General features: G+C 30.0%; 62 protein-coding genes, 1 pseudogene and 2 riboswitches (1 of these 65 running past the window's edge). Of the genes and pseudogenes, 16 read left to right on the plus strand and 47 right to left on the minus strand.

Annotated features, from left to right (window positions below; genetic code table 11):
• Positions 1–364 (minus strand): PTS transporter subunit EIIC (locus M4I33_RS00660; protein WP_257914745.1); only part of this gene is annotated, 364 nt, incomplete at its 3' end.
• A gap of 13 nt (positions 365–377) precedes the next feature.
• The gene (locus M4I33_RS00665; protein ID WP_257914747.1) at positions 378–1,046 is read right to left on the minus strand and encodes an N-acetylmannosamine-6-phosphate 2-epimerase; all 669 of its coding nucleotides are present in this window, start codon (positions 1,044–1,046) and stop codon (positions 378–380) included.
• A gap of 164 nt (positions 1,047–1,210) precedes the next feature.
• Between M4I33_RS00665 and M4I33_RS00670 the strand changes: the two genes are divergently transcribed.
• Complete coding sequence (locus M4I33_RS00670) at positions 1,211–1,873, plus strand: GDSL-type esterase/lipase family protein (protein WP_257914749.1); 663 nt, start codon at positions 1,211–1,213, stop codon at positions 1,871–1,873.
• 34 nt (positions 1,874–1,907) lie between these two features.
• Here M4I33_RS00670 and aspS read toward each other — a convergent pair whose 3' ends face one another.
• The 17 genes and pseudogenes from aspS to nhaC form a co-directional block, all read right to left on the minus strand.
• Positions 1,908–3,707: an aspartate--tRNA ligase gene (gene aspS, locus M4I33_RS00675; RefSeq protein WP_257914751.1), complete on the minus strand. Its 1,800-nt coding sequence runs from the start codon at positions 3,705–3,707 to the stop codon at positions 1,908–1,910.
• 228 nt (positions 3,708–3,935) lie between these two features.
• Positions 3,936–5,186, minus strand: coding sequence for a histidine--tRNA ligase (gene hisS, locus M4I33_RS00680; RefSeq protein ID WP_257914753.1), 1,251 nt, complete (start codon positions 5,184–5,186; stop codon positions 3,936–3,938).
• 12 nt (positions 5,187–5,198) lie between these two features.
• Positions 5,199–6,626 (minus strand): annotated as a pseudogene (locus M4I33_RS00685) (coproporphyrinogen III oxidase).
• An 8-nt stretch (positions 6,627–6,634) separates the two neighbouring features.
• Positions 6,635–7,234 (minus strand): MBL fold metallo-hydrolase, encoded by a 600-nt coding sequence (locus tag M4I33_RS00690; RefSeq protein ID WP_257914755.1) that lies wholly within the window; start codon positions 7,232–7,234, stop codon positions 6,635–6,637.
• 19 nt (positions 7,235–7,253) lie between these two features.
• Positions 7,254–7,703, minus strand: coding sequence for a D-aminoacyl-tRNA deacylase (gene dtd, locus M4I33_RS00695; RefSeq protein WP_257914756.1), 450 nt, complete (start codon positions 7,701–7,703; stop codon positions 7,254–7,256).
• A 9-nt stretch (positions 7,704–7,712) separates the two neighbouring features.
• A complete protein-coding gene (locus M4I33_RS00700; protein ID WP_257914757.1) occupies positions 7,713–9,920 on the minus strand; it encodes a bifunctional (p)ppGpp synthetase/guanosine-3',5'-bis(diphosphate) 3'-pyrophosphohydrolase in 2,208 nt (735 codons plus the stop codon).
• 119 nt (positions 9,921–10,039) lie between these two features.
• On the minus strand, positions 10,040–10,558 hold the full coding sequence (locus M4I33_RS00705) for an adenine phosphoribosyltransferase (protein WP_257914759.1): 519 nt from the start codon (positions 10,556–10,558) through the stop codon (positions 10,040–10,042).
• Positions 10,559–10,592: 34 nt separating this feature from the next.
• Positions 10,593–11,447 (minus strand): DHH family phosphoesterase, encoded by an 855-nt coding sequence (locus M4I33_RS00710; RefSeq protein WP_257914760.1) that lies wholly within the window; start codon positions 11,445–11,447, stop codon positions 10,593–10,595.
• A 134-nt stretch (positions 11,448–11,581) separates the two neighbouring features.
• Positions 11,582–12,475 (minus strand): protein translocase subunit SecF, encoded by an 894-nt coding sequence (gene secF, locus M4I33_RS00715; RefSeq protein ID WP_257914762.1) that lies wholly within the window; start codon positions 12,473–12,475, stop codon positions 11,582–11,584.
• A 4-nt stretch (positions 12,476–12,479) separates the two neighbouring features.
• Positions 12,480–13,724, minus strand: a complete 1,245-nt coding sequence (secD, locus tag M4I33_RS00720) for a protein translocase subunit SecD (protein ID WP_257914764.1) — start codon at positions 13,722–13,724, stop codon at positions 12,480–12,482.
• Between the two features lie 332 nt (positions 13,725–14,056).
• Positions 14,057–14,332: a preprotein translocase subunit YajC gene (gene yajC / locus M4I33_RS00725; RefSeq protein WP_257914766.1), complete on the minus strand. Its 276-nt coding sequence runs from the start codon at positions 14,330–14,332 to the stop codon at positions 14,057–14,059.
• Positions 14,333–14,430: 98 nt separating this feature from the next.
• The gene (gene tgt / locus M4I33_RS00730; RefSeq protein ID WP_257914768.1) at positions 14,431–15,570 is read right to left on the minus strand and encodes a tRNA guanosine(34) transglycosylase Tgt; all 1,140 of its coding nucleotides are present in this window, start codon (positions 15,568–15,570) and stop codon (positions 14,431–14,433) included.
• Positions 15,571–15,597: 27 nt separating this feature from the next.
• On the minus strand, positions 15,598–16,623 hold the full coding sequence (queA, locus tag M4I33_RS00735; protein ID WP_257914770.1) for a tRNA preQ1(34) S-adenosylmethionine ribosyltransferase-isomerase QueA: 1,026 nt from the start codon (positions 16,621–16,623) through the stop codon (positions 15,598–15,600).
• Positions 16,624–16,641: 18 nt separating this feature from the next.
• On the minus strand, positions 16,642–17,676 hold the full coding sequence (gene ruvB, locus M4I33_RS00740) for a Holliday junction branch migration DNA helicase RuvB (RefSeq protein ID WP_374707680.1): 1,035 nt from the start codon (positions 17,674–17,676) through the stop codon (positions 16,642–16,644).
• 9 nt (positions 17,677–17,685) lie between these two features.
• Positions 17,686–18,297: a Holliday junction branch migration protein RuvA gene (ruvA, locus tag M4I33_RS00745; RefSeq protein ID WP_257914778.1), complete on the minus strand. Its 612-nt coding sequence runs from the start codon at positions 18,295–18,297 to the stop codon at positions 17,686–17,688.
• A 174-nt stretch (positions 18,298–18,471) separates the two neighbouring features.
• On the minus strand, positions 18,472–19,032 hold the full coding sequence (locus M4I33_RS00750) for a hypothetical protein (RefSeq protein ID WP_257914780.1): 561 nt from the start codon (positions 19,030–19,032) through the stop codon (positions 18,472–18,474).
• Between the two features lie 66 nt (positions 19,033–19,098).
• Complete coding sequence (gene nhaC, locus M4I33_RS00755) at positions 19,099–20,490, minus strand: Na+/H+ antiporter NhaC (protein ID WP_257914781.1); 1,392 nt, start codon at positions 20,488–20,490, stop codon at positions 19,099–19,101.
• A 206-nt stretch (positions 20,491–20,696) separates the two neighbouring features.
• Here nhaC and M4I33_RS00760 point away from each other — a divergent pair, with 206 nt between their 5' ends.
• Positions 20,697–22,199 carry an ABC transporter permease subunit gene (locus M4I33_RS00760; protein ID WP_257914783.1) on the plus strand — a complete coding sequence of 501 codons (1,503 nt, stop codon included), beginning with the start codon at positions 20,697–20,699 and terminating at the stop codon, positions 22,197–22,199.
• A 13-nt stretch (positions 22,200–22,212) separates the two neighbouring features.
• Positions 22,213–22,950, plus strand: coding sequence for an amino acid ABC transporter ATP-binding protein (locus M4I33_RS00765; RefSeq protein WP_257914785.1), 738 nt, complete (start codon positions 22,213–22,215; stop codon positions 22,948–22,950).
• A gap of 42 nt (positions 22,951–22,992) precedes the next feature.
• On the opposite strand, the gene M4I33_RS00770 is transcribed toward M4I33_RS00765, so the two are convergent.
• The 10 genes from M4I33_RS00770 to M4I33_RS00815 form a co-directional block, all read right to left on the minus strand.
• A complete protein-coding gene (locus M4I33_RS00770; RefSeq protein WP_257914787.1) occupies positions 22,993–24,333 on the minus strand; it encodes an MFS transporter in 1,341 nt (446 codons plus the stop codon).
• Positions 24,334–24,807: 474 nt separating this feature from the next.
• The gene (locus tag M4I33_RS00775; RefSeq protein WP_257914789.1) at positions 24,808–25,158 is read right to left on the minus strand and encodes a hypothetical protein; all 351 of its coding nucleotides are present in this window, start codon (positions 25,156–25,158) and stop codon (positions 24,808–24,810) included.
• Positions 25,159–25,278: 120 nt separating this feature from the next.
• Positions 25,279–25,773 (minus strand): hypothetical protein, encoded by a 495-nt coding sequence (locus M4I33_RS00780; protein WP_194190722.1) that lies wholly within the window; start codon positions 25,771–25,773, stop codon positions 25,279–25,281.
• Complete coding sequence (locus M4I33_RS00785; protein WP_257914792.1) at positions 25,773–26,219, minus strand: DUF4430 domain-containing protein; 447 nt, start codon at positions 26,217–26,219, stop codon at positions 25,773–25,775. Before M4I33_RS00785 ends, M4I33_RS00780 begins: the two co-directional genes overlap by 1 nt.
• A gap of 16 nt (positions 26,220–26,235) precedes the next feature.
• The gene (locus M4I33_RS00790; RefSeq protein WP_257914793.1) at positions 26,236–26,739 is read right to left on the minus strand and encodes a hypothetical protein; all 504 of its coding nucleotides are present in this window, start codon (positions 26,737–26,739) and stop codon (positions 26,236–26,238) included.
• Between the two features lie 86 nt (positions 26,740–26,825).
• Positions 26,826–27,824, minus strand: coding sequence for an adenosine deaminase (gene add, locus M4I33_RS00795; RefSeq protein WP_257914796.1), 999 nt, complete (start codon positions 27,822–27,824; stop codon positions 26,826–26,828).
• Between the two features lie 72 nt (positions 27,825–27,896).
• Positions 27,897–27,996: riboswitch (purine riboswitch) on the minus strand.
• 55 nt (positions 27,997–28,051) lie between these two features.
• On the minus strand, positions 28,052–28,216 hold the full coding sequence (locus M4I33_RS00800; RefSeq protein WP_257914798.1) for a small, acid-soluble spore protein, alpha/beta type: 165 nt from the start codon (positions 28,214–28,216) through the stop codon (positions 28,052–28,054).
• Between the two features lie 101 nt (positions 28,217–28,317).
• Entirely contained in the window at positions 28,318–28,938 is a 621-nt protein-coding gene (locus M4I33_RS00805; protein WP_257914800.1) for a GyrI-like domain-containing protein, read from the minus strand.
• Positions 28,939–28,950: 12 nt separating this feature from the next.
• On the minus strand, positions 28,951–30,087 hold the full coding sequence (locus tag M4I33_RS00810) for a PLP-dependent aspartate aminotransferase family protein (protein ID WP_257914801.1): 1,137 nt from the start codon (positions 30,085–30,087) through the stop codon (positions 28,951–28,953).
• A 3-nt stretch (positions 30,088–30,090) separates the two neighbouring features.
• Positions 30,091–31,239: a PLP-dependent aspartate aminotransferase family protein gene (locus M4I33_RS00815; protein WP_257914803.1), complete on the minus strand. Its 1,149-nt coding sequence runs from the start codon at positions 31,237–31,239 to the stop codon at positions 30,091–30,093.
• An 84-nt stretch (positions 31,240–31,323) separates the two neighbouring features.
• Positions 31,324–31,430: riboswitch (SAM riboswitch) on the minus strand.
• Between the two features lie 161 nt (positions 31,431–31,591).
• Between M4I33_RS00815 and M4I33_RS00820 the strand changes: the two genes are divergently transcribed.
• The gene (locus tag M4I33_RS00820) at positions 31,592–32,116 is read left to right on the plus strand and encodes an ECF transporter S component (RefSeq protein ID WP_257914805.1); all 525 of its coding nucleotides are present in this window, start codon (positions 31,592–31,594) and stop codon (positions 32,114–32,116) included.
• A gap of 74 nt (positions 32,117–32,190) precedes the next feature.
• On the opposite strand, the gene M4I33_RS00825 is transcribed toward M4I33_RS00820, so the two are convergent.
• On the minus strand, positions 32,191–32,352 hold the full coding sequence (locus M4I33_RS00825) for a DUF6019 family protein (RefSeq protein WP_257914807.1): 162 nt from the start codon (positions 32,350–32,352) through the stop codon (positions 32,191–32,193).
• 202 nt (positions 32,353–32,554) lie between these two features.
• On the opposite strand from M4I33_RS00825, the gene M4I33_RS00830 reads away from it, so the two are divergent.
• Positions 32,555–32,914 (plus strand): hypothetical protein, encoded by a 360-nt coding sequence (locus M4I33_RS00830; RefSeq protein ID WP_257914808.1) that lies wholly within the window; start codon positions 32,555–32,557, stop codon positions 32,912–32,914.
• 42 nt (positions 32,915–32,956) lie between these two features.
• Here M4I33_RS00830 and M4I33_RS00835 read toward each other — a convergent pair whose 3' ends face one another.
• The 14 genes from M4I33_RS00835 to hflX all read right to left on the minus strand — a co-directional run bounded on the left by M4I33_RS00835 (position 32,957) and on the right by hflX (position 43,357).
• Positions 32,957–33,118 (minus strand): hypothetical protein, encoded by a 162-nt coding sequence (locus M4I33_RS00835; RefSeq protein ID WP_257914809.1) that lies wholly within the window; start codon positions 33,116–33,118, stop codon positions 32,957–32,959.
• Between the two features lie 65 nt (positions 33,119–33,183).
• Positions 33,184–33,405, minus strand: coding sequence for a DUF2922 domain-containing protein (locus M4I33_RS00840; RefSeq protein WP_194190734.1), 222 nt, complete (start codon positions 33,403–33,405; stop codon positions 33,184–33,186).
• A gap of 35 nt (positions 33,406–33,440) precedes the next feature.
• On the minus strand, positions 33,441–33,671 hold the full coding sequence (locus tag M4I33_RS00845) for a DUF1659 domain-containing protein (protein WP_257914816.1): 231 nt from the start codon (positions 33,669–33,671) through the stop codon (positions 33,441–33,443).
• A 107-nt stretch (positions 33,672–33,778) separates the two neighbouring features.
• Complete coding sequence (locus M4I33_RS00850; RefSeq protein ID WP_257914818.1) at positions 33,779–34,303, minus strand: DUF4825 domain-containing protein; 525 nt, start codon at positions 34,301–34,303, stop codon at positions 33,779–33,781.
• A gap of 17 nt (positions 34,304–34,320) precedes the next feature.
• On the minus strand, positions 34,321–35,073 hold the full coding sequence (locus M4I33_RS00855) for a class I SAM-dependent methyltransferase (RefSeq protein ID WP_257914820.1): 753 nt from the start codon (positions 35,071–35,073) through the stop codon (positions 34,321–34,323).
• A gap of 340 nt (positions 35,074–35,413) precedes the next feature.
• Complete coding sequence (locus M4I33_RS00860; protein WP_257914828.1) at positions 35,414–35,701, minus strand: hypothetical protein; 288 nt, start codon at positions 35,699–35,701, stop codon at positions 35,414–35,416.
• 92 nt (positions 35,702–35,793) lie between these two features.
• The gene (locus M4I33_RS00865) at positions 35,794–36,291 is read right to left on the minus strand and encodes a GNAT family N-acetyltransferase (RefSeq protein ID WP_257914830.1); all 498 of its coding nucleotides are present in this window, start codon (positions 36,289–36,291) and stop codon (positions 35,794–35,796) included.
• A gap of 41 nt (positions 36,292–36,332) precedes the next feature.
• Positions 36,333–36,929: a hypothetical protein gene (locus tag M4I33_RS00870; RefSeq protein WP_257914831.1), complete on the minus strand. Its 597-nt coding sequence runs from the start codon at positions 36,927–36,929 to the stop codon at positions 36,333–36,335.
• A 155-nt stretch (positions 36,930–37,084) separates the two neighbouring features.
• Positions 37,085–37,822, minus strand: a complete 738-nt coding sequence (locus tag M4I33_RS00875; protein WP_257914833.1) for a YebC/PmpR family DNA-binding transcriptional regulator — start codon at positions 37,820–37,822, stop codon at positions 37,085–37,087.
• Positions 37,823–37,947: 125 nt separating this feature from the next.
• Positions 37,948–38,595, minus strand: coding sequence for a YigZ family protein (locus tag M4I33_RS00880; RefSeq protein WP_257914839.1), 648 nt, complete (start codon positions 38,593–38,595; stop codon positions 37,948–37,950).
• Positions 38,583–39,989, minus strand: a complete 1,407-nt coding sequence (locus M4I33_RS00885; RefSeq protein WP_257914840.1) for a PLP-dependent aminotransferase family protein — start codon at positions 39,987–39,989, stop codon at positions 38,583–38,585. Before M4I33_RS00885 ends, M4I33_RS00880 begins: the two co-directional genes overlap by 13 nt.
• A gap of 7 nt (positions 39,990–39,996) precedes the next feature.
• Positions 39,997–40,893: a nucleotidyltransferase domain-containing protein gene (locus tag M4I33_RS00890; protein WP_257914841.1), complete on the minus strand. Its 897-nt coding sequence runs from the start codon at positions 40,891–40,893 to the stop codon at positions 39,997–39,999.
• 72 nt (positions 40,894–40,965) lie between these two features.
• Positions 40,966–41,517 carry a hypothetical protein gene (locus tag M4I33_RS00895; RefSeq protein ID WP_257914842.1) on the minus strand — a complete coding sequence of 184 codons (552 nt, stop codon included), beginning with the start codon at positions 41,515–41,517 and terminating at the stop codon, positions 40,966–40,968.
• Between the two features lie 40 nt (positions 41,518–41,557).
• The gene (gene hflX, locus M4I33_RS00900) at positions 41,558–43,357 is read right to left on the minus strand and encodes a GTPase HflX (RefSeq protein WP_257914849.1); all 1,800 of its coding nucleotides are present in this window, start codon (positions 43,355–43,357) and stop codon (positions 41,558–41,560) included.
• Positions 43,358–43,549: 192 nt separating this feature from the next.
• Here hflX and hpt point away from each other — a divergent pair, with 192 nt between their 5' ends.
• Positions 43,550–44,077 carry a hypoxanthine phosphoribosyltransferase gene (gene hpt, locus M4I33_RS00905; protein ID WP_257914851.1) on the plus strand — a complete coding sequence of 176 codons (528 nt, stop codon included), beginning with the start codon at positions 43,550–43,552 and terminating at the stop codon, positions 44,075–44,077.
• A 124-nt stretch (positions 44,078–44,201) separates the two neighbouring features.
• Here the strand turns inward: hpt and yunB are convergent, their stop codons facing one another.
• A complete protein-coding gene (gene yunB, locus M4I33_RS00910) occupies positions 44,202–44,783 on the minus strand; it encodes a sporulation protein YunB (RefSeq protein WP_257914853.1) in 582 nt (193 codons plus the stop codon).
• A gap of 98 nt (positions 44,784–44,881) precedes the next feature.
• On the opposite strand from yunB, the gene M4I33_RS00915 reads away from it, so the two are divergent.
• Together M4I33_RS00915 and M4I33_RS00920 are read left to right on the plus strand one after the other, a co-directional pair.
• Positions 44,882–47,764 (plus strand): transglycosylase domain-containing protein, encoded by a 2,883-nt coding sequence (locus tag M4I33_RS00915; protein WP_257914855.1) that lies wholly within the window; start codon positions 44,882–44,884, stop codon positions 47,762–47,764.
• A gap of 254 nt (positions 47,765–48,018) precedes the next feature.
• The gene (locus M4I33_RS00920; protein WP_257914857.1) at positions 48,019–49,422 is read left to right on the plus strand and encodes a sodium:alanine symporter family protein; all 1,404 of its coding nucleotides are present in this window, start codon (positions 48,019–48,021) and stop codon (positions 49,420–49,422) included.
• Positions 49,423–49,447: 25 nt separating this feature from the next.
• On the opposite strand, the gene M4I33_RS00925 is transcribed toward M4I33_RS00920, so the two are convergent.
• Positions 49,448–50,290: a PepSY domain-containing protein gene (locus M4I33_RS00925; RefSeq protein WP_257914859.1), complete on the minus strand. Its 843-nt coding sequence runs from the start codon at positions 50,288–50,290 to the stop codon at positions 49,448–49,450.
• A 172-nt stretch (positions 50,291–50,462) separates the two neighbouring features.
• Here M4I33_RS00925 and M4I33_RS00930 point away from each other — a divergent pair, with 172 nt between their 5' ends.
• Positions 50,463–50,810 carry a YtxH domain-containing protein gene (locus M4I33_RS00930; protein WP_257914861.1) on the plus strand — a complete coding sequence of 116 codons (348 nt, stop codon included), beginning with the start codon at positions 50,463–50,465 and terminating at the stop codon, positions 50,808–50,810.
• A gap of 4 nt (positions 50,811–50,814) precedes the next feature.
• Complete coding sequence (locus M4I33_RS00935) at positions 50,815–51,132, plus strand: hypothetical protein (protein WP_257914863.1); 318 nt, start codon at positions 50,815–50,817, stop codon at positions 51,130–51,132.
• A gap of 16 nt (positions 51,133–51,148) precedes the next feature.
• Here M4I33_RS00935 and M4I33_RS00940 read toward each other — a convergent pair whose 3' ends face one another.
• The gene (locus M4I33_RS00940) at positions 51,149–52,246 is read right to left on the minus strand and encodes a GNAT family N-acetyltransferase (RefSeq protein ID WP_257914865.1); all 1,098 of its coding nucleotides are present in this window, start codon (positions 52,244–52,246) and stop codon (positions 51,149–51,151) included.
• 420 nt (positions 52,247–52,666) lie between these two features.
• Between M4I33_RS00940 and M4I33_RS00945 the strand changes: the two genes are divergently transcribed.
• The 6 genes from M4I33_RS00945 to M4I33_RS00970 all read left to right on the plus strand — a co-directional run.
• The gene (locus M4I33_RS00945) at positions 52,667–53,206 is read left to right on the plus strand and encodes a helix-turn-helix domain-containing protein (RefSeq protein ID WP_257914916.1); all 540 of its coding nucleotides are present in this window, start codon (positions 52,667–52,669) and stop codon (positions 53,204–53,206) included.
• A gap of 27 nt (positions 53,207–53,233) precedes the next feature.
• A complete protein-coding gene (gene potA / locus M4I33_RS00950) occupies positions 53,234–54,289 on the plus strand; it encodes a spermidine/putrescine ABC transporter ATP-binding protein (RefSeq protein WP_257914866.1) in 1,056 nt (351 codons plus the stop codon).
• Entirely contained in the window at positions 54,282–55,121 is an 840-nt protein-coding gene (locus tag M4I33_RS00955) for an ABC transporter permease (protein ID WP_257914868.1), read from the plus strand. Before potA ends, M4I33_RS00955 begins: the two co-directional genes overlap by 8 nt.
• Positions 55,115–55,912 (plus strand): ABC transporter permease, encoded by a 798-nt coding sequence (locus M4I33_RS00960; protein ID WP_257914870.1) that lies wholly within the window; start codon positions 55,115–55,117, stop codon positions 55,910–55,912. Before M4I33_RS00955 ends, M4I33_RS00960 begins: the two co-directional genes overlap by 7 nt.
• A complete protein-coding gene (locus M4I33_RS00965) occupies positions 55,899–56,948 on the plus strand; it encodes a PotD/PotF family extracellular solute-binding protein (protein WP_257914872.1) in 1,050 nt (349 codons plus the stop codon). The genes M4I33_RS00960 and M4I33_RS00965 overlap by 14 nt, the downstream gene beginning before the upstream one ends.
• Positions 56,949–57,156: 208 nt before the next feature.
• Positions 57,157–57,671 carry the 5' portion of an efflux RND transporter periplasmic adaptor subunit gene (locus M4I33_RS00970; protein ID WP_257914878.1) on the plus strand. Its footprint extends 169 nt past the window's final position, so only the first 515 of its 684 coding nucleotides appear in the window; it begins with the start codon at positions 57,157–57,159; its stop codon lies off the right edge, out of view.

A 57,671-nucleotide genomic window follows, 5' to 3' on the forward strand; every position in this document is an offset into this window, starting at 1 on the left:
AAGTAGGCATAAGAGCTATAACTGATGCAACCGCTATAAATCCACTTCCAAGTTGATCTAATTCATACTCTTTAGATAACTTGTAACCTACACCAAAGGCTAAAAATATTGATAGAAAACCAAGCGTAGCATAATACGCACTTAAGCCTATCTCTTTATATTTATCAAAGTTTCCTAGATTATTTAATAAACCATTTGTAGAATCTAAGAAAACATTATTTATCAAAACAAAAAACGATCCAACAATAACAAGTGGCATAACTGCGATAAATCCATCCCTTATAGCTACTAGATGCCTTTGAGTTGAAAATTTACTTGCAATTGGTCCAAGTAACTCACTAATTTTTTCTGCGAATTTTTGCATATACTAAATCCTCCTATCCTTTAATCCCTTTAATAAATCTTTCAGTTATTTGTTTAGGTCTAGTTATAGCGCCTCCAACTATAATTGAATATGCACCTAGTTCAAAGGCTTTTTTTGCTTCTTCTGGCGTGTTAATTCTTCCTTCACAAAAAACAGGGATATTTAAAACTTCAACTAACTCTTTAAGTAATTTAAAATCTGGCCCTTCTTCTTTAACAGTGTAATTAGTATATCCAGATAGAGTTGTAGAAACTATATCTACTCCTAGTTTTTCAGCTTCTATTCCTTCTTCTAATGTAGAGATATCTGCCATAACCATCTTTCCATTACTTTTAATTAAACTAATAAGTTCTTTTAAGGTTTCCCCTTTAGGTCTCTTTCTATTAGTTGCGTCTAGTGCTATTATCTTAGTATTTGTTTTTAGTAATTCTAAAACTTCTTTTTTTGTTGGTGTAATATAAACTTCTGAGTCTTTATAATCTCTTTTAATTATTCCTATAATAGGAAGATTTGTTACTTTATCAATTTCATTTATATCTTGTACTGAGTTTGCTCTTATACAAGATGCCCCTCCTTCTTTTGCAGCTAGTGCCATCTTACCCATAATAAAAGATGAATGTAATGGCTCTTCTTCTAAAGCTTGACATGATACAATCAGTTTACCTTTTAGTTCTTCTATCATTTCCCCACATCCTTTTGTTTTATTTTCAACTTAATTGTATATGTTTTCATTTATTTTGTCAACATTTTTCCACCATTTATTTTATTTTGGAGTTTTTATTTCACTATTTACTTAAATTATATTTTTCTATATACTATTTTTAATAAAGTTTTAAAGGAGGAACTATGAAAGAAAACATGATTTATAACACTAATATCTACCAACTAAGAGAACCTCAGATCTTAAGGATACTTAATATAATACAATTAAACAAAAGCTCTAATTCAAATGGTACACTCTTTTTTGGTGATTCTATAACCCAACTTATGGATATAAATAAGTATTTTGAAAAAACACCTATAAAATATAACTGTGGTATAGCAGGATTTACATCTGAATGTTTACTTTTGATCTTAGATGAAGCTGTAATTAAATTCAAACCCTCTCACTTAGTTTTAATGATAGGAACTAACGATTTAGGAGAAACTGTTATGAGTTCTCCAAGAGAAATTGCACTTAGAATTAAAGATATCGTAGAGATAACAACAAATAACCTACCCTCTATAAAGATTACTCTTATTTCACCTATTCCTTGCATTGAAAAAATCCATGGAAACATTGAACTTAGAGGACTTAGAAATAATTTAACTTTAAAAACAATAACTAAAGAAATAAAATATTTTTTAAAACACTTTACAAATATTGAAATTATAGATTTATTTGATAATTTTTTAGATCCATATACCGGTGATTTAATCTATAGGTTTACAGATGATGGTCTTCATTTAAATGAGGAAGGTTATCTATTATATACTGAAATAATTAAATCCAAGTCAAAATTTCTATAAAAAAAACTCTAGGTTCTCACCTAGAGTTTTAATATTATTCTTCTACTTTTTCTTCTTTTTTGATTACTTCTATTCCAAGCTCTTCTAATTGTTTAGCGTCAGCTATATTTGGAGCTTCACTTAAATAGCAGTAAGCGTTTTGGTTTTTAGGGAATGCTATAACATCTTTTATGTTATCAGTTCCAGCTAGGAACATTATCATTCTATCTAAACCAAATGCTAATCCAGCATGTGGTGGTGGTCCGAATTTGAATGCTTCTAATAAGAATCCAAATCTATCCCAAGCTTGCTCTTCTGTAAATCCTAGAGCCTTAAACATTCTTTCTTGAAGTTTTGTATCGTGGATTCTAACTGATCCTCCTCCAAGTTCTTCCCCGTTTAAAACTAAGTCGTAAGCTTTTGATCTTACTTTTCCAGGTTCTGTTTCTAAGAATTCTAAATCCTCTTCCATAGGAGCTGTGAATGGGTGGTGACACGCTGTGTATCTTTCCTCTTCTTCGTTGTACTCAAATAGTGGGAATTCAGTAACCCAAGTGAAGTTAAATTCATTTTTATCTTTAATTAAATCTAATTTTTTAGCTAATTCTAATCTTAAAGCCCCAAGACTTTGGAATACTACAGAGTTTTTATCTGCAACTATTAAAACTAAATCACCTTTTTTAGCATCGCATGATTTTAAAAGTTTTTCCATTTGCTCTTCATTTAAGAATTTAGCTATAGGAGATTGGATAGTGTCGTCTTCTTTAACTTTAATCCAAGCTAAACCTTTAGCTTTGTAAGTTTTAACGAATTCTCCAAGTCTATCTATATCTTTTCTTCCCATAGAAGCTCCACCGTCTACTACTAAACATCTAACTGATCCTCCGTTTGAAAGAGCATCGCTAAATACTTTAAAGTCTACGTCTTTTACTTCTTCTGAAAGGTTTTGAATCTTCATTCCAAATCTTAAGTCTGGTTTATCTGATCCGTAGCTTTCCATAGCTTCTTTAAATGTCATTCTCTTAATAGGAAGCTCAACATCGTGTCCTAAAACTTCTTTGAATACGTGCTTAACTAATCCTTCGTTTAAAGCTATAACATCTTCTTGTTCTACGAAACTCATCTCTAAATCGATTTGAGTAAATTCTGGTTGTCTGTTTGCTCTTAAATCTTCATCTCTGAAACATTTAGTTATTTGATAGTATTTATCAAATCCTGACACCATTAATAATTGTTTAAATATTTGTGGTGATTGTGGAAGTGCATAAAACATTCCAGGGTAATTTCTAGATGGAACTAAGTAATCTCTAGCTCCTTCTGGTGTACTCTTAGTTAACATTGGAGTTTCTACTTCTAAGAAACCGTTGTTATCTAAGTAATCACGAACAGCTTTAGATGCTCTGTTTCTTATAGTGAAAATTCTTTGCATATCTGGTCTTCTTAAATCTAAGTATCTATGCTTAAGTCTAATGCTTTCAGCTGCATCTAATCCTTCTTTTACGTATATTGGAGGAGTTTCTGATTCTGATAAAATCTTTAATTCTTCTCCCTTTAATTCAACAAGTCCTGTTGCCATATCTTTGTTTGGCGCTTCTCTTAAAACTATTTCTCCAGTAACAGCTATGCAATACTCAGATCTTAAGCTTTTTGCCTTATTCCAAGCTTCTGCATTAGTGTCTTCGTTAAAGATAACTTGCATAATACCAGTTCTGTCTCTTAGTTCTGTAAATATTAATGCACCCTTATCTCTATTTCTTTGAACCCATCCCATTAAAGTAACTTTTTTACCTACATGTTCTTCTCTTGGTTCACCACACATCATAGTTCTTTTTAATCCGCCTAAAGCTTCTCCCATTGTGATTCCTCCAAACTTATTTTTATTTAATATATCTATTTTATAAATCATCAGCATAAAATATAGTTAATACGCTTTTAAAAAATCACGAAATTATAAAAGTGCTTCAAATTTATTTTAAAATTATATAATACCTTAGTTTATTTTAATATTATTGTGCAAATTTTGCAAATGTATATTCATATAAAGTAAAATATCGGCTAATTTAAATTAACCGATATAAAACTACTATTTTTTTATTATATCTTTAATACCTTCTAAATCATCTAAAGAAAGTTCAAACTCTTCTCTATCTTCCATTCTCTTAAACTTAGCTTTTCTAGATTCTAGTTCGTCATCACCTAAAACCACATTAAACTTAGCTCCGATTTTGTTTGCATATTTCATTTCTGCTTTAAAGCTTCTTCCTGCGTGGTTTATCTCTGCATTAACTCCGATTTCTCTAAGTTTGTGAGCTAATTTGAAAGCTTCTTTAACTCCACTTTCTCCTCTACCTGAAAGGTAAAGTTCTACTAAAGGTTCTTTTGGAACTTCTATTCCTTCTTTATCTAAAGTCATTATAAGTCTTTCAATTCCCATTCCAAATCCTACAGCTGGCATGCTAGGTCCACCGATTTCTTCTATTAGTCTATCGTATCTTCCTCCACCACAAACTGTAAATTCTGAATTTAAAATTTCAAAGATTGTTTTAGTGTAATAATCTAAACCTCTAACTATACCTGGGTCTACTGTGTATGGAATACCTAAAATATCTAAGTATTCTTTAGTTTTATCAAAGTGCTCGTTGCACTCTTCGCAAGTAAACTCTAGGATTGTTGGAGCGTTTTTAGTTATCTCTTTACACTTTTTCTCTTTACAATCTAAAATTCTCATAGGGTTTTTTTCAAATCTTGTTTTACAAGTTTCACAAAGCCCATCATAATTTTCTTTTAAGAAGTTTTTAAGTGCTTCGTTGTATTTAGGTCTGCAATTTGGGCAACCTAAGTTATTTATATTTAAGCTTAAACCTTTAAGTCCTATCTTCTTTAAGATATTCATAGCAAGTGCCATAACTTCAGCATCTATAGAAGGGCTGCTACTTCCAAACATCTCTACTCCGTATTGATTAAACTGTCTGTATCTTCCCTTTTGTGCTTTTTCGTATCTAAAGCAAGGAGTTATATAGTAAAGTTTAGTAGGCTGAGCTTCGTTAAATAGTCTGTTTTCTATAAAAGCTCTAACAGCTGGCGCTGTCCCTTCTGGTTTAAGCGTGATACTTCTATCACCTTTATCTTTAAAAGTATACATCTCTTTTTGAACTATATCAGTAGTTTCTCCAACTCCTCTTAAGAAAAGTTCTGTGTGTTCAAAAATAGGTGTTCTTATTTCTCTTATCCCGAAGTTTTTTGATACTTCTCTAAATATATTTTCAACGTAGTGCCACTTATAAGCCTCTTCTGGTAACATGTCTTTAGTACCTTTTGGTGCTTGTATTTCCATTAATAATCCCTCCTATTTATATAAAGTATCAAGTAACTTAATCTTACCTTCTACCATTTCCTCTATTCTATTTACGTATTCCCTAACATCTTTAACGTTTGGGAATCTCTCTAGTCTGTTTTCCTCTAAAAATACTACCTTAGATACAGCATCTGCACCAAGTGCAATGATAGTTTGCTTATCTTCTATCATTTGCATGTTATAAAGGCATTCTTTTCCTTCTTTAGAGTAACCTAGGTTTTCCATATTTCCAACCATATTTTTTTGTCTATACATATAGTATGGTTTAAGCCCTAAATCTTTAGCTAATTTTTTGCTTTCTTCATACATCTTAGCTATTTCTTCTTGGCTTTTTATTCCTAACCCTTTTTTAAGTATAAAGTTTTCGTAAAGCCTAGAGCCTCTCTTTAATGAAAGTCCGTGAACAGTTAAACTATCAGGATTTAGCTTTTTTATTTCTTCTGCTGTTTTTTTAGCTTCTTTTAAGCCTTCTCCTGGAAGTCCTATGATCATATCCATATTTATATCATCAAAACCTAGTTCTCTAGCTAAATTAAACTTTTCTACAGCATCTTCTGCTGTGTGATTTCTTCCTATAAGTTTTAAAGTATCATCGTTCATAGTTTGAGGGTTTATACTGATTCTAGTTACGTTAAATTCTTTCATAGTTAAAAGTTTTTCACGCGTTATAGAATCAGGTCTTCCGCACTCTACCGTAAACTCATCAAGATTTCTGTTTTTTACGAAAGCATCATTAATACTTACCATAAGGCTTTGGAACTCTTCGTTTGAAACTGCTGTTGGAGTTCCTCCTCCAAAGTAAACACTTTCTATTTCTAATCCCTTTTTATCTATATAATCTTTTATAGCTTTTATTTCAAAGGTTAAAGCTTCTAGATAAGGAGTTACAAGCTTTTTGTTTCCTCCTATAGGGTTAGATGCAAAAGAGCAGTAAAGGCATCTCGTAGGGCAAAATGCCATACCAACATAAATTGCAATTTTGCCTTTTTTAGGCTTTATAAAATTCTTTTCAAAATTTGCAACTTCTATGCAAAGTTCTGCTTTTTCTCTGCTTGCAAGGTGCTTATCTTTAAAGTTTTTTATAATTTCTTCCTCGCTCTTTCCTTCTTCAAGTCCTTTAAGTGCTATTTTAGAAGGTCTAATTCCAACTAAAGTTCCCCAAGGATATTCATCTTTAGTTATTTCTTTTAAAGATTTAAAGATACACTTTTTAAGAGAGTCTTTTAAATTTTCTTCTATCTTTTCTTCAAAGGTAAAATCTCCCTTTTTAAAAGTTATAACTTCTTCTTTTATAGTTACTTAAAAATCTAAATCTTCTTCTTCGTTAAACTTTAGTTCATCTAATGGAAAGTATAAATTAAACATTTGATAAACGTCGTATCTATACTTTAAATCATTTAATCCTATATTAATTTTCATCTTTTCACCTAATATAAAAACATATTATTTTTCTTTTCATATCCTATAGTTGACATAGGCCCGTGCCCTGGATATACTTCTATTTCGTCTCCAAGTGGAAGTAGCTTAGTTTTTATACTATTAACTAATGCAGTCATATCTCCCCCTGGGAAATCGCTTCTTCCAACAGAACTTCTAAATAAAGTATCTCCTGTAAATAGTTTATTACCTATTAAGAAGCATAACCCTCCTACAGTATGACCTGGAGTGTGGAATACTCTAATTGACTCGTTTCCTATTGATAATTCTGAATTATCATCTAAGTATCCGTTTGCTTTATTTATTTTTCCAAAAACATAGTTATCTGTTTTTGCAAATTCTTCTTCTTCTTTGTTCATGTAAAAAGGTACGTTAAATTTCTCTACTAAGTAATTTAAAGCTCCAACGTGATCAAAGTGAGCATGAGTTAATAAGATGTATTTTAAATTCATTCCTGTATCTTTTATAGCTTTTTCTATTTTTAAAGGTTCATCGCCTGGATCTACTATAAATCCTTCTTTAGTGTTTTCGTCCATAACTAAATAACAATTTTCTTCGATTGTACCTGTAGGTATAACTTTAACTAACATATTAACTACTCCTTTTATATTAAAATTCTTTTTTACTATCTAGTAAAAGAGTAACTGGACCGTCGTTTTGAATGTCTACTTTCATATCCGCCCCAAATTCTCCACACTCTACTTTAAGCCCAGTTTCTTTAAGTGATTCTATGCATTTTAGATAAAGCTCTTTTGCACTATCTCCACCCATAGCTTTCATAAAGTTTGGTCTTCTTCCTTTTCTGCAATCACCGTACAAAGTAAATTGAGAAATTAAAAGTATCTCTCCATTTACGTCTTTAAGTGAAAGGTTTAATTTATCATTTTCGTCTTCAAAAACCCTAAGGTTTGAAACTTTATCTACAATATATTTAATATCTTCTAAAGTATCATCATTTTCTATTCCAAGTAAAACATTAAACCCTTTATTTATAGATCCAATAATTTCTCCTGAAACTGTAACTTTTGAAGATGATACTCTTTGTACTACAGCCCTCATAATTATCTCCTATTTATTCATTCTATAAACATCGCTTACTCCCTTTAATCTTTTGATTTTTTTCATAAGCTCTGTTAATTGATCTACTGAATTTATTTTTACTTTTATAGTCATTATTGCAACATTTCCCTTTGTTGAGTTTGCATTTAATGATTGAAGTGGTAAACCTGATTCATTTATTATAAGCATAACGTCAGTTAAAATTCCAACTCTATCGTCAGACTTAACTTGAATTTCTGCAATATATGCTGATTTTTCACACTTACCAAATGTCGCTTCAACTATCTTTTCGCTTTCGTTTTCTACTAAAGCTTTTAAGTTGTTGCAGTCTTTTCTGTGAAGTGAAACACCTCTTCCTTTAGTTATGTAGCCCATAACTTCATCTCCTGGAACTGGGTTACAACATTTTGCAAATCTAACCATTATGTTGTTTAGCCCTTTAACTACAACCCCAAAATCGCCTTTATTTTTATCTTTCTTTTTTGAAGTTTCTTTACGCTCATTTTTAGCGATTTGTTCTTCAATGCTCTTTTCTTCTTCTTCTTTTGAAAGTTTTTCTTTAGTTTGTTCTATAGAATCTTCTTTAAGTCTTGAAACATAAGAAGAAGCTATGATTTGACCTACTCCTATAGATGCATATAAATCATCCATACTGTGAAGGTTATATCTCTTTTTAAACTTGTTATAAGATTCGCATTTAGAGATTTCATTAAAAGTAACGCCTTGCTTTTTAAGCTCTTTTTCTAAAAGTTCTTTACCTTTATCGATGTTTTCTTCTTTTTTGACTCTTTTAAACCATTGTCTTATCTTGCTTTTAGCTTGATTGCTCTTTGCAATATTAAGCCAATCCATATTAGGACCTTTAGCTGTTTTAGTTGTTATAATCTCAACTATCTCTCCAGTTTTTAAACCGTAATCTAAAGGAACAATCTTACCATTAACTTTTGCACCTACACACTTATTTCCGATATCTGTGTGTATTCTGTACGCAAAATCTATAGGAGTTGCACCGCTACAAAGGTTTATAACTACTCCTTTTGGAGTAAATACGAAAACTTCATCTGAAAACAAATCAATTTTGAAACCTTCCATAAATTCTTCTGCATCAGAAGTTTCATTTTGCCACTCAAGCATGTCACGAAGCCATGCAAGTTTAGTTTCAATATTTTCAGCTTTGTTTTCTTCTGTAGTTCCTTCTTTGTACTTCCAGTGAGCTGCTATACCGTATTCAGCAGTTTTGTGCATCTCAAAAGTTCTTATTTGTATCTCAAAAGTCTTTCCTTGTGGCCCTATTACTGTAGTATGTAGGGATTGGTACATATTAGGCTTTGGCATTGCTATGTAATCTTTAAATCTTCCTGGGATAGGTTTATAAATAGTGTGCACTATTCCTAAAACACCATAACAATCTTTAACAGAATTAACTAAAACACGAATAGCAGTTAAATCAAAGATTTGTTCTATACTTTTATTTTTGTTAACCATTTTTCTATATATGCTATAAAAATGCTTAGGTCTTCCATCTATATCTGCATCTATACCTGATTCGTCTAATTTATCATATAAATCATTAATTACAGATTCTATATATTCTTCTCTTTCAACTCTCTTTTCAGCAATAGCTTTAACTAAGTCGTAATATTCTTCTTCATGCAAATATCTAAAAGAAAGGTCTTCAAGTTCCCATTTAATTTTAGACATACCTAGTCTATGTGCAAGTGGTGCATATATATCTAAAACTTCTTTAGCTTTTATTTTTTGCTTTTCTTTAGACATATATTTAAGTGTTCTCATATTATGTAATCTATCTGCTAGTTTAATAATGATAACTCTTATATCTTTTGCCATAGCAAGAAGCATTTTTCTAACATTATCAGCTTGTTGTTCTTCTCTAGTTTTGTATTCTATCTTACCTAATTTAGTTACTCCATCAACTAAATTTGCAATCTCTTCATTAAATATTTTAGCCATTTCTTCGTAGCTACAGTCAGTATCTTCAATTACATCATGTAAAAGCCCAGCTGCAATAGTGCTAGTATCCATCCCAAGTTCTGCAAGAATACATGCAACATCTACAGGGTGCTGAATATAAGGTTCACCTGATATTCTTTTTTGCTCTCTATGCGCTTCCTCTGCAAAATAATAAGCCTTTTTTACTAATTCTATATCTACATTATGACAATTTTCGTTTATAGCATCTAACAATTTCTGTACCATAAGGATTACTCTCCTTTTTAACTTTAAAATATATTAAAATTTCTAAAATCAAAGGCTGGTATAAAACCAGCCCGTTTATCTTTAATTATATAATATTGTCAAATTATTTTCAATAAGGATTAAAGGTCATATTTAACTAATGAGTTTACTTCATATCCCTTTAATTTATCTCTTCCGTGTAATTCTGTAAGTTCTATAGCAAAATCAAGTGCTACGACTTCTCCTCCAGCCATTTCAACAAGTTTTGTAACAGCTTCTATAGTTCCACCAGTAGCTAAAAGGTCGTCAACTATAGCAACTCTTTGCCCTTTTTTGATTGCATCTTTGTGGATTTGTAATGAATCAGTACCATATTCTAATGCGTAATCTACGCTTATAGTTTCTCCTGGTAATTTCCCTGGTTTTCTAACTGGAATAAATCCAACTCCTAAAGCGTAAGCTACAGGTACTCCAAAAATAAATCCTCTAGCTTCAGGTCCTAAAACTACATCTATATTTTTATCTTTTAAGTTGTTTGCCATTTGGTTTACAGCTTCTCTTAGTGCTTCTCCGTCTGCTATTAGCGTTGAAATATCTTTAAAACTTATTCCTTCTTTTGGGAAATTTTCAATTACTCTTATACTTTTTCTTAAATCCATATTTACTCCTCCAAGTACTATTTAATGCATAGCATTATAAATTTTTACCTATATTATGTAAGTATTTAGCTATTTGTTTAGCTCTATCTTCATCGTGAGTTGTTAATAATTCTAAAACTATTCTTGCGTTGTTCACGATACCAACAGTATCATCTGTTGGTGTTATTAACCCTATTATTATCTCTATATCTTCTTCTTTTAACTCTACTATATGATTAAAATCAATTATTGCTCTAAGTCCGATGTTATTAGTGTTTTCTAAAAATTTTCGTCCCTCTTTTAATATAACACCATTTTCTCCACCCGTAGAAGATTTTGCCCATTTTGTACCAAGCATAATTAAATCTAGATATTTGTTTATACTTTTCATATTATAATAAACAGCGATAGCTTGCATTAATTTAAAAGTTAAAACTGAATTAGAAAGAGTCTTGTACCTATATTGACATTTCTTTTGATTTGGATTTATATATATATATTCCTTATCTTCTATAGTCTTTCTATTTTCTAAAACAATTAAATCTATATTAAGTTCTTTTAAAAGTTCTACCTCTTCTCTTGCTTCGATATCTACGCCAATAGCAATAAGAAGGTCAGCCCCTAAAAAGTCCACCTTTGTCTTGATATCTTTACTATCTATATTTTTTGAACCTTTTTTCACATCGTGAATCAAATACTCAACATCAGCATTTAAATATCTAAGCATCAAGCTTAAGGAAGCTATTGCACAAATGCTGTCAACTGTATTCGATCCATAAACAACTATCTTTTCTCTGCTATTAACAGCAGTTGATAATCGTTCGATTGCTTTGTTCATATCTTTAAGTATAAACGGATTATATCCCGTAATGTAATTAGGGCAATATATACTTTCCCAAAACTTTCGCATCGCCTATTATCTCCTCCACAAATTTAGAAAACAATACTATTATAATTTAAAACATCCAGTTTGACAAATGTTTATGAAAAAAAATAAAAATAACCTTTAAATAATTTATTTAAAGGTTATTTTCTGAATATTTTTTAATTTTCTTTAACTTTTTCCCCTTTAACTTTTCTTGAACCTTTTTTAGTTCTATCTGTAAGCCAAACCCAAACTGGTGAAGCTATAAAGATTGAAGAATAAGCCCCAGTTGCTATACCTACAGTAAGTGGGAATGCTAATTCTCTAACTTGTGGAACGAAAATATAAACCATAACTATTGTTATAAGTGTTGTTAAAGTTGTGTTTATAGACCTTGACATAGTTTGAGTTAAACTCTTATCTGCTATAAGAGTTGCAGTTTCTCTTCTCATATACTTAGAGTTTTCTCTAATTCTATCAAAGATAACTATAGTATCATTTATAGAGTAACCTACAACTGTAAGGATAGCTGCTATAAATGGTGAGTTAACTGGAATGTAGAATATTGCATAAACACTTAAAGTTATAAGTATATCGTGGAATAATGCTAAAAGTGCAGCTATGCCAAACTTAAACTCAAATCTTATAGCTATATAAATAAGCATAGCTATAAATGCTATTCCAAGTGCTATAAGAGAATTTCTAGTAAGTTCTTCTCCGATAGATGCACCAATTTCGTTTTGAGAAATTAAAGCATCATCTTTAATTCCAAATTCCTTTTTAAATCCATCAAATATTTTAGTTACCTCATCTTGAGATAATTCTGATGATTTTATTTGGTAATCTGTATCATTAACTGTGTTTGTGATTGCATTTTTTGAATATTCATTTACAATTTTATCTGCTTTTGCTTTATCAAATCCTGATTGCATTTTAAATGTAACTTGAGTACCACCTTTAAAGTCTATACCAAAGTTAAATCCTCTAGTAAAAGCAAAACCTAAACCTATTACTATTACAACAAGAGATAAAGCCATCCATATTTTTGTCTTTTCTATTATCTTAAAATACATGCCCTTACCCCCTCTTTACTCTGAATTGTGATGGTTTAGTTAAAAATCCTGCATTTACAGCGCTATTCATTAAGAATTTAGTTACTACTAATGCTGTAAATAAACTTACAACTATACCAATTAATAAAGTAATTGCGAATCCTTTAACTGCACCTGATCCGAAGAAGTATAATACTAACGCTGCTATAATAGTTGTAATGTTTGAGTCAACTATTGAAGACATCGCATTTTCAAAACCTCTTTTAATTGCAGCTTTAACAGATACACCTTTTTTAAGTTCTTCTCTTATCCTTTCAAATATAAGTACGTTAGCATCGACTGCCATACCTATAGTAAGTAAGAATCCTGCAATTCCAGGTAAAGTAAGAGTTGCACCTATTTCAACGTAGATTAATAAAACTAATACTACATATAAAGTTAACGCTATACTTGCTATAACTCCAGGTCCTCTATAATAAAGAATCATAAATACGAAGATTAAACAAACACCTATAGCCCCTGCTTTCATAGCATTAGGAAGTGCTGAAGCACCAAGTTGCGCTCCTACTGTTTCTGTACTTAAAGCCTTAATAGTAACAGGTAATGCACCTGAATTAATTAAACTTGATAAGTTTTTAGCTTCTTCTATATCTTTGCTTCCTGTAATTACTGCTTCTCCGTTAGTTATTTGAGATTGTACTACCGGGTTTGTAAGCATCTCATCATCCATGTATATTGAGATTGATTGTCCCATATACTTTTTAGTTGCTTCAGCGAACTTTTTAGTTCCCTCTTCGTTTAATTTTAAAGATACTACAGGTTTGTTTGATTGATTATCAATAACTGCTGACGCTTCTTTGATATCTTTACCTGTAAGTATTACATCGCCATTAGGTGATTTAAATGTAAGGTTTCCTGTTTTACTTAGTGTGTCGACTATCTTTTGAGAGTTAAATTCTCCTGGAATATCAACCCTTATTCTATCGCTTCCTTCTGTAGTAACTACAGTTTCAGCAACACCGATTTTGTTAACCCTAAGTTCTATAAGATTTTTAGTTTTCTCTAAGTCGTCTTGACTTACGTCTTTATCAGTTATTCCTAAAAGAACTGAAACTCCACCTTGAAGGTCTAGTCCTTTAGTAATAGCGTCTTCGAATGGTTTGACCTCCCATCCGCCTATTTTTGCTCCTCTGAAACCAATAAACGCTAAAGCGAATATAATAACAGTGCAAAAAATAAAGATAAATCTGCTTTTTCCTTTTGAGTTCATCTCTCTCCCCCTCTATGTTAGAAATTTAAGAACATATAATTCCTGAATTTTATTATTCGACTAAACATTCCAGATTATACATTATGTAACTTTTAAGTCACCTTTACATTTATTGGCATTTTGTAATATAGCTACTATATTATATCATAATAGGCTATACTATTAAACATTTTAAAAGGTATTATCATTTTTTATTAATATATATTACTCCTTTTATTTTTTTAGTTTTAAGCACATTAAAAAACACTTCTTATCAAATTAAAAATATAAATTACATTTTTAATGATAAAGACTAAAAAAAGGATTAAATGAAACCATTTAATCCTTAATAATTACTTATTTTCTTCTTTATAAGTTTTGCTAGCTATTGAATTTTTAACGAATTTTATCTTTGTTCTATCTGAGCTAGTTTCTAAAGTGATGTGTTCATCGTCCATAGCAACTATCTTACCAACAACTCCGCCTCTTGTCATAACTTCGTCGTTAACTTTTAATTCGCCCATCATTTTTTCGTATTGTTTTTTTCTTTTCTTTTCTGGCATTAATATCATAAAATAGAATAAACCAAAAATTAATACTAATGGTAATAATTGAACTAATATATTCATTTTTTATCTTCCTTTCGGTTTAGTTTGTGAATCCCATATTATAGTAATTCACTACTTTTCTAAGGAGTAGTGTACAACTATTTTCAGATATTGTCAACTTACTTAATTATTCCCCAATCTTTAAGTTTTTGATCCTTAAATTCGTAGAATCTATCTTCGTCTATAGCTTCTCTTATCTCTTCCATTAATTTGTTATAGAAATAAAGGTTATGCAGTACACAAAGTCTCATTGCAAGCATTTCTTTTGCCTTAAATAAATGTCTTACGTAAGCTCTAGTGTAATGCTTACACGCAGGACATTCACAACCTTCATCCATAGGTCTAGTATCTAATTCGAATTTAGCGTTATTCATATTTAATTTTCCAGTCTTTGTGAAAACTTGACCGTGTCTTCCGTTTCTAGCCGGAAGTACGCAATCGAAGAAATCAACTCCTCTAGCTACAGCTTCAAGGATGTTTTCTGGAGTTCCAACTCCCATTAGATAGATTGGTTTATCTTGTGGAAGGTGAGGAACAACTGTATCTATTATATCGTACATTTCAGCGTGAGTTTCCCCTACTGCGAGTCCTCCGATAGCGTAACCGTCTAAATCCATCTTAGTTATAGTTTTAGCGTGTTCTACTCTTATATCTTTAAATGTTGCACCTTGGTTTATACCAAATAACATTTGTTCTTTATTTATAGTATCTTCTAAAGTATTTAATCTATCCATCTCATTTTTACATCTTTGAAGCCATCTTGTAGTTCTCTCTACTGACTTTTCAACATACTCTCTAGATGATGGTATTGGAATACATTCATCAAAAGCCATAGCTATAGTTGATGCTAGGTTGCTTTGAATTTGCATACTTTCTTCAGGTCCCATAAAAATCTTTCTTCCATCTAAATGTGATCTAAAGTATACTCCCTCTTCTTTTATCTTTCTCATTCCAGCTAGTGAGAATACTTGGAATCCTCCTGAATCTGTAAGTATTGGTCTATCCCAATTCATAAATTTATGTAATCCTCCAAGTTCTTTTACAACCTTATCTCCAGGTCTTAAGTGAAGGTGGTATGTATTAGATAATTCTACTTGGCAAGAAATATCTTTAAGGTCCATACTTGAAACTGCACCTTTAATAACTCCTATAGTTCCTACATTCATAAAAACTGGTGTCTCTACTGTTCCGTGAGGTGTTTTAAATCTACCTCTTCTAGCTTTCCCGTCTTTTTTTAATAACGTATATCTTTCGCTCAAAAGTTTCACTCCTTAATTTTTCAAAAGTTATTTAATAAACATTGAATCTCCAAATGAGAAGAATCTGTATTTTTCTTTAACTGCTTCGTTATAAGCATTTAAAACATGCTCTTTTCCAGCTAGTGTTGAAACTAACATTATAAGTGTTGATTCTGGAAGGTGGAAGTTAGTTATAAGATTATTTACAACTTTAAACTTGTATCCTGGATATATAAATATATCAGTCCAACCGCTTTCTTCTCTTACCATTCCATTTTCATCACCTATAGTCTCTAAAGTTCTAGTTGATGTAGTTCCAACAGCTATTACTCTGTTACCTAGTTTTTTAGTTTCGTTTATAACATCTGCTGTTTCTTTTGATAATTCATAATACTCTGAATGCATTATATGTTCATCAATAGTTTTAGCACTAACAGGTCTAAAAGTTCCAAGACCTACGTGTAAGGTTAAGTATACTACATTTACGCCTTTATTTTTTATCTTTTCTAATAAATCTTCTGTAAAGTGAAGCCCTGCTGTAGGTGCAGCTGCCGAACCTTTTTCCTTTGAATAAACTGTTTGATACCTTTCGCTATCTTCAAGTCTTTCGTGGATATATGGAGGAAGTGGCATTTCTCCTAAAGAATCTAAAACCTCTTCAAATATTCCATCGTATTCAAATTCTATAATTCTGTTTCCAGTATCTAAAACTTCTATTACTTCACATTTTAACTGACCGTCTCCAAAAGTAAACCTTCTTCCAACTCTTGCAGTTTTACCAGGCTTTGCTAAGCACTCCCACTTATCGCCTTCTAGTCTTTTTAAAAGTAAAAATTCAATTTTCCCACCAGTGTTTTCTTTAGAACCTATAAGCCTAGCTGGCATAACTCTAGTATTATTTAAAACTAAAGTGTCACCTTCTTTTAGATATTCTACTATATCTTTAAAATGCTTATGTTCTATTTCTCCTGTTTCTTTATCAAGCACCATCATTCTTGAAGAATCTCTTTTTTCAAGAGGGTGTTGTGCTATTAATTCTTCTGGTAAGTAAAAATCAAAATCGCTTACGTTCATCTTTATCGTCTCCTTATTTTATGTTTCAAAAAAACTCTTTTGTTTAGATCTTTTATTTTCGTTAGGCTCATAAGGTCTATTTAAATGTTTATACGCCTTTTCAGTTGCAACTCTTCCTCTAGGAGTTCTTATAATGAACCCTTTTTGAAGAAGATACGGCTCATAAACATCTTCTATAGTTCCAAGTTCTTCTCCTACAAAGTAAGATAAAGTCTCTATCCCTACAGGACCACCTTTAAAATTATCTACTATAGATTCTAGTATCTTTCTATCTACTCTATCAAAACCTTGACTATCTACTTCTAGTAGTTCTAAAGCTTCCCTAGCTTCTTTATAGCTAATTAAATTATCAGATTTAACTTCTGAATAATCCCTTACTCTTTTTAAAAGTCTGTTTGCAATTCTCGGAGTTCCTCTAGATCTTCTTGCAAGTTCTATTGCACCTTCTTCTGTTATAGAACAACCTAAGACTAATGCACTTCTAACTATTATATCTTTTAACTGTTCTTCTGTGTAATACTCCATAGCACAAAGAACTCCAAACCTATCTCTTAAAGGAGAAGTTAACATCCCAACTCTAGTAGTTGCCCCTATAAGAGTAAATTTAGGTAAATCTAATCTTATAGATTTAGCTTGAGCTCCTTTTCCTATAACTATATCTAATACGTAATCTTCCATAGCAGGATATAATATCTCTTCAACGCTTCTATTTAATCTATGGATTTCATCTATAAATAAAACATCGTTATCTTGAAGAGTAGTTAAGATAGCCGCTAAATCACCAGCTCTTTCTATAGCAGGCCCTGATGTAACTTTTAAGTTTCCTCCCATTTCAGTTGCAATAATGTTTGCAAGAGTTGTTTTACCTAATCCTGGAGGACCGTATAAAAGCACATGATCTAAAGCTTCTCTTCTGTTTTGAGCTGCTCTTATAAAGATATTTAATCTTTCTTTTACTTTATCTTGACCTATATACTCATTAATCTTTTGAGGTCTTAAACTTAATTCCCCTAATTCATCATTAAGTGCATCTGGTGTTATTACTCTTTCCATCATTACCACCTAACCCATTAAAACTTTTAAAGATTCCTTAATCATAACTTCTATGCTATTACTCTTATCTATATTTTTAAGAGCTAAGTTCGCTTCTTTTTCAGTATAACCTAATGCAAGTAGCGCTCCTAAAACTTCTGCAGTTTTTGAAATAATAGAATCATCGCCGTCTAGTGATGCCATTATCTCTTCTTCGCTCATACTATCTATTAATTCATCTGGTTTAAGTTTATCTTTTAATTCTAGTATTATTCTTCCTGCAGTTTTCTTTCCAATACCTGGTGCTCTACAGATGTGCTTTTCGTCGCCCATCATAATTGCATATTTTAAGTTATTTATTCTACTTATAGATAATAATGATAATGCAGCTTTAGCTCCAACTCCGTTTATACCTAAAAGCATATTAAACATTTGAAGTTCTTCACGAGTTGCAAAACCGTAAAGCCCTACAAAATCTTGCCTTACTATCTGTTCTAAAAACAGCATAACTTCATCACCGATTTTCGGTAAGTCAGCTATAGTAGTTCCTGATGTGAAAATTTTATATCCTATACCGTTATTTTCTATTATTATATAATCTTTTATTAATCCAACATATTTACCTTTAATATATTCGTACATTTTATTTCCCTCCCCCACTAAAAGTGAAAGTATGTTCTCATTTAGCCTATCTATTACTTTACCATTTTAATTAAAATCTTTCAATAAATCTAATTAGAATTTAGGATAAAATTAAAAGGAAGAGCTAAATCTAGCCCTTCCCTTAATAAAAGAAAATATGTTTATAATTATTTTTTAAAACTTAACTCCAAACTCAGATAGTTTTCTTTCTATTTCGTTCATATCAGGAGAACTAAAATAATTAAACTGTTCTAAGTTTTCTCTATCTACCTTAGGTAAAATACTCACAGGGTAATCGTAAGCTTTTACTAAATTTAAACTTCCTTTATCATCTGTTTTAAATAAAGCTATACACTCGTTTGAAACTCCAAGGTAAAACACATTTTTTTCTAAAGATGCTTCCTTAGATCTTTTAAAAGTATAAGACGTTTCATCTTTTTTACTTAATGTGTAACCGTCTTTTTTAAGAATCTCTTTTAAAACTCCTTCTGTAATAACTTTACCGCCTTCTTTTTTACTTATTTCAGTAATAGTAGTTTGACTATCCTTATTCTCTTCTGTATATAAAAAGACTCTTAAATCGTCTTTTAAAGCTTTTTCTCCATCATTATATACAGCTTGCTCTTTACTATCTGTATTATTTAATAAAGTATCTGACATATAAATATAAGAACAAATAAATAATACCGAAAGGGAAGCTATAGTATAAAAGGCTATCTTCTTTTTCTTACTCATTTTCATCACTCCTTATTTAGAGTATTGACAAATTTTAGTAAGCTATACATTTATTTTAATATTTTGCTAAATAGTCTTTTTATCTTCTTTTCTAATTACTGCTATTCCTAAATAAGAGAATACTATAGATACTAAAGGATTAATTAAATTTAAAAGTGCAAATGGTGCGTAAGAAAGTGCTGAAACTCCAAGAACCCCAGAAACGAAAGCACCTGCTGTACTCCAAGGAACTAAAGCACCAGTTAAGGTACCCCCTTCTTCTAAATATCTACTTAACATAGACGGGTCTAAATTTCTTTCTTCAAATTCTTTTTTATAGATGCTTCCATTTAAAATTATTGAAAGGTATATTTCTCCCATAACTATATTACTAAAAATACAGCTTCCTATAACTAACACACTTAAGCTTCCTATACTTTTAACCTTTACTAAAATACCTTTAATAATTACATTTAAAAATCCAAATCCTTCAAGCAAAGCCCCAAGACTTAGTGCTATAAATGAAAGGGAAAAGGTCCACATCATACTTTGTATTCCACCTCTATTTAAAAGTGTATCAACAAACTCTACTCCAGTATGTCCTACATACCCTGTATTTAAAACATTTAAAGCTTCACCTAAATTATTTCCTTGAAATAAAACTGAAAATACTACTCCAAAAACAGTTCCAATCCCTAGTGCAATTATAGAATTAACTTTTTTAATACTTAAAAATAAAACTACTACAATAGGAAGAAGCATAAATAAATTAATATTAAAAGTCTTATCTAAAGTATCTAAAATAGTATTAACCATATTAGAATCAATAGCTTCGCTACCTGAATACTTAAATCCTATAATAGTATATAAAACAAGCGAAATTATGTAAGCTGGAACTGTAGTATAAAGCATTGATTTAATATGCCTATAAAGGCTTGTTCCAGCTGAAACTGCCGCAAGATTTGTAGTATCTGAAAGGGGAGATAATTTATCTCCAAAAAACGCTCCAGATACAACCATCCCAGCTACTATAGGTGCTGGAATCCCAAGGCTTATTCCCATAGCCATAAAAGCAACTCCAACCGTTCCGCTAGTTCCCCAAGACGTACCTGTTGCAAGAGATGTCATACTACAAACTATAAGCCCTATAGGTAAAAACCATTTAACGTTTATAAGTTTAAGCCCATAATAAACTATGCTTGGAACTACTCCTCCGCTTACAAAGCTTCCTATTAAAGTTCCTATAAGTAAAAATATAATAAGTGCTGGAAAGGCTCTATCTATTCCTTTTCTCATCTCGACTAAAACTTCTTCAAATTCATATCCCATTCTCAAAATCAGAAAAATAGTAAACGCAAGTCCTATTAGTAAAAGGATCTGTATATCTACTTTAAAATATATTCCAACAGTAAGAATAAGGACTAATGAAATTAAAAGAATAAAAGCTATACTCTTTTTTGGTAATTCTCTTTCAATCATATAATCCTCCAATTCATTAATTATCCATATTTATTAATAATAATTATTTATAATTAATGATATACTATCTATCCTTCATCTGCAACACTCCAAATTATATTATAGGTTTTTGGGAATGATATATATAAGAAAGATTTATTAATAGTTGACAATTCCGATAGGAATTATTATAATTAACTAAAATTAACGAGAGATGAGGGAAAGAAATGAAGAAACGACTTACTATTTTATTATTATTCATATTTATTCTTGGGACGGCTTTAGTTGGCTGCAGTAGCAATTCTTCTAACGTAAACATGGATAATAACAAAAAGACTATAACAATCGGTACGTCTGGTACATACTATCCTTTCACTTATTCAAACAACGGTACTCTTGAAGGGTTTGAGATTGATACTTGGAATGAAATAGGTAAAAGATTAGGTTACAATATAGAGTTTAAAGCTGCTTCTTTTAGCGGATTATTCGGTATGCTTGAAAGTGATAAAATAAATTCTATAGCAAACCAAATTACTCTAACTGACGAAAGACGAGATAAATATTATTTTACAGAACCAACTGTCTATAGCGGTGCTCAAATAATAGTAAAAAACGGAAACAACTCTATTAAAACCTTTGAAGACCTTAAAGGTAAAAAGGTTGGAGTTGACCTTGGACGTAATTACGAGCAAATAGTTAAATCTAAAGATACAAACGGTGATATAAAAGTTCTTACTTACCAAAACACAGATGCTGCCTTTAACGAGCTTTTACTTGGAAGAATCGATGCAGTTGTAATAGATAAGGTATCAGCACTAGCTACTATAAAAGAAAAAGGCTTAGATTTAGCCTTAGCTGTAAGTCCTATAGATAAAATTGAAAACGCATATCCATTTATTAAAACAGACCAAAACAAAGAACTTATCGATAATATAAACAAAACTATTAACGACATGAAAAAAGATGGCACTTTAGGTTCTATCTCAAACAAATGGCTTGGAATGGACGTTTCATCTCCAAACATAGATAACTCTAAAAACGAAGTTTTAGATACTAAAGCTTCTAATGGTTATTTTGACTTTATGTATGCTAAAAGTTTAATCCCTCTACTAATAGGAGCCGCTAAAACTACTCTATTCCTTTCAGTTTTAGGAATGGCTTTAGGGCTTATCGTAGGCTTAGCTTTAGCTTTCATAAGATTATTTAAAATTCCTGTCCTTAAATGGATAGCAGAAGTATACATATCATTCTTTAGAGGAACACCTCTTTTAGTTCAGTTATTTTTACTTTACTTTGGTATTCCACAAATAATACCAGCACTTAAAGATATGAGTGCAATAACTGCAACTATAATAGGACTTGGGCTTAACGCTTCAGCCTATATAGCTGAAATACTTCGTTCTTCTATCAGTGCTATAAACAAAGGTCAGATGGAAGCTTGCCTTTCAGTAGGTATGACTAGGTTCGAAGGGCTTAAAAGAATTATCCTTCCTCAAGCTTTTAGAATTGCAGTTCCACCTCTTGGAAATATTTTTGTAGACACTATAAAAGGGTCTTCCCTAGCTTTCACTTTAGGTGTTATAGAACTTCTTGCAAAAGCTCAGATGGCTGCTGCATCAAGCTATAAATTCTTTGAAAGCTACATTATAGTAGCTATTATGTATTGGATTATAATTTCATTTTTCAATTTCCTTCAAAGGATCTTAGAAAAGAAATTATCAGTTTATTAAGGGGGCTAAATTTATGATAAAGGTTACTAATTTAAAAAAGAATTTTAAAGATAACGAAGTTTTAAAAGGAATTGATTTAGATATAAAAAAAGGCGAAGTAGTTGTAATTTTAGGTCCTTCTGGTTCTGGTAAGTCAACTCTTTTAAGATGCTTAAACTACCTTGAAACTCCAACTAACGGAGAAATTCAAATAAGCGATTTAAAAGTAGATGCTAAAAATATAAAGAAAAAAGATATCTACAACCTAAGAAAAGAATCTGCTATGGTATTTCAGCACTACAACCTTTTTAACAACAAAACAGTTTTAGAAAACGTACGTGAAGCACTTTTAGTTGTTAAAAAACTTTCTTTTGATGAAGCTACTAAGATATCAAAAGAAGCTTTAACTAAAGTAGGTATGATTGAAAAGTCTGACTTTTACCCAAGTACTCTTTCAGGAGGTCAAATGCAAAGGGTAAGCATAGCACGTGCTATAGCACTAAACCCTAACGTAATACTTTTTGACGAACCTACTTCAGCTCTAGACCCAGAACTTGTAGGCGAAGTACTTTCAGTTATAAAAGATTTAGCTAAAGAACACAGAACTATGATAATAGTAACTCACGAAATGAGCTTTGCAAAAGACGTAGCTGATAGAATAATCTTTATGGCTGACGGTAATATAATAGAAGAAGGAACTCCTTTAGAAATTTTTGAATCTCCTAAAGAAGAAAGAACTAAACAATTCTTAAAAAGATTAAAATCCGAATAAATAAAAAAGTCTTATCAAAATTTTTGATAAGACTTTTTTATATTAAGCTTCTTTTTTATCTTTTTTAATATTTAAAGTTAATGTTAAAAGAATTAAAGCAAAAATTGCACCTATTATAATAAATATAAATGCACCGTTCCATCCAAAGTTATCTGAAATAACTCCAAGAACTATATCTGCTAAAGTTTCCCCGATTAAATAACCACATAACCCAGAAAACCCTACTGCTGTACCTACTGCAAAATTTGGAACAACATCTATTAAACTCATTCCTATAAGTAGCTGCGGACCGTAGATAAAGCAACCTATACATCCTACCGCTATCATAGTAACTATGTAATTGTTTGTTTGCCAGTATGCTATAGTTGCAATGATTACTCCAACCATACACATAATGCTAAGTGGTGCTCTTCTTCCTTTAAATACTACATCTGAAATCCAACCTAAAAGAATAGAACCTGGTATTGCTATAAACTCAAATATTGCCATAGCATGTCCAGCTGTAGCTAAAGAAAAGCCTTTTTCTTGCTGTAAATATATTGGAATCCAGTTTACTATACCTTGTCTTATTAAATAAACAAAGACATTTGCTAAACATAAATACCAAACATACTTATTATTTAAAACATATTTAAATATAATCTCTTTACCTGTAAGTTTGTTTTCATCTACAGTTTCTTCAACCTTTGCTGAATCACCGTAATCATTTCTATATTCTTCTATAGGTGGTAACCCTACTGAAGCTGGAGTATCTACTCCTATCCATAAGACAAATATTGTTATTAAGATACATATAAATGCTGGAATAAAGAAAATACTAGATGAATTAGCTTGACCAAATAAAGCAAAACTTGCTGCAAATACTCCAAGAGGTGCTATAAGTCCTCCTCCAATATTATGTGAAGTATTCCAAACTCCCATTTTTAGTCCCCTCTCATTTTGCGAGAACCATTTTCCTATGACTATTGAACAAGGCGGCGCCCCCATCGCTTGAACAAAACCATTTAAAATCATTAGAACTAAAAATACTGGAACCGTTTTTGCAAATCCCATAAAAATACTAAGTATAGCTGACGCTAAAAGCCCTATACCTATAAAGTATTTAACGTTAGATCTATCAGCTAAGTTTCCTAGTATGAACTTACTTAACCCGTAAGTTATTGCCATACCTGCGCTGATAAAACCGATATCTGTGTTGCTAAAATCATAGTTTTTTGATAATAATGATGATGCAACTGCAAAGTTTTTTCTAACTAAATAATAGCCTGCATATCCTATGAAGATCATTAGGAATACTCTTATTCTGTATATTTTGTAAGCACTTGCTATCTTACTTTCTGGAAGTCTTGCTACCTCTTTTGCTGGTTTGAATATGCCTATCATTTTACCCCTCCGTATAAAATTTTATTGTTAATGTTTTCATAAAAGCGCAAAATTTTTTGATATTTTTTTAACACTTTTTGAAAACCATTAAAATTATATACTTAAAACTTTGTAAAAATAAACACTTTCTGACTCAATTTTATCTTTTATTAAATTTATTCACTCTTTGTTAAATTTTTATTTCTATATTTTTCACAACTTAATAAAAATACATATAAATAATTACGTAATCCTAAATTTAAAATAGAGACGGGAGTTTTTCCGCCTCTATTTTAGCCTTATTATTCTTTTTCTTCTAAGGCTCTTAACTTTCTTTCAATTTTTCTAATCATCCTAAAATTTTGCATTCCCCTATTTGTTAAAGCTGCTTTTCTAGCTTCAAGTTCTAATCTGCTTTTCATAAACCTATCCCCTTTACAATATTATTTATTAAGTTCCTTATATAATATTCAGGTAAGATTTAATTTATTACAGCTAGATATTACTACAAATATCTCTTTCATCTAAAAGCCTAGTTATAGTTCCTCTAGAAGAGTTTTGACATTCACGAACTATATCTAATAGATTAGATGTTAAGCATTGATTTTGCTGTACATATGCACATAATATATTTTCATTATTACGTATTATTGCATTTTGAAGACATTGCTCCCTTTGAAACGAACCTATTATATAAAGTAAAAGAAGCCACTGATACCCCATATTAGATTGCATTATTTTATCTGTACAGCAATAATCTTCTGTGCATTCACAAGAAGATCCGCAATTGTTAAAACATCCAAAGTTACAATCACAACACCTATTTTTATGTTTCTTTCTCCCCATTTTTATTACCTCTTAAATAATTTCACATTATATTCTATTCATTGATCAGTATAGTGTTAATAAAAAAATATAGAGAGATATTAAACTTTAAAGTTTAATATCTCTCTATATTGATTAAAATTACTCTATTACTCTTTTTAAAACTTTACTTAAAGGTTTATACAGGAAAAGAGTTGCAACTACTGTACAAATCATATTTCCAATAGAAACTTGAAATCCTAATAAAAGCGTAACTAAAAGTTCTTTTCCTTTTAGACCTGCTGTTAAAAAGTATGGGATTTGAATTAAACTTCCAAGTGAAAATGAAAGTATAGCTCCAACTAAGGCGTAAACATATTCTGACTTAGTTATCTTTTTTAGTAAGCTATAAATTAATATAAACTGTGGAAATATCACTAAGTACATAACACTCCAAGGTGCTATTCCTTTAGTTAGCATTACTAAAATACAAAATATAACTGTAGATACGTATGCAAGTTTTCTATCTAAAGTCGTTCCGTATAATAATACTATAAAGCTTACAAGTTCAAAGTAAGTTATAAATGATCCCATAAAATATATTATATATAAAATAGCAGCAAGTAACGCACCTTGCGTTATCTTTCTAGCATTCATTACATTTCGTTTGTGAATTCAAATGTTACGCTATCACCAGTTTGAAGGTTTATGCTATCAACTCCTGGTGCTTCGCCACGCTTGTAATTTAAATTTCCCTTAGGTGATTTATATGAATACATCCACCAAGGACCTTTTTTCATATCTTTAGTTTCTATACCTTTAATTCCTAAAATAAATGTTCCAAATTGACCTTTATCTAATTTAGTTTCTAAAGTTTTAGAATTTTCACTTAAAAATTCTCCAAGTGTTTTAGCGTTAGTTTTAAACTCTTCGCTATCTACTAATACTGTATCATTTGACTTATCTATAACTGTTACAGTTATCTTTTTATCTCCTGTAGTTCCGTTACCTGTCGTCTTATCTTTTATAAATTTGTAACCGAAAACACCTAAAGCTAAGATTAAAACTACGATTAAGATTTTAATTAATAATGACTTTTTCATTTGTTACTTCCTTTCTTTAATACGATTTAGAAATAAATATTTTTTCTTCTATATTATTTCTTCTATTTATCTCTAGAGAAAGAACAAATAGTATGTTAGTTATTAAGTTGCTAAAATCTAAAAGTATTTCTGGAACTAAAAGACCAGAATTTTTAATTTTATAAAGATTTCTGCATACCTTTTTTGCTTCTCCTCTAGCTACATGATATTCACAAGCTAAAGGGTGCCCTGTAGGATATACAAAAGAGCTTATTCTGTCTTTATTTAAATCTCTATATTTGTTTAATATATCTAACCCTTCTTCTATATCTTTTTCAGTTATAGCAATTTTTCCTCTTAAAGATCCGTTTAAATGTAAAACTCTATCCATAAGCCAAAAAGTTTCTTCTTCTAAAGGTGTGTTTTTACTAAGTATTCTTCCTAAAAAAGAACTTAATGAATCTGTTAAAACTTCGTGGTCTACATAACCAAAATCTTCGTTTAAAAAAGGATAAGATATTAAATCGATATTTTTACCCATAATGCCTCCTTATGCAGTGAAATTCACTAAACATTATAAATTATATATTAGTTAGCTGCAAATAGCATACAGGTAGAAATTTTTATTTATATAGAACTAGCTAACTTTAAAAGCTCTTCTTTAGTATATTCATCACAAAATGCACCTTTTAAACTATTTAGGTATATTTTTTTATAATCTTCTAAATTTAATACATGATTTTTATTAATTTCTTCACACTCTTCTGTTAAAGTAACATCTGAAACTGTTCTATTATCAGTACTTACATTTACTAATAGTGAGTCTTCTAAAAACTTTTTAACCGGGTGATTTTTATAATCTGTAACAGCCTTAGTTTGAACGTTACTCGTAGGGCACATCTCTAAAACTATATTATTTTCTTTTACTAAGTTATATATATCAGAATCATTTTCTATCGCTACAGCGTGTCCTATTCTCTCTGCCCCTAAAAGCTCTATTGCTTCTTTAACGTTAATTGCGTGTCCTGTTTCACCAGCGTGAATAGTAACTTTATATCCTAAGCTTCTTCCATAATCAAAAGCTCTCTTAAACTTTTTGCAAAAGTTTAATTCTTCCCCTCCTGCTAAATCTATAGCAACTACGCCTTTTCCTATAAATTCCTTTCCTCCATCTAAAACTTCGTAGATAGTGTCTTCTTCCATATGTCTTAAAAGACTTAAGATTAAATTACTCTTTACTCCATACTCTTTTTCACCTCTTTTTAATCCTTTTAAAACACTAGCTATTATTTCATCCACCTTTAATCCTTTTTCTTTATGGAAAAGAGGTGCAAATCTTACTTCTATATATTTAACATTTTCTTTATTTACATCTTCTATTAGTTCAAAAGCTATTCTTTCTAAGTTTTTCTTAGTTTGCATAACTTTAAGTGGTAAATCGAATCTTTCAAGATAAACATTAAGAGACGGGCAAGTCTTTGGAACTACTAATCTTTCTTTCATTTCTTTAAAGCCTTTTATCTCTTCATTTAATCCTTCTTCTTTTAAAAGCTCAATAACCGTTTCTACTCTTAAACATCCATCTAAATGACAGTGTAATTCGATCTTTGGTAAATTTTTATACATATTATTTCCTCCCTTTATTATTTTCTCCGAATGGAATTTTTGTATAAAAAAAATTCCTGATAACGAAGAAAATGCTTAAATCATCTTCTTCGTAATCAAGAATTATTGGTTCTTGGTAGAAACTCCCTAACCGTATCATAGGGATTATACGAATTTGCTATCTCGCAATTTTTAAATTAAATTTATTCTACCACAAAATTTTTTCCTGTCAATAATAAATTTTTAGCTTAAACTTTAAGATTTTTTCTTTCCTTATTTTTTCCAAGTTTTCTAGATTCTTTAGAATAGCCTATCTCGTTTGCTGTTTCTAATTTCATTTCGTGTAATTCTTTTTTAGTTTTTTGACTAGATTTTTTATTATCTTTACTGTTTTTGTTATTCTTATGAGACATAATATCACTCCTTAATTAAAGAAATCTAACTATATTATCTCTCTAAACTTTTTACTATATACGAGTAAAAAAGTGGCTTTTATTTTATAAAAATTACTTTTTTATTTTTCTACGTTATACCTTAAAACTGTCTTTAATTTATCTTTAGATACCTTTCTTGCATCTGATAAATAAATTTCTCTGTGAACTAAAGTTTTTAATCTTAGATTATTTTCTTTTATAAATTCTTTCATTTTTTTGAAGCTTTTTGCTTCCTCATCATAAGACCCTATATGCAAAATTTGAACTGAAAGCCCCTCTTCTATTTCAGTGAATGAAACCTCATCTAAAAGTTTTATTTTCTTTTTTTCTTTAACCTTTTCTCTTAAGGAATTAAATATTTTTTCATCTACAAAGTCAGGCTGTCTTATCATAAGAGTATAAATAAGTTCATCTTTATCTAACTCTTTCTTTTTTCTTCCCTCTTCTGAAAGGTCCCAAGTACCTTCTAAAGGGTAAACTGTATAATCAAAGTAACCATCTACAGTTACTCCACCTTTAGGCATCATTTTAATAGCGTAAGATAAAGAATATAATGCTTCTATTCTTTCTTTAAACTCTTCTGAATTAGGATTTCCAGATCCTTTAATTTGTAAAAACTTAAATTTAGGTACGTCTACTAACTTTGGATCTTCTTTTGGAATATATAAATCTTTTTCTTTTTTTCTCCACTCGTGCTTCAAATTTATCACCCTTTACTTATTTATTGCTTTATCAAAATTATATATTATATCATTAATATCCTCTAGTCCTAAAGATACCCTAACTAAAGTATCTTTTATTCCTAAAGCTTCCCTTTCATCTTTAGGGATAGCCGCATGACTCATCTTAACTGGATAAGAAACTATAGTTTCAACTCCCCCTAAGCTTACTGAAACTAAGACTCCTTTAATATTATTTAAAAAATCTATAGTATCTTCTTTATTTTTAAATTCAAAGGAAACTACAGCACCTCCGTTTTTTGACTGTGATTTATGAATTTCATATCCTTTATGGTCTTTAAGACCTGGATAATAAACTTTAGAAACTTTATCTAGTGTTTTAAGATATTTTGAAAGTTCTAAAGCGTTAGATGTAGCTTTATCTAGCCTTACCTTTAAAGTTTTTATTCCTCTTAAAAGTAAAAATGAATCATTTGGAGAAAGTATAGCACCGAAGGTATTTTGAACGTTGTATATTTCTTTTGCTAAATTTTCATCTCTTGTAGCTGCAACCCCTGCAATTATATCACTATGCCCTCCTAAAAACTTAGTAGCACTAGAAACTACTATATCTACTCCAAGTTCTAAAGGCCTTAAAAGGTAGGGAGACATAAATGTGTTATCTGCAATAGTTAGAAGTTTATTTCTTTTAGCTATCTTAACTACTTGTCTTATATCTGTTATTTTTAATAAAGGATTTGATGGAGTCTCTATATAAATCCCTTTAGTGTTCTTTTTTAATACATCTTTTATATTGCTTAAATTACTTAAATCTACAAAGGAAAACTCTATATTAAACCTACTAAAAAATTTAGTAATAGCCCTATAAGTTCCTCCGTAAACATCTCCCGATACTATAATGTGATCCCCTGCATTAAAGATACTTAAAACTGAACAAATAGCTGCCATTCCAGAGGAAAAAGCAAAAGCATACTTACCGTTTTCAATATCTTTTAAAACTTCTTCTAAAGCGCTTCTCGTTGGATTTTTTGACCTTGAATAATCGTATTCTCCAAAGTTTTCTATATCGAATTGATGAAAAGTAGATGTTTGATATATAGGAACATTTACAGCACCTGTACTTTTATCTATTAAATTTTCAGCATTAACTAATTTACTTTCAAAATTCATAAATCACACCTCTAAAACCTTTCTTAAATCTTCTTTTAAATCATTAATATTCTCTATTCCAACTGAAAGCCTAAGAAGTCTATTATCTATTCCTAACTTTTCTTTATAAAGACTTGGCATATCAGCATGAGTTTGAGTAAAGGGGTAGGTTATTAGACTTTCTGTCCCTCCTAAACTCTCTGCAAAAGAAATTACTTCAAGACCATTTAATATCTTTTCTACTAACTTTTCGTCTTTAACTTTAAAAGAAATCATAGCACCAGACCCTATGCTTTGCTTTTTATTAATCTCATAGCCTTTATTTTCTTTAAGTCCAACATAAAATACTTCTGAGACTGAATCGAATTCTTTTAGATAATTTGCAATTTCTAAGGCGTTTTTCTCGCATCTTTCCATCCTTATATGAAGAGTTTTTAAACTTCTTAAAAGAAGCCAAGAATCAAAAGGAGATAAAATACTTCCTGTTGCCATCTGAACTTTTCTAAATCTATCACTTAAAGATTCATCTTTAACTATAACGAGTCCTGCAAGTAAGTCGTTATGACCCCCTAAAAATTTAGTTCCACTATGAACTACAATATCAGCCCCTAAACTTAAAGGCTTTTGAAAATAAGGAGTTAAAAATGTATTATCAACTATTAAGATAAGTCCATTTTCTTTTGCTATTTCACTTATAGCTTTTATATCACTAACTCTCATTAAAGGGTTTGAAGGAGTTTCAACAAAAATCGCTTTTGTACTTTTTTTAATATATCTTCTTATTTCTTCTCTATCACTTGTATCTACAAAATCGCACTTTATACCAAAGCTTTTAAAAGTATCTTCAAAAAGCCTGTATGTACCTCCATATAAATCTTCTGAAACTATAAAGTGATCGCCGCTACTAAATGTACTTATGCAAGAAGCTATTGCAGATACCCCGCTTGAAAAAGCTAAAGCGTCACATCCCTCTTCTAAAAGTGCAATAGTTTTTTCAAGTTCCTCACGAGTTGGATTATTAGCTCTAGAATAATCATATCCTGTTGTCATATTTAGCCCTGGATGTTTAAAAGTTGCTGATTGATAAATAGGAAAACTCATAGCCCCAGTTCTACTATCGCCTAAGCTTGCACCTCTAACTAAAATCGTTTCAATATCTTTTTTTAAATTCATAAAACCACCCCAATCTTAAAAATAAAAAAATCACCTCTTAAAATAAAGAAGTGATTTAAACTCTAAAAAAATATTAATCAATCATTCTTATTTATCAAAAGCTACGCTTTTGCAGGATTTAGCACCACATAAACTAATTTATAGGTTGCCGGGATTCAACGGGCCAGTCCCTCCTCCACTCTTAATAAGATTTTTTATTTATTATATTCTATTATTATAATAATTGCAATATTATTCCAAATAAATTTTATATTTATTTCCAAGAATAAATCTTTTAAAATTGTATCGGTTCATTTGACAGTACTCCCCCTAAATCCTAATATAAATGTAATAGAAAAAAGGGGGAGTAATAATGAATAGTAAAACAAAAAGATTAATTCAATTAGCTTTATTTGCTGCACTTATTTATATCGGAACATCTCTTCATATTAAAATTCCAATAGGTGGCGGAACATCTATGGTTCACCTTGGAACTACTGTAATTTTTATAGTTGCTGTTTTAATAGGAAAAGATGCTTGGCTTCCTAGTGCTATAGGCTGTGCACTTATGGATTTATTAGATCCAGCCTTTGCCCTTTGGGTGATTCCGACTTTCATAATTAAAGGTTTAACAGGTTATACAGTAGGTAAAATTGCCTTTTTAAATGGAAAAGAAGGGACTAGCACTATTCAAAACACTATAGGTTTTGTATTTGGAGGTATAGTTTCTTTAACTGGCTATTTTTTAGTTAACTGGATTATCTTTAAAGGATGGCAAGGCGCTGTAGCTAGTTTATTAACTTCAATAACTACAACAGCTATCGGTTTAATTATTGCAATTCCTTTATCTATGGCTGTAAAATCTGCAGCAAAAAGATTTATTTATGTAACAAAATAAAAAAAAGAAGAGATTCTAACTTTAACTTAGATTCTCTTCCTTTTTTTCAATTCATTCCCCTTTTTCATTTTAAGTTACTCCTCAGCAGTATCTAAAATTTTATTTATTTCTTTTTCTTGCATTCTTTCTTCAATAACAAATGCTTCTCTAATACCATTTTTAACTGCAATTTTAATTACAAAGTATAAGGCTACTAATAATATTAAAAATTTCGCTATAGAAATCCATTCAAACATTCTATCCCTCCTTTCTATATAAATCCTTAATTAGATTCTTTTCATATTTTATAAAAATTCTATTCTTTATTATAAGTTTACCATAAATTTCAATTTATATACCTATTAAAAGTTATTTTAACCTACCTTTAGCATAGAAATAAAAAATAATATTTTAAAGAATCATTCCATATATATATTAATAATGTCTTAGGAGGAATATATGAAAATAGAGCTTAATGTACTTGGATTTATAAATAGCTCCTTCTCTTTGAAAAATAATGCATCCCTAAATAAGTACACCTCTAAAATTAAAATTGAACCTAACTATTTAAAAAGGTTAAAGGATTTTAAAAACTTTACACACCTAACTATCATTTATTATTTAGAGGAAAATTCATCTCTTGAAATTACATCTGTTGAACTTATAAATATCTCAGAAAATATACTTACTGTAAGAGGATTAAATAAATTAGACTTAGGAAAGGTAGTCGATATAAAGCCTTATCATAAAAGATTTGAAACTAAAGAAAAATCAAAAGCCCCTGAATGGATAGATAGAATTAATCGATATTATTTTTAAATACTCGTAAATATAAAAAAGCAGTATCAAAAAGATACTGCTTTAAAAATCCAAGCTTTTAATACAATCTGAAACTACAATTATTAAAGATAAAACTAGCACCGCCAGTCCAACTTCTTTTAATTTAACCTTATCTTTTTTGTATCCTAATACTACTAAGATAATACTAACTATAATTATAAGTATTTTAAATATATTCATCATAAGTATTCAATCCCCCTATAGGAATATATTAACATAACAACAACTAAAAACTTTTAACAATACTGTTAAATTATCTCTATTCCAGTAGTTTCTTCTGAAACTATATTAGCTTCAAGTTTTTTTACTATCTTGCCGCCAGTTGTCACAAATACATCGTTACTAACTATAGCATCCATAGCCCTATTAATATCTTCTTTAGTTAGGTCTACTTTAATTTCTCTAACCCTTAAATTAAATTTTTTTCCCGATTCGTTTTCAAATCCCATAACTAAAGTCTTTTCTCTCATATAATTTCTCCCCCTTTTAAATATATTTTTTTCTCTTACGCTTCTTGCTCTTCTAAAAGAACACTATCTTCTTCAACTGCAAGTTCTGATAACGGAAATGCTATTAAATTTGCAATCTCTGAAGCTACAGCATAAAGCCCTTCTTTAGTAGCTGAAAGGTTAAGATTACTAAATCTTTGAGATTTAATAATATCCTTCCCACTTTCATTTTGCCCCTTTAAATAAGAAACTTTTAAGTTTGCTCCATTAACTATTTTTGATACCATATCTATCAACTCCTTTCATCTACTAAATATGCAAAGATGTTAGTTAACTATAAAAAATGGTATAATTTTTATAAATAAAAAGAGAGTGGCAAAACGCCACTCTCTTTCTACTTACTAATAAAATTTTTCAAGGATTCTTCGCTTTTTATAATACTTTTTAAATCCTCTTTTATATCTTCTTTTTTGTAAGTTATTTTATCCTTACCATCAATATTAAAGTTTATTATAGAAACATTGTTAACTAAAGAAAAAATAATATATGCATCTTTTCTTAAAATATCGTCAAACCCTAGCTTTACCTTTTCACCTTCACCAAGGTCTACTTCTAAATACTTAAATTTCTTATAGCTTAAATTTAACTCATAAGGTTCATTCGTTGTTTGTAATTCTATTTTAGTATTATAACTACACCCTGGTAAATTATATACTATATTAGAAACTGCTGAATTATCCCCTATATAAGAATCTTTGTATTTAAGTAATTTATCAAAGTCTAGTTTTGTTTCTTTAATTTCATTTGAATCTGAATTCGTACCTGAATTTGTATCTGTGTTTGAATTACACCCAACCATACCAATAACTAAAATTAATCCTAAAAATAAGTTTAATAATTTTAAATACTTTCTATTCATTATTTCCCCCTAAATAATTATTTTTTTAAAACTACTATATATCGGTGTTCTAAACTATAAACAAACCCTTTTTCTTCAATCTCTTCATTTAGTTTTACTAACTCCTCAAAGGAATTTTGAACTGAGAATCCCGGAAACTCCCACTCGATTATTTTTGCAAAATATACTAAAGCCCCTAAATCTTTAAATCTTAAATAAGGATAAAATTCTTTCCCTAATATAACTTCAAAATTATTATCCTCTGCTTTTTTTAAAACATTTTTTAAGTTGTTATTAGAATATTTAGGTCTAAATCCTTTTGTTAACCTTTTAGATAAGATTTCATTATTTTTCCCTCCTACCTGCTGAGTTATAAATACTCCACCTGCCTTTAATATTCTATAAACCTCTTTTAAATCAAAGGAAGCATGTCTATTTATTATTAAATCGAATGTATCATCTTCAAATGGTAATTCATCATCCCTTAAAACTTCAAATACCCCTATCCCTAAAGGACTTAGTTTTTCTTTGCAAAGTTTTACGTTTGGCTCCCAATTTTCAGTTATTGAAGTGTTTTTATACGGATGATTTAAAGAAAGCAAAAATTCTCCGCCTCCAGTTCCCATATCTAATAATTTAAAATCATCTTTTAAATAAGATTTTAATATGCTTTCATAATCCCAAGGTAGCTTTTCTTCTTCCCATCTATTTTCTAGATGAGAAAAGTCCCACCCCTTAAAGCTTAATCCTTCTTCTTTTTTTAAATAATTTTTTAATTCTTCTCTATTCATTACTGCTTCCCCTTTTCTTAAATTATTAATCTAATAAATTGGTGCAGCTAAACTTCTTTGATAGTATTAAATTATTATTTATCTTAGTGCAACCTACTATCAAGATTTAAAACTGCACCAAGTATTTAATTCGCTTATTTCCCATAAAGAGATTTCACCCACTTTCAATATTATTTTTCTATTTAACTAATCTATAAAATCCGTTTTCTATATTATTTTCAAACCCAAATCCCTGGTAAGTTTCATTTAGTATATTATACCATATTTTAAATTTATATCCTTAATTCAAAAAGATGCTAATATACATTTCGCATATTAGCATCTTTAATTAAACTTAATTTTATGTTTCTAAATTAAAATTATCTATATAATCTTTAGCTTCTTTATAGTCTTTCCCAGAAAGAATTCTATATCTATTAATTGCTTTGTATTTTTTGCCTTTACCTAATAAATCTTTAACTTCTTTATCTATCTCGATTTTTATTTCTTCTTTGATATTTTCTTTTAAAGATACTCTCTCTAGTATGTAATTCATTCTTTTTACCTCTTCAGATAATCTTTTTAAATCACTACTAACCATAGCAAATATCCCTAAAGCAACTCCAATAGCTATCCAATAAACGTCCATTTTTCCTCCATATAATTATAAATTACTCTCTTCTTTTATAATTAATATATTTAATCCTTAACCTTTTTAGAATAGCTATATATCTTTAATATTTATAATTCTTTTAGATACATTATTTCAGTAGCATTTAAAAACTCTTTTTTGTTATCAGTTTCTTTAAAATCGAAACTTTCATAAAATCTTCTAGCTCTCTTATTTTCTTCAAAAACCCAAAGATAAATTTTATTAAATCCTTGATTCTTTGCCTCAGCTAAGATATGATTCATCATAACTTTTCCGTATCCTTTTCCCAAGTTTTCCCTTAAACTGTGAATACAGATAAGTTCTGCAAAGCCTTCTACTTCCCTGTCACGAGCCTCATCGAAATACGCCATCAAATGAGCCTTATCATCAATAAATAAAATATATCCATTTCCTATTTCTTTTTCTAATAAAGACTTATACATTTCTATAGCTTTATCTATATTAGTGCATTCCTCTAAATCCTCTTTAGATATAATATCTTTAAAAGCATGCTTCCAAGACTCTGTTTGGATAAATGCTAATGTTTTTTCATCACCTATTTTAACTTTTCTTAAATTTACTCCCACTTTAACCTCTCCTTAACTATGTTTATTCCTTAATCTCTTATTTATGGATTATTATCTATTAAAACTAAATCAAAAATTTTTTCAAACTCATAATACGCATCACAATCTATAGATAATAGTTTTTTATTTTTATATAACATATACGTTTCTGCAAAAAATTCTATAGGATCCTCTTTGAAATAATTAGCATACCAGCTATCATTTTTATAACCATTTTCCTCTTGAAAAATTATATCTTTATACTTTTTAATATATTTTTCAAATTCATTATGACTTGAAAAGATATACTTATCTTTTTCAAAACTGTAATCTAATCCGTGACCAAACTCATGTAACATAATGTCACTAGGTTTGTTATCTACAGAATTAGTATCAATATAAATAATCTTTTCTTTATAACTACATAAACCTATTACATCAAAATCCCAATTATCTGTATTTCCATTTTTCACATACGCTTCTACTACATCCTCTGTAAATAAAATATCATATTCACTCATTTTTTTATACTCATAGTGATTAAACCTATCTATAACATTACTATAGTTTAAATTTATTAGCTTATCTATTTTTACTTCTTTTGTATTATAACCTATAAACGTCTGTATAAAAACTAAGATTATACTAACTAACCTCATTTTTACCCCTAACAGATTTAATACTTGAAGATTTATCTTCAACCTCAAGTTATAATATGTTTAGATAAACTTCTTGCTAATAAAAAAAGCTATTCTTCAAACCAAATTATTCACAAATTCGGTTTGAAAAATAGCTACTAAACTAATTTTATTTTTTAGTCTTCCCATCCTTCTGGGAATTCAGCATTGTGGTAAACTTCTTGAACGTCATCGTCGTCTTCAAGTAAGTCTAACATCTTTTGGAATTTCTTGGCATCATCTTCATTTATTTCTGAAGTTGTGTCTGGAATCATTTTAACTCCTGCTTCTAAGAATTCTAAACCGTTTCCTTCTAAAGCTTCTCTAACTTCACCGAAAGCTGCTGGCTCTGTGTAGATAACGAATACGTCCTCTTCAGCTTGGAAGTCTTCTGCTCCAGCTTCTAAAGCCATCATCATTATTTCTTCTTCGTCTAAATCGCCTTTTTCTATAACGATTTCTCCTTTTTCTTGGAACATAAATCCAACGCAACCTGTAGTACCCATATTTCCGCCACCTTTAGTGAAGGCGCTTCTTACGTTACCTGCAGTTCTGTTTTTGTTATCTGTAAGAGTTTCAACTATAACTGCAACTCCTGATGGTCCGTATCCTTCGTATACGTTCTTTTCGTAGTTTACTGAACCCATCTCTCCTGATGCTTTTTTAATTGATCTTAATATAGTATCATTTGGCATGTTTGCAGCTTTTGCTTTTGCCACGATATCTCTTAATTTAGCGTTAGAATCAGGACTCGGACCGCCTTCTTTAACCGCAACCATAAGTTCTTTTCCGATTTTAGTAAATATTTTTCCTCTTTTTGCATCCATTTTACCTTTTTTGGCTTGGATGTTATGCCATTTTGAATGTCCTGACATCTTAATTCCTCCTCATGTTATCTATTTAAATAAATTATTAAAAATTCTATAAATCTTTAAAAATTATATCATATTAATTAATTCCTCTTCAAGAAATTAGCTTGTATTTATAGTTTCTTTACAATTTAAATAGCTTTATACAATCTATTTTCTTCTTTAAAGTAGATTCCCTCTTCTGATTTTTCTATAGATGCTTTCCCGTTTGTAGCTTCTGTAACTTCTTTTTCTATAGTTTCTATTATAGAATTTTCAGCAAATATATGAACTACTACTTTGTCTGTGTATTCTGAGTCTTCTATATGCCAATTATTTTGACCACAAAGGTATTGTATCTTTCCTATAAAATCATAATCTATACTTATAGAAACCTTACTTCCTTTAACTTTTTCAACTACTCCCCCATCCTTAACAGCTATACTAGCTCCCTTTGTGTAGGCTCTAGTTAACCCTCCAGCACCAAGTAAAACCCCACCAAAGTATCTAGTTACTACTACGCAGCAATCAGTTATCCCTTGCTTTTTCATAACTTCTAAAATAGGGATTCCTGCTGTTCCTTGAGGCTCTCCGTCGTCTGAATATCTTTGAATTCCGTAATTTTCTCCAATAACGTAAGCCCAGCAGTTATGTCTAGCTTGTTTGTGCATACTTTTTATTTCGTTTACGAATTCTTTTGCTTCTTCTTCTGTTTCTACCCTTTTAGCATATCCTATAAACTCTGATTTCTTTTCCTCAAAGCTGTCTTCCCCTCTATCTCTAATAGTTATATATGCCATTTATCTAATTCCTCCTTGATGATTTTAAGTCCTTTGATAATTTTTTCTTCATCAGTTTGAGAAAAACCTATCCTAAAAGCTAAATCTCCTTCATCTGCATCTCTAAAAAATAATACTCCAGGAGTTATAAATACGTTTCTTTTTCTAAGTTTAAAGTATAACTCCCTTGAAGACATTTTATCATTTTTTAGTCTTAGATAAAAATTTAGTCCCCCGCTTGGCATCTTAAAATCTATATAGTCTTTTAATTCTTCTTTTATGAGTTTTCCCATAAGGTTATATCTTTTTTTATATTCTACAGAAAGAGTGTGGATATTTCCTCTCCAATTACAATTTGCAATATAATATTCTAGCGCTCTTTGCATCAAACTTGCAGTTGAAATATCAGTATTAAATTTTGCTTTAAAGAAGTTATCGTGATAAACCTTTGGAGGGATTATATAACCTAGCCTAACTCCAGGTAAGAATATCTTAGAAAAACTCTTTATATAGATAACTCTATCTTCTCTATCTAAATACTTAAAAGGAATATATTCTAAACTCTCTTCGTAGATAAGTTCTGAAAGATAATCATCTTCTATAATATAAAAATCATATTTACTTGCTAAATCTAATATCTTTTTCTTTTTTTCTAAACTATAAGAAACACCAGTAGGGTTTTGAAAATAACTCATAGTATAAAATAAACTTATTTTATTTTTTTTAAGTATTCTTTCGAATTTTTCTATATCTATACCGTCTTCTTCTATAGGAACTTCAAAAATATTAGCTCTCTTCCACTTAAAAACAGAAAGAGCTCCCCCGTAAGTTGGCTTTTCTACAACAACGTTGTCATTTACAGTTAATAAAGATTTTGAGGCTATATCTATTCCTTGTTGTGCACCTGATACTATTAATATATCTTCTGTATTTAAAGTATTATCCCAAAACACATTATTTATAGTCTTTCTAAGTGGCTCGTAGCCTAATGTATCTTGGGTTAACAGCACCTCTTCCCCGTCCCTATCTAAAACTTTGTTTATGATATTTTTAAAATCCTTTATAGGAAATAAAACTTCGTTTGTAGTTTCTCCTGTAAAATCTATAAAGCCTTCGTTTAAAACCTTAAAACCTCTACTATAAATATTTCTAAATTTAGTAAGCCCGTCACTTCTTTTTGCAAAGGTGCCACTTCCCATTTTAGAAGTGGCATATCCTTTGTTTAATAAATAATTATAAGCATTAATAATAGTAACTTTATTTACATTTAAAGCTTCTTTAAGTTCTCTTATAGATGGCAGTTTTTCGCCATCTTTTATAATGTTTTTATCTATAAGTTCTTTTATCTTCAGTCCAATGCATTTATATTTTGGTGTATCTTCTTTAAATTGAACTTTTATAATTTCTTCTATCATATAATTCCTATCTACAACTGTAGACTACTTCACTTATTATTACGCTTCCAGAGGAATCTTTAGTTTCTCTGAATTTTTTATTTATAATTCCAAGTTCACTAAGTTCTTTTAATATAAATTGCATTTTGATTTTTTCACCAAAAGGATATAACGCATCTTGAATTTCAGATGTGCTCATAGGCTCTTTTGACTCTCTTATTTCTTTAATTATAGGCCCTGCAATAGTTACTATATTATCGTTAATATAGTACTCTAAATATCTTATTACTCTTTCAATCTCTTTTGATGTTATTTCATTTTCTATAAGGAGTAATATGCATTTTTCAAAAACCTTATCTAAATTCATAACCATGCTTATAGCATCTTTAGTTTCTCTATAACCATTAACGTTTAAATAAAGCTTTGCATAATTATTTAAAGCTTTTATAAGAACTTCAAAAGCTGTGCAAATACCTTCGTTGCTTAAATATTTTTTACAAACTCCTATTTCTTTTAATAGAACTCCTAAGTAAAGCATATTATCTTCTTCGTTTCTATCATCGAATATGTATTTAGATTTGTTATAAACATCTTTTATTTCGTTGTCTCTTGATAAAACTAATTTTGATTTTTTTAATATTTTTGAAGCTATACTATTTTTCCCTTCGTTTAGATATGAATATAAGAAGCTATCTTTACTTAAAACTTTCATATGTACAGCTATATCAAAAACTTCTGAATGCAAATGCTTAACTTTTCCAAATTCATTTTTGTATACAACAAATAAATCAATATCAGACCCTTCCCAAATGTCACCTGTTACTATACTTCCAAAAGCAAACACAGAAATTACATTTTCATTTGAGGATAGGTCACTTAAAATTTTGTTAAATGCAGTTTGGTAATTAACTATAACTTCTTTCAAATTTTTCACGCCGCCTTTCTTTTAGTTTATTATAACAAAATATTCACAATTTAAAAATAACCCCTTGAAAATTCAAGGGGTTTTAGAGCCACAATCATCTATACCGTCACTTTCTATTGTTCCGTGAATAGTTTCTCCAAGTGCTATAGATTCTTCAATTCCTTTTCTAAAGATCTCAGCCCTCTTTCTTAGAGTTTTAAAAAGGCACTCTATTTCATTATTCATATCATGGCTAAGTTCTAATGCATGCCTTATTTCTCTTTTTTTACCGTATGTATTCTTTTGCATATTATCAGCTGAGGTTGCTATACTGTTTGATGCAAAAGCCATAAAATAAATCATATCAACTAAAGGCTTAACTTTTCTTTCATAAAAGAATTTCTCGTCTTGATTTATGTTGAAAGAACTAAGCCCAGCTTTTATGGTATCTAGTTCTAAAACATCGGCATTTAACTTAGCTAAAAGCTGCTCTGCTTCACTAAAGGTGTTTGCCTTTTGAGATGGGAGATTTACATCAACTATATCACTACCGTTATTGATTGCATTTAATTCTTGCTGTGCATTATAAAGATTTGCGTCATTTATAGGATTAGACACATTTCCAATGTTCGTAGTATCACTCAAACTCCCACCTCCTAGAATACTTTCTACTTTTATTTATATTCTAGTTTAATATATTTATTATATATTCCTTAGTTTTATTGTAAACTTCGTCGTCCACTTCAACAGTTAATTTAGTTCCAGATTCAACGTACTCTTCTTCTAAAACTCTTCCGCTTCTATGAAGTAAAGACACCACATCTCCTCTTTCGTAAGGAATGATGTATTCACACTTTTTAAGGCTATAAGGTAGTTTTTCTTCGATTTCATTTAATAAACCGTCAATATTAATTTCTTCTTTTGCTGAAATTTCTATTATGTCATCATAATATGATATCTTTGATTTTAATTCTTCTAACTTTTCTTTATCTATTTTGTCTATTTTATTTAAAGCTAAAATAGTTTCTTTATCTATAGCTCCAAGTTCAGCTAAAACCTCTTCAACTGCTTTTATTTGTTCTAAGGCATCATCGCTTGATGCATCAACTACGTGACAAAGTAAATCTGCATAAATTACTTCTTCTAAAGTTGATTTAAAAGCTTCAACTAAGTCATGAGGTAATTTTCTAACAAATCCTACAGTGTCAGTTAAAGTTATAAGCCCTTTGTTTTTAAGGATAATAGCTCTTGTTGTGATATCTAAAGTTGCAAAAAGCATATCAGCTTCAAATACATCTTCTTTAGTTCTGTTATCTTTTGCAGCTGCAATACTGCATAAAGTATTTCTTAGAGTTGATTTACCAGCGTTTGTGTAACCTACTAAAGATACTTTAGGTATACTTTCTTTGTTTCTTTTCTCTCTTTGGATTTCTCTATTTTTTCTAACCTTTTTAAGCTCTTGATTAAGGTCGTATATAGTTTCTCTTATATGTCTTCTATCTGTTTCTAATTTCTTTTCTCCAGGACCTTTAGTTCCTATACCTCCTCCAGTTCTTGAAAGCACAGTTCCAAGACCTGTAAGTCTACTCATTCTATATTTTAGTTGTGCAAGTTCTACTTGAATCTTAGCTTCTCTACTTTTTGCTCTTCTAGCAAAGATTTCAAGGATTAGAGTAGTTCTATCTATAACTTTAGCTCCTATTGCATTTTCTAAATTTCTAACTTGTGAACCTGAAAGTTCGTCATCAAAAATAATTACGTTAGCTCTTTCTGTTTGTCTAAGATGCGCTATCTCTAAAACCTTTCCTCTTCCTATATAAAAGGCAGGGTCTATTTTGCTTCTACCTTGAAAAACTGAATCAATAACAGGAATCTCACAAGCTTTTGTAAGTTCTTTAAGTTCTTCTAAACTTTCTCTAGTATCAGAACCTACAAGGATAGCTTTTTCTCCTAAATCTTCTTCTACTTCGTTTTCTTTAATAAGACTTTCTGCATGTCTTACTCTATCTAATATATTTATAGAAAATAATTCGTTAAAGCTTATGTTGTTCATTTCCTCAAAAACTAATTTATCATTATATACAGTTAAATTAGCAAAAGAAAAATCAAAAGCTTCTCCATTTTTTACTCCTATTGCAACTATCGCATCAAGTTTTAATTTTAAAAGCGCAGTTAAATCTAGTGCTGAAAGGTTACTAAATCCGTTTGGGTGAGTGTGAATCACACGTACTCCTGAAAGTCTCTTTTCATTTATATCTAAAAGTGGTAGTTCTACTGAAGTAGAGTCACCTATAGCAACTGATTGAACTTTACCTTTTCTATCAATAGCTACACTTATTTCCCTTTCAATTTGACTAGATAATCTTGAAATGGTGTCTATAATTCCATCTGAACAAACTTCGTCTTTAAGTACCTTTACTTTATATAAGTCTTCAAGTTCACTTAAAACTGAATTTTTAACACCTTCTATATTTCCATGTATCATTAATATCACCTCGATTAATAAAAAACTATTCTGAATGCCTTTAATTCTACTCTATTAAAGTTTAAAAGTAAACAATCACAGAAAATATAAGACTTGATTTTTGTCTTAATTTACAGTATTTTTATATTATTAATCTATAGAAAAATTTAATACATAAATACTTATACATAATATTACTTGGAGGGAATTTAAATGGAAAATAATAAGCGTAATATTCTTTTTTCAAAAGAAGAAATACAAAACAGAATTGACGAACTAGGAAAAGTTATAACAGAAGATTATAAAGATAAAAATCTTTATGTTCTTTCATTATTAAGAGGAAGCTTTATTTATGCAGCTGATTTAGTTAGAAGCATAGATACTAAAGCTAAAATAGGATTTATGACTACTTCAAGCTACGGACACAGCGAAACTAGCACAGGTAACGTTCAAGTTGTAAATGATATTCCAGATAACATAGAAGGATATGATGTATTAATAGTAGATGATATCGTAGATACTGGATACACTATGGAATACGTAGTAAACCACGTAAAAAAATTAGGTGCAGCTTCTGTTAAGACTTGTGTTCTTTTAGATAAGCCTTCAAGAAGAAAAGTAGATTTAACACCAGACTATTGTTGTTTTGAAATAGAAGATTTATTTGTTGTAGGATACGGATTAAATTACGGAGATCACTACAGAAATATTCCTTACGTATTTAACTGGGAAACTAAATAGTAATTTAAAAATGAGATGTTTAAATAAACATCTCATTTTATTTTGCAGTTGTTTTTATTCCACCACCAAAGTCTATTGCAGTATCAGGAATATTTCCTACTATTATAACTTCTGAAAGTGGTACTTAAGCTTGTACTTCTATCTCTTCACTATACATTGGAATAATTATCTTTATTCTAGCTTTTACCTTTAAATAAATCTTATGCCTTGTCTGATTTATCCCAGCTCCCTCAAAGGCGCTTTCGTAGGATGTTTCTATGTTTCCAAGTGGCTCCATTTGAATAGTTATCATCGGACCTAAATTATAGTATACACTGTTATCTGTCATCCATCCTAAAGGAACTTCTATTCCATTTTCACCTAATTCTTCGAATTTTTTATTGCATCTTGTTGCGATTTCTGCACTTAATTTATTCATTTTTAATGTATCTGCTTGAATTAAAGAAATATTACCCTTAGAGTCTTTTGAAATTTGTACTATACCATTATCACCAAACTCCTCATTAAAAACTTCAAGAGTAGTTTCATTTATTATTTTTATAGTTTCATTTCTCATAGTAGTCTCTGATATAGCTAAAACTGATGGCATAACTTTTTTATCAAAAACTAATATTATTAAGTTAAAAATAATAAATATGGCGATACTTAATAGTATAATCTTTTTATATTTTTTATTTTTTCGTTTAGGTCTTGTGTAGTAATCCATATTTCACCTTTATATTGAGTTATTATTCTAGTCATATTATAATTATGCTATAATGAATAATTATATTTATTAATTTAAAATTTAATTGGGAGGGAAAGATGGCAGGTAGGAAAAACTCTAAGGGAAAGAATAGTAGGAAATCTAGCAAAAGCCAAGCTTTTAAAAATAGTACCTCAAAAAAGAAAAATACTAAAGGTACTAAAAAAAGTCCTTTAAAAGAAGCATCTAAAAAAAATACCCAATCAAAGCAAATTAAATTTACTAAAAAGGACTCTCCTACTAAACTTCCAAATAATACTTCAAAGGTCGTAAAAAGTTCTGCAAAAAATAAAAACATAGCAGAAACTAAAAATACACTTTCTGAAAGTACAAAAGATATTTCCACTAAACTACCTCAAGATAATTCAATGAAAGCAAAGGAAAAGTCTATGAATAATACAAAAAAGCCGCCTTCAGTTAAAAGTAAAACTTCTACTAAAGGCAAAAAAACTAAAAAAGGAAAAAAGAAAGTTTTTAAATGGATAGGTTTATCGGCTCTTTTCTTATTTTTAGCTTCTATAGTTGTAGGTTTAGGTTTTGTAATTGCAATAATCAAAAACACTCCACCTGTAGATGTAAATAAAGTTCTTTCAAACGAACAAACAGCTAAATTTACTTATAGAAACGATAAATACTGGACTCAACTTAACAGTAAAGAGGACAGAACACCTTTAAAATCAGATCAAATTCCGAAAAACTTAAAAAATGCAATAGTTGCAATTGAAGATGAAAGGTTTTACGACCACCACGGCGTTGACCCTAAAAGACTTTTAGGTGCAACTTTTCACAGTATAGTATATAAACTAACTGGAAAGGGTGGCCTTCAAGGAGGTTCTACTCTTACTCAACAATTAGTTAAAAATACACTTTTAACTAACGAACAATCAATCGAAAGAAAAGTCAAAGAGATGTACCTATCTTTAGAACTTGAAAAATCACTTACTAAAGATCAAATCTTAACAGCATACCTTAACTCTTACCCTGTAGGGGGAGTAGCTTACGGTGCTGGAGCTGGTGCAGAAATGTATTTTGACAAACCAGCAAAAGATTTAAATCTTATACAAAGTGCTTTCTTAGCGGGTATAACTCAAGCACCTACAGCTTACAGTCCTTTTACTGAAGCCGCTAAAAAAGATCCTTCAAGATATCTAAACAGAACTAAAACTGTTTTATTTAAAATGAATGAACTTGGCTTTATTTCAAAAGAAGAATACGATAAAGCAATAAAAGATTTAGATAATGGAAAACTTAAATTTAAATCTTCTAAAAAAACATATAAGTTACCTCACGAAGATTTCTTATATGCAACTTTAGATCAAGTTAAAGCTGATTTAAAAGCTAAATACAAGTACAGCGATGAAGAAGTTAATTCTTTAATCTCAACTGGTGGTTTAGTTATTCACTCTACTATGGATAAAGATTTACAAGAACATACTCAACAAGTTCTTAATAATTATTCAAACTTTAATTTAGCAGGTTACGATCAAGTTGATAAAGATGGAACACCTTTAGTTCAAGCTGCCGCAACTGTTATTGATTACAAAACAGGTGAAGTTGTAGCTATGGTTGGAGGTAGAGGCGAGCAAGGAGCTCAATCACTAAATAGAGCTTATACAGCTTTAAACCCTGTAGGTTCTGCTGTAAAACCTCTTACAGTATACGGTCCTGCTATAGATACTAAAGTTATGACAGCAGGTAGCACAATTTACGATGCTCCTATTCCAAAATCTGTTTACCACTTTAGTCCTAAGAACTCACCAGACCAATATAAAGGTCTTATTCCGCTTCGTGACTCACTTAAGTATTCAAGTAACGTTGGTGCTTACTTAACAGAGCTTAAAGTAGGCCCTGAAACTGGTACTTCTTACGGTGAAGAGTTCGGACTTAAATTTAATAAAGAATCAAAAAATACAATGTCAGCAACTGCCTTAGGTCAGTTTAATAACGATCCTAACGATATAGACGGTGGTAACCCTTATATTATGGCTGCTGCTTTAGGTACTTTTGGAAATGACGGTAAATACGTAAAACCTAGATTATACACTACAGTTAAAGATGCTTCTGGTAAAGTTATTTTAGAATCTAAAAAAGAATCTAAACAAATCCTTTCACCTCAAGCAGCTTATATAGTTTACGATATGATGAAAGGTCCTATAAGCTACAACGCAGGTGGAGCTAAGTTCGGTTCAATGCCTGTAGCTGGTAAAACTGGTACTACTACAGACAGTAAAGATTTATGGTTTGCAGGACTTACTCCTCACTATAGCGGAGCTGTTTGGTTCGGTAGAGATGATAACAAAATGCTTCCAGCTGGAAGAAACAGTTCAACTGCTGCTAGCATTTGGGGTAAAATCATGAGCTACGCTAACGAAGGCTTAAGTACTACAGATATAAAAAGACCTTCTGGTATAGTTGAAGTTCCTATCTGTAGCGTATCTGGTGAACTAGCTACTGACCTTTGTAAAAACGCTCAAGGTGGCGAATACACAAGAGGAGTTTATAACGAGTTATTTATAGCTGGAACTGAGCCTACTAGCTACTGTGAAACTCACGTAAGCGCAAAAGTAAACTCAGCAAACGGTATGCTTGCAGGTCCTAATACTCCTTCGGGATTATTAACTAATAAAATATTTATTAATTGTCCAAATCCTTATATGGGAGCTTTAGATAGCAAGTTCTATCTTCCGACTTCGCAAGATAACACAACTGCACCAGCAGAACCAGAAAAACCAAAAGATGAACAAAAACCAGATGAAAACAAAGATAATAAGCCAGATGAAAATGTAAAACCACCTGAAACTGGAGATAATACAAATCCTCCTTCTACAGGTGGAACTGGAGAAACTCCTCCGCAAACTACTCCACCAACTGGTGGAACAACAGCTGGAGGCACAAACGTAACTCCTCCAAAAACTCCAAATAACCCACCAAAAGCTAATTAGTTTTCACTGAATTTACATTAATTCTTCATAAAACACTGCTACAATAATAGTAGCAGTGTTTTATTTTTCTTCCTTATGAATAATCATAAATCACTTCTTGCATAACTACTTAGTATTTCCTTGTTTTTAACTAATTATGCTATATTTTTTTATAGCTTTGAAGTTTTTGTAGTATTTTCTTGCATTTTTACTTTTTTTGTTATAAAATGTGTTTAGATACTATTGAAATAATAAAATTTTTAGAGGAGGCAATTATGAACATAATTAATAATATCATTACATCATTTAACGACTTTTTATGGACATATATACTTATAGCAATGCTATTAGTACTAGGCGTATATTTCACATGGAAGACTAAATTCGTCCAGTTTAGATACATAAAAGAAATGTTCAGATTATTAGGTGACGGTATTGGCGGCAAAAAAGAAAAAGGTACAATATCTTCATTCCAAGCTTTCTGTATAAGTACAGCTTCAAGAGTTGGTACAGGAAACTTAGCAGGTATTGCAATTGCAATATCAGTAGGTGGACCTGGTGCTATTTTTTGGATGTGGTTAATCGCACTTATAGGTGCAGCTTCAAGCTTTGTTGAGTCAACTTTAGCTCAAGTTTACAAAGAGAAGAACCCTGACGGTTCATTTAGAGGTGGACCTGCTTACTACATGGAAAAAGCTTTAGGAAAGAGATGGATGGGTGTAATCTTCTCAATCTTAATTACAATATCATTTGGACTAGTATTTAACTCAGTTCAATCAAACACTATTGCAAGTGCTTTTAACTCAGCATTCGGTGTTGATAAAATAGTAGTAGCTGTACTTTTAACTTTAGTTACTATATTCGTAATTTTTGGTGGAGTTCAAAGGGTTGCAAAAGTTTCAGAAGTTTTAGTTCCAATAATGGCTATAGCTTACATACTAGTTGCACTTTTTATAATTATAATGAATATAACTGAATTACCAAAAGTATTTGCATTAATATTTGAAAATGCATTTGGTATAAAAGAATTTGCAGGTGGTACTTTAGGTGGTGCTGTTTTAATCGGTGTTAAGAGAGGATTATTCTCAAACGAAGCTGGTATGGGTAGTGCGCCAAACGCTGCTGCAACAGCTACAGTTTCTCACCCTGTAAAACAAGGTTTAATACAAACTTTAGGAGTATTTACAGATACTATTATAATTTGTAGTTGTACTGCTTTTATAATTCTTTTATCAGGTGTAGATTACTTTAATTCTCCATTTGAAGGAATTCAATTAACTCAAAACGCTTTAAGTGCGCAAGTCGGATCTTGGGGTAACACATTTATAGCAGTTTGTATATTATTATTTGCCTTCAGTTCAATTGTTGGTAACTACTACTACGGAGAATCTAACATAGAGTTCTTAACAGAAAAGAAAGTTTACCTATTCATCTACAGAGCGTTTGTTGTAGTTATGGTATTCTTAGGCGCTATCGCTAACTTACAAATTGTTTGGAACCTAGCTGATGTATTCATGGGCTTAATGGCTATCGTTAACTTAATTGCAATAGCATTACTTGGTAATATTGCATTTAGAGTATTAGATGACTACAGACAGCAAAAGAAAATGGGAATAAAAGATCCTATTTTCAAAGCTTCAAATATACCAGGACTTAAAAACACAACTGAGTGGGATTAAAAAAAGGATGCTTTAAGCATCCTTTTTATTTACTCTTAATCTCTTCTACTCTATTACTAAAACTATTAATTATTTCACCAGAACTTGCAGACACAAAATATGTAAACTGCTTTTCTTCACCAGTTTCTAATTTTCCTTTTACATTTACTATATAAGAAAGTTCTAAATTCTCTAAGTTTTCTCTGCTTTCTCCGTAAGCTAAGTAAACTTTATCTATAACCTTTCCATCTTTTAACATACTATTAAAAGCTTTTAAGCATTTTTCTTTTGCCTCATCTTCTGATATTTTTATATTTACTTTACCGTGTTTAGTCTTACCTGAATTATTAAGGTAACCTTCAAGCTTACCATTACTTTTATCTATATTTAAAATCACATCTGACGAAAAGTAAGGATATCCCTCGTCGTACCTTTTAAAACTTATAGAATAATACGATACAGAATCTTTTCTAGTTTGTTCTATCACTTTATCGAATTTATAATCTGAATCGTCTATTTCTTTTATGTATTTTTTAGCTATTTTAATAGCTTCTTCTTCTGATATACTTTTAATGTTAGAAGATTTGATCTTATCTACGAAGTTAATCACTTCATAATTTTCATTTATTTTCACCATAAAAGTTTCATTGTCTAACTCATATATTTTTTTATCATTTTCTTTATCATCTTTTATTGTAACTTTGAAATCTGTATTCTCTTTATAATCAGATTGAATTATTTTTTCTTTAGATAATTCGCTTATAAAATTTTTAGCTATCTTCACTTCCTTACTATTTGTACCATCTTTGTTGTTAATTACGGTAACAATTAAACAAATAAGTAAAACTATAACTAAAATCCCTAAAAAGTTTTTAGTTTCCTTCTTCATATTTCCTCCTATTTTTTCACAGATTGTCTAATATAATTTTACACTATACAATAAAAATTTGGAATAGTATGAATATTTTTTTAAATGTACCATTTATTTAACTAATTTTTATTTTGCTAGGTTATAATAGAGATAATAAATATTACATATAAAATTGATGGGAGGTTTTATTATGAATTTATCAAAATTAATAGAACAAAAAAAGAGAGAAAAAGCTAGAAAAGAAAACAGAAAGAAAGCTAAAACTGTAGCGATTGGGTTAGCTGCTGGTTCTGCACTAGGTGCAATAAGCGGAATATTATTCGCTCCAAAATCAGGAAAAGAAACTAGAGATGATATCAAAGGTTGTGCAAACGAAGTTTCAGATAAAGTTAAAGCTAAAGCTATAGAAGCTACTGAAACTACAAAGAACAATCTTAACGAAGCTAAAGCTAAAATCAAAGATTATTTAGATTCAAAAAAAGAAAATACTGAAAATGTAAGTGAAGAAGAAAAAGTAGAAGAAACAACTGAGGTATAATTTTATGTATATAAATGTTTCTGTGCTATTTGATATCTTACTTGCAATACTTGGAATAGTAGCTTTAATAGTTTTAATTCTTGTTTTATTTAAACTATTAAAAGTACTAACAAACGTAAACAAATTGCTTGAAGATAATAAAGATAACCTAGATAGCACACTTAAAAATACAAAAGATATATCAGATAATGTTAAAGATATCAGCAATGTAGCTACAGAAGCTACAGCTGAAGCTATAGTTATGAAAGATAACTTAACTAGTCATATAGATACTGTTAAAGATATAGTTTCTATTATAGTTTCAACATTTTCTAAAAAATAAGAGCTAGAATTAAATTCTAGCTCTTATTTTTTATTCCTATTTCTTTTTCCATTTTTTGTTCTAAGTCTCTTCCACCAACTTTTTTGATTAAATTTAGATAAAGTTCTAAACTTCCCATAATGTTAGTACTTAACATTATCTTTCCGTTATCTGTAAAATTTTTATTTACTTCTCTACAGTTTTCTATATAAGTAGATTCTATACTTTTAATCCACTCTCCCTTTGGTATAAGCATTCCATCTAGTTCTCTACATAATGCTAAACAAGTAATCCCTTCCTCTATAGCACAGATAAAGTCGCATTCATTATATCTTGATAATATATAATCTAAAATATAATCTTTATTTTTGTATATATTATTCTTTGCACCACTTGGAATTATAAGAATATTTGGATTTTCTTTATTTTCATTACTTAAGTTATAATATATTTCCGATTCTTTATTTATAGTTTCTTCCATAGGTATACTTTTTATATTGAAAATTTCTTTTCCCATTATCTTATTTGCTTTTTTGAAAATTTCTATTGGCATAGTGTAATCTAATATGTTCATATCAGATGTTACAAGAATTTCTATATTCGTTTTAGTACACTTTTCTGTTCTTAAAAATGTATCTCTTGAAACTCTCATAGTAATGCTGTTATTAGCATTTTTTCTAATTTCCTCAAAACCTAATTTCTTCCCAAGTTCTACACCAGAATCAGTTATTATGTTATCCATAATTATTTTTCCACCAAATTCTTGGAAGTAATACTCTAAAAGTAATCTAACAGCTTCTTCTCCAAAACCTTTTTTCCTTTGACTAGCTAATATTTTTACATTAAAACGTGCAACACTTGTAGAAGAATCATAACCATGAAAGCTAACTTCTCCTACAGGCTTATCTCTGTAATTATAAATTAAACAATAAAAGTTTTTACCGTCAGTTGGAGAAACCATCTTTTTATAAAACATTTCCCACTTGTTTCTAGAAAAGTCGTAAACTCCCCCTATTCCTTCCATTGTTTCTTTATCCGCCCATAACTCTTTAACAAAACTCATCTCATTAAATTCCGGTTGCTTTATATATACCTTTTTTCCATTTCTTCTATACAGATTATTATTCTGTAACATAATTACCACCTTCCAAAACTATGCCCTTTTACTAAATTTCTCTATACCATAATCCTTATTTTATTATAACAAATAAATGTACATGTTTTCTATACATTAATATTACTTTTATTTATTAGATTTGTTATTTCTTTTAGATAACTCTCTTTTTACTGATAAATAGTTAATTTTGTACATTTTAAACTTTTTTATAATCCTTAGTATTTCTAAACTTTTTTTTCGTTTTTATTAAACCCATATAATAACATAATTCTTAGACTCCTCTATCTGCTTATCTTTAAGAGGAATATTTTTAAAACTTTTTTCTAAAAATATATTGATTTTTTTTAAGAAAATCATTATAATTTATTGTGTTTGTTTAGTAAACTTAAACTTTTAGTTTAGTAAAACTTATATTTATGTTAGGAAGGTGAATATTTGGTGGAAATCGGAGAAAAAATAAGAAGCCTTAGAGTGGCTAAAGCCCTTACTCAAGAAGAATTAGCAAATAGATGTGAATTATCTAAAGGTTTCATATCTCAAATAGAAAACGACTTAACCTCACCATCAATAGCAACCTTAGTTGATATTTTAGAAATTTTAGGTTCAGATTTAACTGAATTCTTTAGTGAAAAAGGCGAGGAAAGAATTACTTACTCCCCTGATGATATGTTCGAAACTGAAAATGATGAATTAAAGTACAAGCTTAAATGGTTAGTTCCAAATGCACAGAAAAATGAAATGGAACCAATTATGCTTACTTTAGAATCAGGTGGTAGATACATGGAGGAAGAACCCCATGAAGGTGAAGAGTTTGGATATGTCTTAAACGTAAGTATTATTCTTCACTTAGGTGATAAAAACTATAAAGTAAAAAAAGGAGAATCCTTTTACTTTAAACCAAAATATAACCACTGGATATCTAATCCAGGAAAAACGATGGCGAAGATTATTTGGATAAGTACTCCCCCATCATTTTAGTTATTTGTTAGAAAGAGGTGTTTCAATATGAACGATAATATTTTAGAGCTAAAAGGTATAAAGAAGACGTATGGAGATAATGAGGTATTAAAGTGCTTAGATTTAAATATTAAGAGAAATGAGTTTTTAACTTTACTTGGACCTAGTGGATGTGGTAAAACTACTACTCTTAAAATAATCGCAGGTTTTGAAACAGCTGATAATGGTGAAGTTTTATTTGGAGGAAAAGATATTAAAGATCTTCCAGCTTACAAAAGACCAGTAAATACAGTTTTCCAAAAGTATGCTTTATTTCCTCATATGAACGTGTATGAAAATATAGCTTTTGGACTAAAAATAAAAAAGAAATCAAAAAAAGAAATAGATGAAAAAGTTACTGAAATGCTTAGATTAGTTGCTTTAAGTGGCTTTGAAAAAAGAAAGATAGATTCTTTAAGTGGAGGTCAACAACAAAGGGTTGCTATCGCTCGTGCTCTTGTTAATGAACCTGAAGTTTTACTTCTAGATGAGCCTTTAGGTGCGTTAGACCTTAAACTTAGAAAAGAGATGCAATTAGAACTTAAAAATATTCAACAAAGACTTGGAATTACATTCATATTTGTAACTCACGACCAAGAAGAAGCACTTACTATGTCAGATACTATAGTAGTTATGAACAAAGGAGAAATCCAACAAATGGGAACTCCTCAAGATATATATAACGAACCTAGTAATGCCTTTGTTGCAGACTTTATAGGTGAAAGTAATATAGTTGATGCTACTATGATTAAAGATTACGAAGTTGAGTTTTTAAAAACTACTTTTGAGTGCGTAGACGGAGGCTTTGGTGAAAATACTCCAGTTCAAGTTGTAATAAGACCTGAAGATTTAAAGATGGTTCCAAAAGAAAAAGGAATGCTTAAAGGAACTGTACTTTCAGTAATCTTTAAAGGTGTTCATTATGAGATGGTTGTTAAACTTGAAAACTCTGAAAAAGAATGGCTAATCCACAATACTAAATCAGCAGAGGAAGGTTCAGTTATTGGATTAGATATATACCCTGAAGACATACACGTTATGGAAAAGGTACCTGACAATGAATAGTAAGAGAAGAAGCTTTGCAGCTTATCCTTATATAGTATGGTCTGCCCTTTTTATAATTGTTCCTCTGATTATGGTATTATTCTTTAGTTTTACTAAAGATTCAGGAAGTGGCTACAGCTTCACTTTTGAAAACTTCCAAAGAATGTTTCAAAAGCAATATGCAGAAATTTATATCCGTTCAGTTTGGCTTGCATTTATCTCAACTGCTATCTGTTTAGTTTTAGGATATCCAGTTGCATATATCATTTCAAAAATGGACGAAAGAAAAAGAAATATAGTTATTATGCTTTTTATACTACCAATGTGGATGAACTTCTTACTTAGAACTTACGCTTGGCTTCCTATTCTTGGAAGAAACGGTATATTAAACGGCTTACTTAATGTGTTTGGAATTGCACCTGTTCAAATTTTATATACGGATGCAGCTACACTTTTAGGAATGGTTTATAACTTCTTACCATTTATGATATTACCTATTTATACTGTTTTATCAAAAATGGATCAAAACCTTATAAATGCAGCTTCTGATTTAGGAGCTACTAAAAAGCAAATATTTACAAAGGTAATTTTCCCTTTAAGTATTCCTGGTGTAATTTCAGGAATAACTATGGTATTTATGCCTGCTGTATCAACTTTCGTTATACCAAAACTTTTAGGTGGCGGAAAAGAAATGCTTATAGGTAATGTTATAGAACAACAATTCACAACAATGAGCGATAAGAACTTCGGTTCAGCTCTTGCAATTGTGCTTATGATTATAATTCTTATCTCTATGGCTATTATGTCAAGATTTGATGATGATAACGAAGAAGGCGGTGCTCATATATGGTAAGAGGAATCGAAAAATTTATTAAAAGATTTTATCTTGGAATTATTTTTGTGTTTTTATATGCACCTATTGTTACTTTAATGGTTTATTCATTTAACGATTCTGTATCAATGGGTAAATGGGGAGGCTTCTCTTTAAAATGGTACGAGAAATTATTTCAAAATGCTAGATTGATGGAAGCTCTATATTACACTGTTTTAATAGCTTTAATAGCATCTGTAATTGCAACTATAGTTGGAACTATTACAGCTATCGGAATTAACAATATGAGAAGAAGTAAAAGAAAGCTTCTTCTAAATATAAATAATCTTCCAATTTTAAACCCTGATATAGTTACTGGGGTTGCACTTATGAGTTTATTTATATTCTTTAACTTTAAATTTGGATTTAATACTATGCTTTTAGCTCATATATCTTTTGATATACCATATGTAATACTTTCTGTATTACCAAAGCTTAGACAGCTTCCTCAAAACACTACAGAAGCTGCACTTGATTTAGGGGCTACTCCTTTTTATGCTTTTAGAAAGGTAATACTTCCTCAAATCAAACCTGGTATATTCGCTGGATTTTTAATGGCATTTACTATGTCTATTGATGATTTTGTTATAAGTTTCTTCACTACAGGACCTGGCGTAACAAATCTTTCAATAGAAATCTACTCTATGGCAAGACGTGGTATTAAACCTGAAATAAATGCATTATCTACTATAATGTTTGCAGTAGTTTTAATCTTACTACTACTAGTTAACAGAAAATCAAATATAAGAGGTGAAGTAAATGAAAAAGCTTAAGGTTTTAAGTGCTTTAGCATTAAGTGCTATATTAGCTGTTGGACTTTTTGCCGGTTGTGCTGGCGATAAAAATACTGGTGAAAAACGTAAACTTAACGTTTATAACTGGGGAGATTATATAGACGAAGATCTAATAAGAGAATTCGAACAAGAAACTGGTATTGACGTTACATACGATACTTACGATACAAATGAAACTATGTACACTAAAGTTAAAGGTGGTTCAAGTGAATATGATATCGTAGTTCCATCTGATTATATGATTGAAAAAATGATTAAAGAAAACTTAGTAGAAAAGATCGATTTTAATAATATTCCAAACTACAAATACGTTGGAAATGAATTTAAAAAATTATCTTACGACCCTAAAGACGAATACTCAGTTCCTTATATGTGGGGAACTATTGGAATAGTATATAACCCTGAAATGGTTAAAAAGCCAGTAAACAGCTGGGATATCCTTTGGGATAAAGACTATAGCGGTCAAATAATAATGTTTGACTCTGTAAGAGATTCTATGGCTATAGGTTTAAAAAAGCTAGGATATTCAATGAATTCAACAAACCCTAAAGAAATCGCAGCAGCTGGAAAAACTTTAGAAGAACAAAAACCTTTAGTTCAAGCTTATATGGTAGATGAAGTTAAAGATGCTATGATAGGTGGAAACGCTGCTTTAGCCCCTGTTTGGTCAGGTGATGCACAATATATCATAAAAGAAAACCCTGAATTAAAATACGTAGTTCCAAAAGAAGGAACTAATAAATGGTTTGACGGTTTATGTATCCCTAAAGGTTCAAAACACAAAACAGAAGCTGAAGAGTTTATAAACTTCTTATGTAAACCCGAAAATGCTCTTAAAAACGTTGAGTATATAGGATATCAAACTCCTATAACAGATGCATTTAATATGCTTCCAGATGAAGTTAAAGCTCAATACCCAACTCAAGAAGAACTAAAAAAATCAGTAGTATTTAAAGATTTAAATGCTGAAACTTTAAAATTATATGATCAAGCTTGGATAAAGGTTCGTTCATAATATCTAAAAGGATGTCTTAAATTTAAGACATCCTTTTTTTCTTTACTCCTCTCCCCTTCTCTTATTTTATTTTCTACAAATTATTCTCCTTCTTAATTATTTTTAGAATAAATTTTAATTAATTTACTTAAACTATTAATTAGTTCATATTTAGTTAATATAGCTTTTATACTATTTACAAAAGCAAATCATTTTAGGAGGTTTTTAAATGAATAAAAGCATAAAAAATATAATAATAACAGTAGTAATCGGAGTAATTGCTATAGGGGGTGTGTCTTACGCTGCACTTTCTAAATCAAAAGACTCTAAAGATAAAAACACTAACGTTTATCAAACTGCAACTGTAGAAAAAGGAGACCTTAAAGTTCAAGTTTCTGCTTCTTCTGTTGCTGTTCCTAAAAGTCAAGTAAATCCTGATTTTAAAGATTTAAAGCTTCAAATGTCAGTAGATGAACTAGACGTTGTTAACTTAAAAAAAGATCAAACTGTAAATATCGATATTAATGCCTTCCCAGATAAAACTTACAAAGGTAAAATCGAAGATATATCTGAAAAAGGAAACGTAGTAAATGGAGTTACTTCTTACCCTGTCACTGTATCTTTAAATAAAGATATCAAAGGTCTTAAAGACGGAATGACAGGAACTTCTACTATAACTACAGAAAACAAAAAGGACGTTCTATTTGTTCCTATAGAAGCTATAAACTTAAAAGATGATGGAAC

The sequence above is a fragment of the Clostridium sp. LY3-2 genome (assembly GCF_024705715.1).
GTDB lineage: Bacteria > Bacillota > Clostridia > Clostridiales > Clostridiaceae > Clostridium.

What these genes read in the sequence shown, in the direction of transcription:
- M4I33_RS00850 (WP_257914818.1), bottom strand. Translation starts at nt 34,303, where the DNA reads ATGAATAGAAAGTATTTAAAATTATTAAACTTATTTTTAGGATTAATT.
- M4I33_RS00765 (WP_257914785.1), top strand. Translation starts at nt 22,213, where the DNA reads ATGATAAAGGTTACTAATTTAAAAAAGAATTTTAAAGATAACGAAGTT.
- M4I33_RS00925 (WP_257914859.1), bottom strand. Translation starts at nt 50,290, where the DNA reads ATGAAGAAGGAAACTAAAAACTTTTTAGGGATTTTAGTTATAGTTTTA.
- M4I33_RS00705 (WP_257914759.1), bottom strand. Translation starts at nt 10,558, where the DNA reads ATGGATTTAAGAAAAAGTATAAGAGTAATTGAAAATTTCCCAAAAGAA.
- M4I33_RS00800 (WP_257914798.1), bottom strand. Translation starts at nt 28,216, where the DNA reads ATGTCTCATAAGAATAACAAAAACAGTAAAGATAATAAAAAATCTAGT.
- M4I33_RS00790 (WP_257914793.1), bottom strand. Translation starts at nt 26,739, where the DNA reads ATGGGTAAAAATATCGATTTAATATCTTATCCTTTTTTAAACGAAGAT.
- M4I33_RS00770 (WP_257914787.1), bottom strand. Translation starts at nt 24,333, where the DNA reads ATGATAGGCATATTCAAACCAGCAAAAGAGGTAGCAAGACTTCCAGAA.
- add (WP_257914796.1), bottom strand. Translation starts at nt 27,824, where the DNA reads ATGTATAAAAATTTACCAAAGATCGAATTACACTGTCATTTAGATGGA.
- potA (WP_257914866.1), top strand. Translation starts at nt 53,234, where the DNA reads ATGAACGATAATATTTTAGAGCTAAAAGGTATAAAGAAGACGTATGGA.
- M4I33_RS00855 (WP_257914820.1), bottom strand. Translation starts at nt 35,073, where the DNA reads ATGAATAGAGAAGAATTAAAAAATTATTTAAAAAAAGAAGAAGGATTA.
- yajC (WP_257914766.1), bottom strand. Translation starts at nt 14,332, where the DNA reads ATGAATATATTAGTTCAATTATTACCATTAGTATTAATTTTTGGTTTA.
- M4I33_RS00810 (WP_257914801.1), bottom strand. Translation starts at nt 30,087, where the DNA reads ATGAATTTTGAAAGTAAATTAGTTAATGCTGAAAATTTAATAGATAAA.
- M4I33_RS00870 (WP_257914831.1), bottom strand. Translation starts at nt 36,929, where the DNA reads ATGAGGTTAGTTAGTATAATCTTAGTTTTTATACAGACGTTTATAGGT.
- M4I33_RS00670 (WP_257914749.1), top strand. Translation starts at nt 1,211, where the DNA reads ATGAAAGAAAACATGATTTATAACACTAATATCTACCAACTAAGAGAA.
- M4I33_RS00915 (WP_257914855.1), top strand. Translation starts at nt 44,882, where the DNA reads ATGGCAGGTAGGAAAAACTCTAAGGGAAAGAATAGTAGGAAATCTAGC.
- M4I33_RS00880 (WP_257914839.1), bottom strand. Translation starts at nt 38,595, where the DNA reads ATGGCATATATAACTATTAGAGATAGAGGGGAAGACAGCTTTGAGGAA.
- M4I33_RS00820 (WP_257914805.1), top strand. Translation starts at nt 31,592, where the DNA reads ATGAATAGTAAAACAAAAAGATTAATTCAATTAGCTTTATTTGCTGCA.
- M4I33_RS00845 (WP_257914816.1), bottom strand. Translation starts at nt 33,671, where the DNA reads ATGGTATCAAAAATAGTTAATGGAGCAAACTTAAAAGTTTCTTATTTA.
- M4I33_RS00780 (WP_194190722.1), bottom strand. Translation starts at nt 25,773, where the DNA reads ATGAATGCTAGAAAGATAACGCAAGGTGCGTTACTTGCTGCTATTTTA.
- ruvB (WP_374707680.1), bottom strand. Translation starts at nt 17,676, where the DNA reads ATGGAAAGAGTAATAACACCAGATGCACTTAATGATGAATTAGGGGAA.
- secF (WP_257914762.1), bottom strand. Translation starts at nt 12,475, where the DNA reads ATGTATTTTAAGATAATAGAAAAGACAAAAATATGGATGGCTTTATCT.
- M4I33_RS00825 (WP_257914807.1), bottom strand. Translation starts at nt 32,352, where the DNA reads ATGTTTGAATGGATTTCTATAGCGAAATTTTTAATATTATTAGTAGCC.
- hpt (WP_257914851.1), top strand. Translation starts at nt 43,550, where the DNA reads ATGGAAAATAATAAGCGTAATATTCTTTTTTCAAAAGAAGAAATACAA.
- dtd (WP_257914756.1), bottom strand. Translation starts at nt 7,703, where the DNA reads ATGAGGGCTGTAGTACAAAGAGTATCATCTTCAAAAGTTACAGTTTCA.
- hflX (WP_257914849.1), bottom strand. Translation starts at nt 43,357, where the DNA reads ATGATACATGGAAATATAGAAGGTGTTAAAAATTCAGTTTTAAGTGAA.
- ruvA (WP_257914778.1), bottom strand. Translation starts at nt 18,297, where the DNA reads ATGTACGAATATATTAAAGGTAAATATGTTGGATTAATAAAAGATTAT.
- M4I33_RS00920 (WP_257914857.1), top strand. Translation starts at nt 48,019, where the DNA reads ATGAACATAATTAATAATATCATTACATCATTTAACGACTTTTTATGG.
- M4I33_RS00785 (WP_257914792.1), bottom strand. Translation starts at nt 26,219, where the DNA reads ATGAAAAAGTCATTATTAATTAAAATCTTAATCGTAGTTTTAATCTTA.
- M4I33_RS00690 (WP_257914755.1), bottom strand. Translation starts at nt 7,234, where the DNA reads ATGTTAGTTAAAGTTATACCTACAGGTACAATCGAAGAAAATTGTTAT.
- M4I33_RS00665 (WP_257914747.1), bottom strand. Translation starts at nt 1,046, where the DNA reads ATGATAGAAGAACTAAAAGGTAAACTGATTGTATCATGTCAAGCTTTA.
- M4I33_RS00835 (WP_257914809.1), bottom strand. Translation starts at nt 33,118, where the DNA reads ATGATGAATATATTTAAAATACTTATAATTATAGTTAGTATTATCTTA.
- M4I33_RS00860 (WP_257914828.1), bottom strand. Translation starts at nt 35,701, where the DNA reads ATGGACGTTTATTGGATAGCTATTGGAGTTGCTTTAGGGATATTTGCT.
- M4I33_RS00750 (WP_257914780.1), bottom strand. Translation starts at nt 19,032, where the DNA reads ATGAGTAAGAAAAAGAAGATAGCCTTTTATACTATAGCTTCCCTTTCG.
- M4I33_RS00710 (WP_257914760.1), bottom strand. Translation starts at nt 11,447, where the DNA reads ATGCGAAAGTTTTGGGAAAGTATATATTGCCCTAATTACATTACGGGA.
- M4I33_RS00930 (WP_257914861.1), top strand. Translation starts at nt 50,463, where the DNA reads ATGAATTTATCAAAATTAATAGAACAAAAAAAGAGAGAAAAAGCTAGA.
- M4I33_RS00775 (WP_257914789.1), bottom strand. Translation starts at nt 25,158, where the DNA reads ATGGGGAGAAAGAAACATAAAAATAGGTGTTGTGATTGTAACTTTGGA.
- M4I33_RS00935 (WP_257914863.1), top strand. Translation starts at nt 50,815, where the DNA reads ATGTATATAAATGTTTCTGTGCTATTTGATATCTTACTTGCAATACTT.
- M4I33_RS00940 (WP_257914865.1), bottom strand. Translation starts at nt 52,246, where the DNA reads ATGTTACAGAATAATAATCTGTATAGAAGAAATGGAAAAAAGGTATAT.
- nhaC (WP_257914781.1), bottom strand. Translation starts at nt 20,490, where the DNA reads ATGATTGAAAGAGAATTACCAAAAAAGAGTATAGCTTTTATTCTTTTA.
- secD (WP_257914764.1), bottom strand. Translation starts at nt 13,724, where the DNA reads ATGAACTCAAAAGGAAAAAGCAGATTTATCTTTATTTTTTGCACTGTT.
- M4I33_RS00960 (WP_257914870.1), top strand. Translation starts at nt 55,115, where the DNA reads ATGGTAAGAGGAATCGAAAAATTTATTAAAAGATTTTATCTTGGAATT.
- M4I33_RS00965 (WP_257914872.1), top strand. Translation starts at nt 55,899, where the DNA reads ATGAAAAAGCTTAAGGTTTTAAGTGCTTTAGCATTAAGTGCTATATTA.
- M4I33_RS00815 (WP_257914803.1), bottom strand. Translation starts at nt 31,239, where the DNA reads ATGAATTTAAAAAAAGATATTGAAACGATTTTAGTTAGAGGTGCAAGC.
- M4I33_RS00700 (WP_257914757.1), bottom strand. Translation starts at nt 9,920, where the DNA reads ATGGTACAGAAATTGTTAGATGCTATAAACGAAAATTGTCATAATGTA.
- M4I33_RS00840 (WP_194190734.1), bottom strand. Translation starts at nt 33,405, where the DNA reads ATGAGAGAAAAGACTTTAGTTATGGGATTTGAAAACGAATCGGGAAAA.
- queA (WP_257914770.1), bottom strand. Translation starts at nt 16,623, where the DNA reads ATGAACGTAAGCGATTTTGATTTTTACTTACCAGAAGAATTAATAGCA.
- M4I33_RS00875 (WP_257914833.1), bottom strand. Translation starts at nt 37,822, where the DNA reads ATGTCAGGACATTCAAAATGGCATAACATCCAAGCCAAAAAAGGTAAA.
- aspS (WP_257914751.1), bottom strand. Translation starts at nt 3,707, where the DNA reads ATGGGAGAAGCTTTAGGCGGATTAAAAAGAACTATGATGTGTGGTGAA.
- M4I33_RS00830 (WP_257914808.1), top strand. Translation starts at nt 32,555, where the DNA reads ATGAAAATAGAGCTTAATGTACTTGGATTTATAAATAGCTCCTTCTCT.
- M4I33_RS00885 (WP_257914840.1), bottom strand. Translation starts at nt 39,989, where the DNA reads ATGATAGAAGAAATTATAAAAGTTCAATTTAAAGAAGATACACCAAAA.
- M4I33_RS00760 (WP_257914783.1), top strand. Translation starts at nt 20,697, where the DNA reads ATGAAGAAACGACTTACTATTTTATTATTATTCATATTTATTCTTGGG.
- M4I33_RS00955 (WP_257914868.1), top strand. Translation starts at nt 54,282, where the DNA reads ATGAATAGTAAGAGAAGAAGCTTTGCAGCTTATCCTTATATAGTATGG.
- hisS (WP_257914753.1), bottom strand. Translation starts at nt 5,186, where the DNA reads ATGGAAATACAAGCACCAAAAGGTACTAAAGACATGTTACCAGAAGAG.
- yunB (WP_257914853.1), bottom strand. Translation starts at nt 44,783, where the DNA reads ATGGATTACTACACAAGACCTAAACGAAAAAATAAAAAATATAAAAAG.